This window comes from Planomonospora sp. ID67723, assembly GCF_015711605.1.
Lineage (GTDB): Bacteria > Actinomycetota > Actinomycetes > Streptosporangiales > Streptosporangiaceae > Planomonospora_A.
Genome location: NZ_JABTEZ010000002.1, coordinates 1 through 57,671, shown reverse-complemented (window position 1 = coordinate 57,671; position 57,671 = coordinate 1). Strand labels below are relative to the sequence as shown.

45 protein-coding genes and 2 pseudogenes (1 of these 47 running past the window's edge) are annotated in these 57,671 nt (G+C 71.6%); 21 read left to right on the top strand and 26 right to left on the bottom strand.

Annotated features, from left to right (window positions below; all coding sequences use genetic code 11):
- On the top strand, positions 1 to 230 hold the 3' end of the coding sequence (locus HS041_RS13010) for a glucose 1-dehydrogenase (RefSeq protein WP_196440950.1). Its footprint begins 520 nt before the window's first position; only the last 230 of its 750 coding nucleotides appear in the window; its start codon lies off the left edge, out of view; the stop codon is at positions 228 to 230.
- 207 nt (positions 231 to 437) lie between these two features.
- Positions 438 to 2,027, top strand: coding sequence for an alpha/beta fold hydrolase (locus HS041_RS13005; protein ID WP_196440949.1), 1,590 nt, complete (start codon positions 438 to 440; stop codon positions 2,025 to 2,027).
- A 104-nt stretch (positions 2,028 to 2,131) separates the two neighbouring features.
- On the opposite strand, the gene HS041_RS13000 is transcribed toward HS041_RS13005, so the two are convergent.
- Entirely contained in the window at positions 2,132 to 2,767 is a 636-nt protein-coding gene (locus HS041_RS13000; protein WP_196440948.1) for a PaaI family thioesterase, read from the bottom strand.
- A 367-nt stretch (positions 2,768 to 3,134) separates the two neighbouring features.
- Here HS041_RS13000 and HS041_RS12995 point away from each other — a divergent pair, with 367 nt between their 5' ends.
- Positions 3,135 to 4,781 (top strand): CHAP domain-containing protein, encoded by a 1,647-nt coding sequence (locus HS041_RS12995; RefSeq protein WP_196440947.1) that lies wholly within the window; start codon positions 3,135 to 3,137, stop codon positions 4,779 to 4,781.
- 75 nt (positions 4,782 to 4,856) lie between these two features.
- On the opposite strand, the gene HS041_RS12990 is transcribed toward HS041_RS12995, so the two are convergent.
- Positions 4,857 to 5,693, bottom strand: a complete 837-nt coding sequence (locus HS041_RS12990) for a TIGR03619 family F420-dependent LLM class oxidoreductase (RefSeq protein WP_196440946.1) — start codon at positions 5,691 to 5,693, stop codon at positions 4,857 to 4,859.
- Positions 5,694 to 5,821: 128 nt separating this feature from the next.
- Here HS041_RS12990 and HS041_RS12985 point away from each other — a divergent pair, with 128 nt between their 5' ends.
- Positions 5,822 to 6,637 carry an SDR family oxidoreductase gene (locus tag HS041_RS12985; RefSeq protein WP_196440945.1) on the top strand — a complete coding sequence of 272 codons (816 nt, stop codon included), beginning with the start codon at positions 5,822 to 5,824 and terminating at the stop codon, positions 6,635 to 6,637.
- 606 nt (positions 6,638 to 7,243) lie between these two features.
- Here HS041_RS12985 and HS041_RS40420 read toward each other — a convergent pair.
- The 5 genes and pseudogenes from HS041_RS40420 to HS041_RS12965 form a co-directional block, all read right to left on the bottom strand.
- Positions 7,244 to 7,519 (bottom strand): annotated as a pseudogene (locus tag HS041_RS40420) (helix-turn-helix domain-containing protein); the annotation flags it as partial.
- Positions 7,520 to 7,900: 381 nt separating this feature from the next.
- Positions 7,901 to 8,011, bottom strand: a complete 111-nt coding sequence (locus tag HS041_RS40590) for an ABC transporter ATP-binding protein C-terminal domain-containing protein (RefSeq protein WP_501224834.1) — start codon at positions 8,009 to 8,011, stop codon at positions 7,901 to 7,903.
- 105 nt (positions 8,012 to 8,116) lie between these two features.
- A pseudogene (locus HS041_RS12975) lies at positions 8,117 to 8,716 on the bottom strand (ABC transporter ATP-binding protein); the annotation flags it as partial.
- A gap of 13 nt (positions 8,717 to 8,729) precedes the next feature.
- Complete coding sequence (locus tag HS041_RS12970; RefSeq protein ID WP_196440944.1) at positions 8,730 to 11,531, bottom strand: ABC transporter permease subunit; 2,802 nt, start codon at positions 11,529 to 11,531, stop codon at positions 8,730 to 8,732.
- Between the two features lie 150 nt (positions 11,532 to 11,681).
- Positions 11,682 to 12,953, bottom strand: a complete 1,272-nt coding sequence (locus HS041_RS12965; protein WP_196440943.1) for an ABC transporter substrate-binding protein — start codon at positions 12,951 to 12,953, stop codon at positions 11,682 to 11,684.
- 270 nt (positions 12,954 to 13,223) lie between these two features.
- Between HS041_RS12965 and HS041_RS12960 the strand changes: the two genes are divergently transcribed.
- Positions 13,224 to 14,327, top strand: a complete 1,104-nt coding sequence (locus HS041_RS12960; RefSeq protein ID WP_196440942.1) for an alcohol dehydrogenase catalytic domain-containing protein — start codon at positions 13,224 to 13,226, stop codon at positions 14,325 to 14,327.
- A 73-nt stretch (positions 14,328 to 14,400) separates the two neighbouring features.
- Here HS041_RS12960 and HS041_RS12955 read toward each other — a convergent pair whose 3' ends face one another.
- Positions 14,401 to 16,584: an MMPL family transporter gene (locus tag HS041_RS12955; RefSeq protein ID WP_307845269.1), complete on the bottom strand. Its 2,184-nt coding sequence runs from the start codon at positions 16,582 to 16,584 to the stop codon at positions 14,401 to 14,403.
- Positions 16,585 to 16,763: 179 nt separating this feature from the next.
- On the opposite strand from HS041_RS12955, the gene HS041_RS12950 reads away from it, so the two are divergent.
- Positions 16,764 to 17,309, top strand: coding sequence for a TetR/AcrR family transcriptional regulator (locus tag HS041_RS12950; protein WP_196440940.1), 546 nt, complete (start codon positions 16,764 to 16,766; stop codon positions 17,307 to 17,309).
- A gap of 29 nt (positions 17,310 to 17,338) precedes the next feature.
- Here the strand turns inward: HS041_RS12950 and HS041_RS12945 are convergent, their stop codons facing one another.
- The gene (locus tag HS041_RS12945; protein WP_196440939.1) at positions 17,339 to 19,312 is read right to left on the bottom strand and encodes a serine/threonine-protein kinase; all 1,974 of its coding nucleotides are present in this window, start codon (positions 19,310 to 19,312) and stop codon (positions 17,339 to 17,341) included.
- 149 nt (positions 19,313 to 19,461) lie between these two features.
- On the bottom strand, positions 19,462 to 20,295 hold the full coding sequence (locus HS041_RS12940) for a TIGR03619 family F420-dependent LLM class oxidoreductase (protein WP_196440938.1): 834 nt from the start codon (positions 20,293 to 20,295) through the stop codon (positions 19,462 to 19,464).
- 194 nt (positions 20,296 to 20,489) lie between these two features.
- Between HS041_RS12940 and HS041_RS12935 the strand changes: the two genes are divergently transcribed.
- The 3 genes from HS041_RS12935 (at position 20,490) to HS041_RS12925 (ending at position 23,571) form a co-directional block, all read left to right on the top strand.
- Positions 20,490 to 21,281 (top strand): alpha/beta fold hydrolase, encoded by a 792-nt coding sequence (locus HS041_RS12935; RefSeq protein WP_196440937.1) that lies wholly within the window; start codon positions 20,490 to 20,492, stop codon positions 21,279 to 21,281.
- Positions 21,278 to 22,528 carry an LLM class flavin-dependent oxidoreductase gene (locus tag HS041_RS12930; RefSeq protein ID WP_196440936.1) on the top strand — a complete coding sequence of 417 codons (1,251 nt, stop codon included), beginning with the start codon at positions 21,278 to 21,280 and terminating at the stop codon, positions 22,526 to 22,528. Before HS041_RS12935 ends, HS041_RS12930 begins: the two co-directional genes overlap by 4 nt.
- A 161-nt stretch (positions 22,529 to 22,689) precedes the next feature.
- The gene (locus HS041_RS12925) at positions 22,690 to 23,571 is read left to right on the top strand and encodes a TIGR03619 family F420-dependent LLM class oxidoreductase (protein ID WP_196440935.1); all 882 of its coding nucleotides are present in this window, start codon (positions 22,690 to 22,692) and stop codon (positions 23,569 to 23,571) included.
- Here the strand turns inward: HS041_RS12925 and HS041_RS12920 are convergent.
- Entirely contained in the window at positions 23,555 to 24,103 is a 549-nt protein-coding gene (locus HS041_RS12920; protein ID WP_196440934.1) for a TetR/AcrR family transcriptional regulator, read from the bottom strand. The two genes, HS041_RS12925 and HS041_RS12920, sit on opposite strands and share 17 nt — an antisense overlap.
- A 62-nt stretch (positions 24,104 to 24,165) precedes the next feature.
- On the opposite strand from HS041_RS12920, the gene HS041_RS12915 reads away from it, so the two are divergent.
- The 4 genes from HS041_RS12915 (at position 24,166) to HS041_RS12900 (ending at position 26,393) form a co-directional block, all read left to right on the top strand.
- Positions 24,166 to 24,582, top strand: a complete 417-nt coding sequence (locus tag HS041_RS12915) for an SRPBCC family protein (RefSeq protein WP_196440933.1) — start codon at positions 24,166 to 24,168, stop codon at positions 24,580 to 24,582.
- Positions 24,566 to 25,105: a hypothetical protein gene (locus HS041_RS12910; protein WP_196440932.1), complete on the top strand. Its 540-nt coding sequence runs from the start codon at positions 24,566 to 24,568 to the stop codon at positions 25,103 to 25,105. The genes HS041_RS12915 and HS041_RS12910 overlap by 17 nt, the downstream gene beginning before the upstream one ends.
- Positions 25,106 to 25,194: 89 nt before the next feature.
- The gene (locus tag HS041_RS12905; RefSeq protein WP_196440931.1) at positions 25,195 to 26,013 is read left to right on the top strand and encodes a HipA family kinase; all 819 of its coding nucleotides are present in this window, start codon (positions 25,195 to 25,197) and stop codon (positions 26,011 to 26,013) included.
- Positions 26,010 to 26,393 carry a DUF3037 domain-containing protein gene (locus HS041_RS12900; protein ID WP_196440930.1) on the top strand — a complete coding sequence of 128 codons (384 nt, stop codon included), beginning with the start codon at positions 26,010 to 26,012 and terminating at the stop codon, positions 26,391 to 26,393. Before HS041_RS12905 ends, HS041_RS12900 begins: the two co-directional genes overlap by 4 nt.
- Here HS041_RS12900 and HS041_RS12895 read toward each other — a convergent pair.
- From HS041_RS12895 to dxr, 4 genes are all read right to left on the bottom strand, one after another.
- The gene (locus HS041_RS12895) at positions 26,390 to 27,232 is read right to left on the bottom strand and encodes a GNAT family N-acetyltransferase (protein WP_196442459.1); all 843 of its coding nucleotides are present in this window, start codon (positions 27,230 to 27,232) and stop codon (positions 26,390 to 26,392) included. The genes HS041_RS12900 and HS041_RS12895 overlap by 4 nt on opposite strands.
- A 53-nt stretch (positions 27,233 to 27,285) precedes the next feature.
- On the bottom strand, positions 27,286 to 28,923 hold the full coding sequence (locus tag HS041_RS12890; RefSeq protein WP_196440929.1) for an alpha/beta hydrolase: 1,638 nt from the start codon (positions 28,921 to 28,923) through the stop codon (positions 27,286 to 27,288).
- Positions 28,924 to 29,064: 141 nt separating this feature from the next.
- Positions 29,065 to 30,231: a flavodoxin-dependent (E)-4-hydroxy-3-methylbut-2-enyl-diphosphate synthase gene (gene ispG, locus HS041_RS12885; protein ID WP_196440928.1), complete on the bottom strand. Its 1,167-nt coding sequence runs from the start codon at positions 30,229 to 30,231 to the stop codon at positions 29,065 to 29,067.
- Between the two features lie 36 nt (positions 30,232 to 30,267).
- The gene (gene dxr, locus HS041_RS12880; RefSeq protein ID WP_374058843.1) at positions 30,268 to 31,452 is read right to left on the bottom strand and encodes a 1-deoxy-D-xylulose-5-phosphate reductoisomerase; all 1,185 of its coding nucleotides are present in this window, start codon (positions 31,450 to 31,452) and stop codon (positions 30,268 to 30,270) included.
- Between the two features lie 184 nt (positions 31,453 to 31,636).
- On the opposite strand from dxr, the gene HS041_RS12875 reads away from it, so the two are divergent.
- Entirely contained in the window at positions 31,637 to 32,671 is a 1,035-nt protein-coding gene (locus tag HS041_RS12875; protein ID WP_196440926.1) for a trypsin-like serine peptidase, read from the top strand.
- Between the two features lie 52 nt (positions 32,672 to 32,723).
- Positions 32,724 to 33,755 (top strand): trypsin-like serine peptidase, encoded by a 1,032-nt coding sequence (locus tag HS041_RS12870; RefSeq protein WP_196440925.1) that lies wholly within the window; start codon positions 32,724 to 32,726, stop codon positions 33,753 to 33,755.
- A gap of 171 nt (positions 33,756 to 33,926) precedes the next feature.
- On the opposite strand, the gene HS041_RS12865 is transcribed toward HS041_RS12870, so the two are convergent.
- On the bottom strand, positions 33,927 to 35,354 hold the full coding sequence (locus HS041_RS12865; RefSeq protein WP_196440924.1) for an aldehyde dehydrogenase family protein: 1,428 nt from the start codon (positions 35,352 to 35,354) through the stop codon (positions 33,927 to 33,929).
- A 217-nt stretch (positions 35,355 to 35,571) separates the two neighbouring features.
- Between HS041_RS12865 and HS041_RS12860 the strand changes: the two genes are divergently transcribed.
- Positions 35,572 to 36,204 carry a TetR/AcrR family transcriptional regulator gene (locus HS041_RS12860; RefSeq protein WP_196440923.1) on the top strand — a complete coding sequence of 211 codons (633 nt, stop codon included), beginning with the start codon at positions 35,572 to 35,574 and terminating at the stop codon, positions 36,202 to 36,204.
- 12 nt (positions 36,205 to 36,216) lie between these two features.
- On the opposite strand, the gene HS041_RS12855 is transcribed toward HS041_RS12860, so the two are convergent.
- Positions 36,217 to 37,674, bottom strand: coding sequence for a PucR family transcriptional regulator (locus tag HS041_RS12855; RefSeq protein WP_307845268.1), 1,458 nt, complete (start codon positions 37,672 to 37,674; stop codon positions 36,217 to 36,219).
- A gap of 91 nt (positions 37,675 to 37,765) precedes the next feature.
- Here HS041_RS12855 and gabT point away from each other — a divergent pair, with 91 nt between their 5' ends.
- On the top strand, positions 37,766 to 39,118 hold the full coding sequence (gene gabT / locus HS041_RS12850; protein ID WP_196440922.1) for a 4-aminobutyrate--2-oxoglutarate transaminase: 1,353 nt from the start codon (positions 37,766 to 37,768) through the stop codon (positions 39,116 to 39,118).
- A gap of 179 nt (positions 39,119 to 39,297) precedes the next feature.
- Entirely contained in the window at positions 39,298 to 39,543 is a 246-nt protein-coding gene (locus tag HS041_RS12845; RefSeq protein WP_307845267.1) for a hypothetical protein, read from the top strand.
- A gap of 216 nt (positions 39,544 to 39,759) precedes the next feature.
- Here the strand turns inward: HS041_RS12845 and HS041_RS12840 are convergent, their stop codons facing one another.
- From HS041_RS12840 to HS041_RS12800, 9 genes are all read right to left on the bottom strand, one after another.
- Positions 39,760 to 41,463 carry an ABC transporter family substrate-binding protein gene (locus HS041_RS12840; RefSeq protein ID WP_196440921.1) on the bottom strand — a complete coding sequence of 568 codons (1,704 nt, stop codon included), beginning with the start codon at positions 41,461 to 41,463 and terminating at the stop codon, positions 39,760 to 39,762.
- A gap of 22 nt (positions 41,464 to 41,485) precedes the next feature.
- Complete coding sequence (locus HS041_RS12835) at positions 41,486 to 43,582, bottom strand: ABC transporter ATP-binding protein (RefSeq protein WP_307845266.1); 2,097 nt, start codon at positions 43,580 to 43,582, stop codon at positions 41,486 to 41,488.
- The gene (locus tag HS041_RS12830) at positions 43,579 to 44,418 is read right to left on the bottom strand and encodes an ABC transporter permease (RefSeq protein WP_196440919.1); all 840 of its coding nucleotides are present in this window, start codon (positions 44,416 to 44,418) and stop codon (positions 43,579 to 43,581) included. The genes HS041_RS12835 and HS041_RS12830 overlap by 4 nt, the downstream gene beginning before the upstream one ends.
- Positions 44,419 to 45,396, bottom strand: coding sequence for an ABC transporter permease (locus HS041_RS12825; RefSeq protein WP_196442456.1), 978 nt, complete (start codon positions 45,394 to 45,396; stop codon positions 44,419 to 44,421).
- 429 nt (positions 45,397 to 45,825) lie between these two features.
- Positions 45,826 to 47,124, bottom strand: a complete 1,299-nt coding sequence (locus HS041_RS12820) for a saccharopine dehydrogenase family protein (protein ID WP_230879049.1) — start codon at positions 47,122 to 47,124, stop codon at positions 45,826 to 45,828.
- A 329-nt stretch (positions 47,125 to 47,453) separates the two neighbouring features.
- A complete protein-coding gene (locus HS041_RS12815; protein ID WP_196440918.1) occupies positions 47,454 to 48,725 on the bottom strand; it encodes a type 2 periplasmic-binding domain-containing protein in 1,272 nt (423 codons plus the stop codon).
- 112 nt (positions 48,726 to 48,837) lie between these two features.
- Positions 48,838 to 50,346, bottom strand: coding sequence for a CoA-acylating methylmalonate-semialdehyde dehydrogenase (locus tag HS041_RS12810; protein WP_307845400.1), 1,509 nt, complete (start codon positions 50,344 to 50,346; stop codon positions 48,838 to 48,840).
- A gap of 17 nt (positions 50,347 to 50,363) precedes the next feature.
- Positions 50,364 to 51,662 carry an aspartate aminotransferase family protein gene (locus tag HS041_RS12805; RefSeq protein ID WP_196440916.1) on the bottom strand — a complete coding sequence of 433 codons (1,299 nt, stop codon included), beginning with the start codon at positions 51,660 to 51,662 and terminating at the stop codon, positions 50,364 to 50,366.
- A 240-nt stretch (positions 51,663 to 51,902) separates the two neighbouring features.
- Positions 51,903 to 53,417, bottom strand: a complete 1,515-nt coding sequence (locus HS041_RS12800) for an MFS transporter (protein WP_196440915.1) — start codon at positions 53,415 to 53,417, stop codon at positions 51,903 to 51,905.
- A 55-nt stretch (positions 53,418 to 53,472) separates the two neighbouring features.
- Between HS041_RS12800 and HS041_RS12795 the strand changes: the two genes are divergently transcribed.
- The 3 genes from HS041_RS12795 (at position 53,473) to HS041_RS12785 (ending at position 57,567) form a co-directional block, all read left to right on the top strand.
- Positions 53,473 to 54,249: a TetR/AcrR family transcriptional regulator C-terminal domain-containing protein gene (locus tag HS041_RS12795; protein ID WP_307845265.1), complete on the top strand. Its 777-nt coding sequence runs from the start codon at positions 53,473 to 53,475 to the stop codon at positions 54,247 to 54,249.
- Positions 54,250 to 54,295: 46 nt separating this feature from the next.
- A complete protein-coding gene (locus HS041_RS12790) occupies positions 54,296 to 55,915 on the top strand; it encodes a PucR family transcriptional regulator (protein ID WP_196440913.1) in 1,620 nt (539 codons plus the stop codon).
- 188 nt (positions 55,916 to 56,103) lie between these two features.
- Positions 56,104 to 57,567 (top strand): phosphodiester glycosidase family protein, encoded by a 1,464-nt coding sequence (locus tag HS041_RS12785; RefSeq protein ID WP_196440912.1) that lies wholly within the window; start codon positions 56,104 to 56,106, stop codon positions 57,565 to 57,567.
- Positions 57,568 to 57,671: the final 104 nt, after the last annotated feature.

Genomic DNA, 57,671 nt, shown 5'->3' with positions numbered 1-57,671 from the left:
GGGTGAACTCCGTGCATCCCGGAGCCATCGACACCGCCATGGTCGCCGACCCGGAGATCGCGTCCGAGGTGGACGCCGAGGCGTTCTTCAAATCCATGGTCATCAAGCGCTTCGCCAAACCGGTCGAGGTCTCGCACGTGGTGGCCTTCCTCGCGTCCGACCGGTCGAGTTACTGCACCGGCAGCGAGTTCACGGTGGACGGGGGCATGCTGACCGGCGCCGGATACTGACGCGTCCGGCGATCTGGTGGGAAACGAGCGTTTGCTCGTGTGAACTCGGGGAAGGCGCCGCGGATGTTACGGACGACCGTCACGGCCGTAGCTCTGTTGACCGGGCTGCTTGCCGTGCCTCCCTCATCCTCATCTCCGCCCTCTCCGCCGGGTCCTCCCACCCATCCGTGCGCCGCCGCCACGCAACGGTGCGAGGGTCGCATCGAGGTGCCGCTCGACTGGAGCGACCCCGGCTCGGAGCGGATCACCGTCGCGTTCGCCTGGGTTCCCCGGCAGGGCGCGACCACCACCGTCCTCGCCAACCCCGGCGGACCGCTCCCGGCCCTGCCGCAGCTCCCCGTACTGGAGCAGGCGGTCGACCGGCAGAACCTGCTGGTCGTCGAACCCCGCGGGCTGGGCGCGTCCAGCCCGCTCGACTGCCCCGGGCTGGATCTGAACCGGCCGGAGACCATCTCCGCATGCGCCGGACGGCTGGGACCGCGCAGCCGGTTCTTCACCACCGACCAGGCCGTCGCCGACATGGAGGCGGTCAGGAAGGCCCTGGGCCTGGCCGGGGTGACGTTCTACGGCATCTCCTACGGGACCCTGTTCGCCCAGGCCTACGCCGCCCGCTTCCCGGGCAGCACCGCGGGGGTGTTCCTCGACAGCCTCGTCCCGGTCGGAAAGGACGGCTACGCCGTCGAGCCCGTCCGGGCCCGGACCGACCTGCTGAAGCCGACCTGCCGCTCATCCCGCGACTGTGAGAAGACCTGGTCGGCGCTGGTCCGGCGGTTGCGCGACCGCCCCGACGCGGCGATCTCCATGACGACGCTGAACAGCCTGCTCCCCCGCCTCCACGAGGCGGTGTCCGGCCGCGAACTCAACGCGGCGGCCGACGCCTACCTGCGCGGCGACCCGCTGCCGCTGCGCCGTCTGGCCAAGGTGGCCGCGGAGGCCCCGGCCCCGCCGCTGAACGGGCCGGGATTCGCCGGCTTGCTCTCCTACAAGTGCGGCGACGCGAAGTTCCCGTTCGACCGGGACGCCCCGGCCGCCGAGCGCCGGCGCCAGCTGGACCGCTTCTACGCGAAGAGGCGGCCCATGAGGCCCTTCACCGTCGCCGAGCTGGGCGGGGCGACCGGATGGGCCGACTGGTGCGTCCACTGGCCCACCCCCCGCGACAACCCCCCGGTCCCGCCCCGCGCCGGCCATCCCGGGGTACCGACCGCGACCGTCGCCGGCGACTACGACACCCACCGTCCCGACGAGGTCGCCCGGTTCTTCCCCCATGGCGACCTGCTCCGCGTCGTCGGCGGCGGCCACAGCACGACGCTCGGCGTGGACTGCGCCCGCCAGGCGCTGCGGTCGTTCCTCGCCCGGACCGGTGAGCTCCCCCGCTCCTGCGACGTGTCGAGCTACCGCGCGGTCAGGGCCTTCCCCCGGACGGCGGAGGACCTGCCGGACGCCGGGGACCTCGACCGGCGCGTCGTCGCCGCGTTCGCCACGGCCGCCGACGCGGTGGTCCGGCGCGACCCGGGCTCGGGGTCGTACCGGCGGGCGAAGGAGGAGGCCGGCCTGCGCGGCGGGCGGCTGGTCTTCGACGACAAGGCGGCGACCATCCGCCTCGAAGAGGTGCGTTTCGTGAGCGACCTGGCGGTGAGCGGCCAGATCGCCCTGACCCCGGACGGGACCGCGACGGCCAGGCTGACCGTCGGCGGCACCGAGGCCGTGCTGTCCTGGCCCGCGTTCCGCCCGCTGGATCCCGTCCTCGTCTCCGGCCGCTTCGACGGCCGGCCCTTCACCGCGCGCATCCCCGTCTGACCCCGTCGGGACCCGTCGGGGCCCGGCGGAACCACCGAGGGCGCCCGGCGACCTCCGGGCACACCGGGACCGCGCCCGGCGCCCTCATGACAGACGACCTCGCGTCACACCGGGCGCTGCTGTTCGATCCAGGCGGACGGGGTGATGAACAGGCCGGTCGCCTCGACGAGCACGGTCCCGTCGGGCAGGGCGATGCGCCCGTCCACCCAGGTCTTGCGCCCCTCCGACCGGGTGTGCTCCGCGGTTCCCACGAGCGGCTCGCCGTACGGCACCCGCCCGCGGTAGCGGATGGTCAGGGTGCCGGTCATCCCCGGGAAGCCGGCCACCGCGACGGCCTGGCCCAGCAGGTGGTCGAGGATCATCGCGCTGACGCCGCCGTGGACCGAGCCGGGCGGGCCCTCGTGGGTCGGCCGGAAGCTCAGCTCGGCACGGACCGTCCGCTCCGGGGTGGTGTGAATGACCAGCGGGAGCGCGTGCGGGTTGGCCGAGCCGGTCACCGCGTTGCCCGCGTGGCGGGGAACACCGTCGGGACCGAACTCGAACGGCCGCGGCGATGCGCACTGGAGCGCGCGCAGGCGGTCGGTCAGGGCGGCGAGTTCGGCGGTGACGGCGACGAGCTCGCTGTCGGGGACGTCCGTCAGCACGACGGCGTCGACCAGGTCGCGGGTCTGCCGGCTGAGCTCGGACAGCGCGGCGAAGTAGGCCTCCGCGTCCTCGGCGGGGGCGAGTTCCATCGTCATGCCCCCATATTAGAACGATCTTCTACAGAAGAATGTTCCGTTCGATGATACGGTCGCACCGTTTCGTAGATCTTTTGGTCCCGATGGGTTTATGTGCAAAAATCCCCTAAAGGCCGCTGACGTGGGGTTTTATCCGTCTTAGCCGCTTGCCGACTCTCTTGGCTGGGGCTTTGACCCGTCTTGACCTGCTTTTGGGTCCGGGTAGCCTCCCTGCCCACGGAAGACACCTGACCAATGGTGCCGCCACACGCGTCCCGATCGTCCCGGCCCGGCCGCGTGAACGCGCCATCGTTCGACTCGATCTCTGACAGCCCGGTCGCGGGGCGGCGCGACCATGCCTGACGGCTCCCGGAGGTTTCCCACTTCCATGACCCCTGAGATGCAGAAGTTCATCGAGCTGCTGGAGAGCGAGCTCGGATACTCCGAGAAGAGCAGCGGCTACACCAAGTTCGGCGACTGGTACGGCAGCAACGTCGAGTTCGACGCGGACTACTCCGCGGCGCCCTGGTGCGACATGTATCTGTCGTGGGCGGCCAAGAAGCTCGGCTACGAGGACTGGATCGGTCAGTTCGCCTACACCGTGTACCACGCCGAGTGGTTCCGGGAGCAGGACGCCTGGGGCACCACCCCCAAGCCCGGAGCCCTCGTGTTCTTCGACTGGAGCGGCTCGAAGAAGATCGACGGCATCGACCATGTCGGGATCGTCACCAGCGTGGACGGCTCGACCATCCGCACCATCGAGGGCAACATCGACGGCGGCGTCGCCAAGCGCAAGGAGCGCGACACCGGCAAGGTCGTCGGCTACGGCTATCCGGAGAAGATCAAGGCCCGGCTGGACAAGGAGGCCGCCGAGCAACAGGTGATCGGCACCTCCTCCGCCACCTCCGCCACCTCGTCCTCGGACAACTTCGTCTCCCTGTCCCCCCAGCTCGACCTGCTCTCCATGATCCCCGCCCTCATCCCTCCGCAGCAGGAGACCGAGAAGGCGGAGAAGGCCGGGAAGCCCGCCACCGAGGCCGCGACCGAGCCCGCCCGGAAGACCGCGCCCGAGAAGACCACCGCCAAGGCCGCGCCCAAGAAGACCGCCGAGACGTCCGAGACCGCCCCCTCGGCCGCCGGCCCCCAGGTCTCCGCCGGCCGCACCACACCGGGCAAGCACGCCAAGCCCGCGACCGCCGACACCGACTCCTTCGCCGCGGTCCCCGCCGCAGCCGCCCGCGACCTGGCCACGAGCACTCCCGACCTCGGCACCCCCGCCGTACTCGCCCCGATCCTGCTCGCCGCGGTCGCGATCATCGCCCACGCCAAGGTCAAGCAGTCCGGCCTGCGCCTGGCCTTCGCGGGACGCGCGCAGGGCGAGGAGGGCGCGGGGCTCGCCTCCCGCCGTACCGCCGGCTCGCACCGCTCCGCCCCGGGCCGTCGCCGCGCCCCCGGCCGCCGCCGCATCGCCCGTGGCGCCCCCGCCCGCGAGGCGCTGGTCACCCGGAGCACCGTCCTCACCCGGGAGTCCTTCACCGCTCAGGACTTCTCCCTCCCCGGGGAGGGATCCGCCGTCCGCGAGGCTCTCCCCGCGCAGGCAGGCCCCTCCGTCCGGGAGCTCCCCGCCGAGCAGCCCCAGCTCCCCTACCAGGGCAGGCGCCGCCTCCGGGAGCGTCCGGTCGTGGAATCCTCGACCTTCGTGCAGGACGCGCCGCTGCGGGGCCGCCGCCACCGCCGTGCCGAGTCCTCGACCTTCGTGCAGGACGCGCCGCTGCGGGGCCGCCGCCACCGCCGCCCCGAGCCCGCCGTCAGCACGACCGTCCCGGCCGCGCCTCTTCCCGCCGTGTCTTCTCCCGCCGTGTCTTCTCCCCCCGTGACTCCTCCCGCCGTGTCTTCTCCCCCCGGGTCTCCTCTCCCCGGGTCTCCTCTCCCCGGATCCCTTCCCACCGCGCCCGGCGACGTCCTGGCCCCGGACGACGCCCTCGCCCCCGGGGAGTACCGAGGCCGCCGCCACAAGGAGGCGGTTCCCGCCTGAGCCGGACGACCGGTCCTCCCGCCGGGGACCACGCGGCCGGCGCGGCGCACGAGGGTGACGACCCCGCCGGCCCGCTCACGGGAAGTACTCGGAGGCGAAGGCCGCCAGGGCGGTGACGGCGTCGCGCCTGCGGCGCCAAGGGCGGACGATCATCCGGTCGACGCCGAGCCGCTCCCACTCCGGGACCTCGGCGGGACCGCTCAGCTCGTAGGCGTGGACGGTCACCGAGAACGGGCGGTCGCCCGGCGCCCCGGCGCGGAGCGCCGCGAGCCTGTCGAGCCGGGGGCGGAGCGAGCCGAGGGAGTGCGGCATGCTGATCCAGCCGTCGCAGAGGCGTACGGCGCGGCGCAGCGCGGCGTCCGACTCGCCCCCGGCGAGGATCGGCAGCCGTTCCTGGACCGGTTTGGGCTCGAAGGCCACCTCGGGGAAGCTGTAGAAGCGTCCCGTGTGCGCGACGACCGGCTCCGACCAGAGCCGCCGGGTCACCTCGATCGCCTCGTCCAGCCGGGGCCCGCGGGTGGCGAAGTCCACCCCGGCCGCCCGCCACTCCCCCTCGTACCACCCCGCGCCGACCCCGCAGACCGCCCGGCCGCCGGAGACCCGGTCGAGGGTCGCGAAGGCCCGCGCCGAGACGAACGGATGCCTGAGGGCGTAGAGGTGGACGGCGGTGCCGAGCCGTACGCGCGAGGTCAGCCCGGCGAGCCAGCACAGGTAGGCGGGGGCGTCGAACAGCGGAGTGCCCGGCGAGATGCCGGGTTTGTCGGTTCCCGGATAGACGGCCAGCGAGAGGTCGGTGGCGAAGACCAGGTGCTCGGGAAGCCAGACCGACTCGAATCCCAGCTCGTCCGCCGCGACCGCGACGTCCTTCCACGCGTCGGGGTGCAGCAGGCCGAGCGGCACTCCGAATCTCACGGCCGCCTCCACCCGGGGGAGATTCCTCTCACCCCAGTAACCTAGCAAACGCTTGGTAGACACGCCTAGTCCCGAAAGGACACCCGCACACCCTTCATGCCTAACAAGCGCTTGGTACAATCGATCGCATGCCGTACGAGACAGACCCGGTGCCGGAAGGGACCGGCGGCGCGCTCCGCGGGAAGGTCGCCGTCGTCACCGGCGCGGGCCCCGGCCTCGGCCGGACGCTGGCCCGGCTGATGTCGGCCGAGGGCGCCTCCGTCGTGGTCGCCGCCCGGACCGCCGCCACCGTCGAGAAGATCGCCGCCGAGTTTCCCGGCACGCTCGCCTTCCCCGCCGACGTCACCAGCCCGGCGGATGTCGAGTCCCTCGCCGCCGCCGTCACCGAGCGCTTCGGCCGCCTGGACGTCCTGGTCAACGCGGCATTCCCGGGCACCCACCGCAGGAAGGTGCTGGACATGTCTCCCGCCGACCTGGCCTCCTGGCGCACGGCGGTCGACATCGGTGCGTACGGCACGCTGCTCGCCTGCCGTTTCCTCGCACCCCTGATGGTCGAGCGGGGTTCCGGCTCGATCGTGAACGTGACCTCCATGTCCTCCCGCAAGGGCTACGCGGGCCGCAGCGACTTCGCAGCAGGCAAGGCCGCCGCCCACCTGCTCTCCCACTGCCTGGCCGACGAGCTCGGCCCGTACGGCGTTCGGGTCAACTGCGTGGCCCCCGGCTGGATCGCCAGCGAGGTCCTCGACGACTGGATGCGCACCCGCGCCACCGCCGAGGGCGTCTCCTACGAGGACGTCCTGGCCCGCGACCTGAGCGCGATGGCCCTGCGCCGGATCGCCACCGAGGAGGACGTCGCCCGGGCGATCGTCTTCCTCGCCTCGGACCAGGCCGGGGCCATCACCGGTGCCACCCTCGACGTCAACGCCGGCCAGCTGTTCACCTGAACACCCGACGCCGGCCATGCGGACCACCGAGCGACCCGGATTCCCCGTCCCTCCGGCCTTCCCGCTCTCGACCTCGCCTTCCCGCTCCCCCGCGAGTTCGCGGAGCCTCATCCGGACGCGCTCCAGAATCCGGCGTGCACGGAGGTCGCCCGCTTCCACCTCGTACACCGGCATGACCGCGACCTGCCGGTCCTCGACCTGAACCCAGACCGAGCGCTGAAGCCCGCTCACCAGTCGCACGCGGAAACGTCCCGAGATTCCCCTCCACTCCATCTCCCCTTCGACCCGAGGATCCGGGTCCACGAATCCGTAGTAGCCATAGGCCGAACTCCATCGCTGCCCGTAGAGCCCGGCGATCGCGTCCGCGAGGAGGGCAAGGTTGGCCGGGTCGTCCAGAACACCCAGATCTACGGCCGTGACCGGAACCGGGGCGCCCTGGAGCGAAGCGGCAGCGAGGCCTTCCACCCGATAGCGGACGTCGCGCAGACCAGAGAAGAGCCCGTATGCATCGATCCTCTCCCATTTGCGGATCCGTTCGGCGATGTCGAGCTCCCGCATCCGCTCGATCTCAGTGTCGACGTCGCTCCAGAGGGCCTGGAACTCCACTCGCGGCTGGGCTCCCGCCGCCGCGGCGATACGCCGGAACATCCTCCACGACGGCTCCCGCAGCCCTCGTTCGTACGCCGACAGGGTGCCCTGGGCGATCCGCGCCTTCCCCGCCAGTTCTCGTTGGGAGAGCCCTGCCGACTCGCGAAGCGTTCGCAGCAGGTCACCGAGGATCTCACCGTCTCCGGGGTCCGGCACGCCGATGTTCTCCGGGTCGAAGCCGCCCTTGAAGCCGCCCTTGAAGCCGCCGTCGAGATCGCTGAACACTCCACCCATGGTGAGTCGGCGCCTTCCTCTCCGCGCCGATGAACCATGTTCTGGGGATAACCTGCGCCGCTCTCCGTACCCCGGCCCGCCGGGGAAAGACGTTTCGCTTCCCGGGTATTGCTGAGAGCAATATGTATTGCTCTCAGCAATACCCGGGAAAGGCATTCCGTCCCCTGCCCCTCTGCAGTCACGGCGGCGTCACCACACCGGCCCCCGCGTCCCTGTGTTCGGCGATGCCGCTACCGGTCAGTGACGGTTCCGACCTCGCCGTGCCGCCGAGGTCCCGGGCCGTGACACGACGAACGGCCCGTCGGCATGGCCGGGCCGTTCCGCCCTCCTTCCCGCCCTCCCGGAGGGGCGGTGACGAGGCGGAGGCCGCCGGGCACGGCACTAGCCGAGGTAGGCGGCACGGACGGCGGGATCGCCGCGGATCTCGGCCGGGACGCCGGTGGCGATGACCTTGCCGAGATCGAGGACGACGAGGCGGTCGCAGACGTCCATGACGAAGCCCATGTCATGCTCGACCAGCAGCGTCGTGGTGTCCAGGGATCGGACGACCTCCCCCAGACGGGCGGTCTGGTCGGCGTCGAGACCGGAGGTCGGCTCGTCGAGCAGGAGCAGCGAGGGGTCGTCGGCGAGGGCCCGGGCCAGCTCGACCAGGCGGCGCTGGCCGACGGGCAGTGAGGCGGCGTAGGCGTCGCGCAGCTCGGTCAGCCCGCACAGGGAGAGCACCTCCTCCACCCGCCGCCTGCGATCCCGTTCCCGCCCCCGCCGGGAGGGCCAGCCGGTCAGGTCGGCCAGGAGGCCGCCGCCGCCCCCGCGCCACTCCATCGCGGCCAGCACGTTGTCGGCCACGGTCAGGCGGCCGAACACCTGGGTCCGCTGGAAGGTACGGCGCAGCCCGGCGCGGGCCCGCCGTACCGCCGGAACGGCCGTGACGTCGCGACCCGCCACCCGGACAGAGCCGGAGGTCGGTCGGCGCAGCCCGGAGACGACGTCGAACAACGTGGTCTTGCCCGCCCCGTTGGGCCCGATCACCCCGCAGACCTGCCCCCGCGGCACCTCGAAGGAGACGTCGCTGAGCGCGTGGATCCCGCCGAAGGACACCGAGACCGCCTCGACCGCCAGCGCCGCGCCCGCCCCGCCGTCCGCCTTCACGCCCGCCCCGCCGCGCCCGTCCGTCCCGCCGTCCACGTCCGCGCCCATCCCACTGCTCATCTCATGCCACCCCCAGGTAGGCGGCGGTGAGCCGGGTGTCGTCCACCTCGGCGCGCGGGCCGGTCCAGGTGACCCGGCCCAGGCGCATGAAGGCGACCCGGTCCGCCAGTTCCAGCGCGGCGGTGGCCTTCTCCTCCACCAGCAGCAGCGCGACGCCGCGCTCCCGCAGTTCGGCGAAGACCTCGAAGATCTGCGCCACGACGAGGGGGGCCAGGCCCAGGGACGGCTCGTCGGCGATCAGCACCCGGGGCGGCCTGATCAGAGCCGGGGCGAGGGTGAGCAGTTGCTGCTCCCCTCCGGACAGGGCGCCCGCGGCGATCCCTCGGCGCCGGGCGAGCTGGGGCATGCGCTCGTAGACGGGATCGGGGTCCGGCAGCCAGGTCCGCAGGTTCTCCTCGACGGTCAGCCCGGGGAACACCCCTCGGCCTTCGGGGGCGAGCAGCACGCCCTCCCGCGCGCGGCGGTGCGCGGGCCAGGCGGTGACGTCCACCCCGTCCAGGAGCACCCGCCCTGCCGCCACCGGAAGGTCCCCGGCCGCCACCGCGCAGGTCGTGGACTTGCCCGCGCCGTTGGCCCCGAGCAGCGCCACCGCTTCGCCGGGCCGTACCGACAGGTCCACCCCGCGCAGCACCGTCACATCGCCGTATCCCGCGACCACGTTCTCCAGCCGGAACAGCGCCTCCCGCGAAGGTTCGGCGGGCCCCTCGCCCCGTCCGGCCGCGCCCCGGAGGCCCCGGGGAGGCCCGCTCCCGTTCTCCGCCGCGACGATCCCGTCCGCCGCCGGCCCGCTCCCGTTCGCCACCGCACCGGCCTCGCTCGCCGCCGCCGGCTCGTTCCCCGCCTCCGGTACGGCCGCCGCCTCGGCCTGGACGGCGGCGGCCCTGGCGCGTTCGACCCTGCGCCGCCGGCGGCGATGGCGACCCTCGGCCATCTGGGCGAGCACGCCGTCGGGGTGCCGGGCCAGGATCATGCCGCCGGTGCCGAACAGGATCGCGCCGACGTGCGCCGAGACGTGCCACCCGGCCAGCAGCTCCGGGAAGATCGCGGCGATCAGGCCGCCGAGCACGGCCCCGCCGATCCGCCGGACGCCCTGCAGGACCACCACCGCCAGCCAGACGAATCCCGCGAAGGCGGGCAGGTCGGTGGCCGTCACCGAGCCCTTGGAGATCGCGAACAGCACGCCGCCCAGGCCCGCGATCCCCGACGCCAGGGCGAACAGAAGGATCTTGGTGCGGGCTGCGGAGATGCCCGAGGTCGTCGCGGCGGCCGGGGCCGAGCGCACGGCCAGGATGGCCCGGCCCGAGGCCGAGCGTTCCAGGTTCCGCACCAGCAGGCCGACGAGCCCGATCAGGGCGAGCAGCAGCACGACCCGGACGCGCGGGTCGGTGGTGTCGGCGAACCCGAGGCCGAGCGCGGGCAGTGGCCAGCCGATGGTGCCGTTGCTGAACGCGTCGATCTGGAAGAGCACCTGGTCGGCGAGGAGGGCCAGGGCGAGTGTGGCCAGGGTCAGGATCCGCCCGCCCAGCCGGAGCGCGGGCAGCGCGACGAGCACGCCCACCGCCGTGGCGCCCAGCACGCCCAGGCCGATCGCCACCGGGAAGGGCAATCCGGAGGAGAACGCCCATCCGCAGGTCAGCGCGGCCATCGAGGCGAAGGAGGCCTGCGCGAGGTTGACCATGCCGCCGATGCCGGTGACCACGACGAACGAGCAGAAGATCAGCGCGAGGACCAGCCCTTGCGCCACCACGCCCACATAGAAGTCGTCCGCGGGACGGGTGAGCGTCCAGCCGAGCAGGGCGGCCAGGGCCACGATCCAGGGCAGCCGCCGCCGCCATGCCGGCAGGTCGGCCAGGTAGTCGGGGGGCGGCGCGTCCTCGGCGGCGGAGCCGGCCACCCGGTCCCTGGACCGGTTGAGCACGATCAGCCCGGCGAACAGCAGGATCACCGGGACCGCCGTGCGCAGGCCGGTGACGTCCTCGGCGAAGTCGGCGTACCCGGCGACCAGGTTCTGCACCACGCCGAGGCCGAGCCCGGCGGCGAAGGTCACCGGAATCGAGCGGAGCCGCCCGAACACCGCGGCGGTCGCCGAGACGAACAGCATCACGGTGAACGCGGTGGAGTCCAGTCCCAGGGTCGACACGGCCAGCACCCCTGCCAGCCCGGCGAGGGTGGAGCCGAGCATCCAGGCCAGCGCCGAGGAGGCGTCGGCGTCGATCCCCCGCAGGGTCGCCAGCCGGCGGCGGTCGACCGAGGCCCGCATCCGCAGGCCGTACGGCGTGTGCCGCATGAAGGCCCAGAGCCCTGCGGCGGCCAGGATCGCGAAGACGAACGTGATGATCTGGTCGGAGTCGAGGCGGACGCCGCCGACGTCGACGTTGACCGGCGGGTACGGCCCCAGCCCGTGCGGGAGCGCCGTGGCGTCGGCGCGCGGCAGGCCGAACGGCTCGGCGACCAGGTCGACGATCCAGAGTCCGAGGGCGGGCAGCGCGATCGTCAGGCCGATGGTCCCGACGATCTGCGCGGTCTCCCCCGCCTGCGCCAGGCCCGCGAACATGGCCCGGTGCAGCACATATCCGAGCAGCGGCGAGAACACCGCCACCGCGACCAGGCCCGCCGGCCAGGCGGGCCACCCGAGTCCGACGTTGAGCTCGAAGAACAGCAGCGCGGCCAGGAAGCCGATGGCGCCGTGGGCGAAGTTGAACACGCCCGTCGCCGCGTACGAGAGGGTCAGGCCCGAGGCCATGACGGCGAAGACGGCACCGGTGACGAGGCCGCTGACGATGTACCCGAAAAACTCCGGCAAGGGTCTTCACCCCGAGATCTCGCGCCTGGGATCCACCTGGTACGGCGGGCCTGCACGGCGAGGGCCGGGGCCGTCGTGAAACGGCCCCGGCCGCCCGCGTCATGCCGCTCACGCGGCCCGCCAGCTCGTGAGCGGCACGTCTTCGGGCCGCTACTTGAGCGGCACGTTGTCGAAGCACTTCATGTTCTTGGCGACCTTGAAGGTGCCGCCCTCCAGCGTGACCAGGGCCCCGCAGCCGTTGGGCTCGTTGTGGTCCTTGGGGTACCGGATCCTGCCGAACCCGGCGTTCTCGTAGGAGAACGAGCCGTTGGCGGTGGCCAGGAACCTCTCCCGGGTCAGGTCCTTGCCGGTCTGTTCCAAGACCTTCAGGAAGATGTCCGCCGACCAGTAGCCGATGGCCAGGTGCTGGGTCAGCACGGTGCCCGGCGCGGCCTTCTCCACGTCGGCCCTGAGCTGGGCGATCTCCGGCGCGCCGGACTCGAACGGCTCGAACATCGGGGCCGCGATCACGCCCTCCAGCGCCTGGGCGGTGGCCGGGTCCTTCAGGATGGCCGCGTCGTAGCTGGTGGCGTCGGTGAGCAGGCCCTTGTAGCCGGCCTTCTTCAGCGCCGAGTAGAGGCCGACGTTGAACTTGGTCCCGGCGATGATCGAGACCACCACGTCCGGAGCCTTCCCGCCGTCCGAGGTCATGATCTTGTTGACGTAGGGCAGCCAGTCGGGCGGCGGGGCGGCGGCGGGCAGGCCGGAGTTGATGCCGACGATCGTGAAGCCCGCGGCCTCGAAGGACTGCGAGATGGTCTTGCCGCCGTACTTGCTGCCGCTGGAGTCGGTGGTCTGGACGTAGACCGTCTTGCCCCCGGAGCCGCCGACCAGCTCGGCCATCTGGTTACCCCACCAGGTCTGCGAGCCCGCGCCCGGCTTGGGGGCCAGGCAGCCGTTGTAGCCGAATCCGGTCGTGGTCCCGCACCACTGCGGGCCGGTCGCCCAGCCGAACCACGGCACGCCCTGCTGCTCCAGGAAGACCGCCCCGCCGAAGTTGGGGCCGTGCACCGGGACCAGCGCGAAGACCTTGTCCTTCTGGACCAGCTTCTTGGCCGCCGCGTCGCCCTTGGCCGCGTCCTGGTTGTCGTCCTCCGCCCCGATGAACTCGATCTTCCGGCCGTGCACCCCGCCGGCGTCGTTGGCCCGCTGGAAGCGGGCCCTGGCGCCGATCTCGGCGTCCTTGGTGGAGTACCCGCTGGCACTGGTCTTCGTGAGCACCCCGCCCACTCTGATCGTGGTGTCGGTCACCCCGGCCGTCCCGCCGGCGTCGCCCCCGCCCGCGGCCTTCTGCTCGGCCGCACAGCCCGCGGCGAGCGCCGCCGCGGCCACCAGGCCGACGAGCCGCACCGCCTGCCGTCTCAGCACTGCCTGCCGTCCCATAGGTCACTCCCTGCCGTGCCGCACGGCCACGCCCCACCCGGGTATTTGGCCTAGCGCTCGCTTGGTTTGGTCAGCGTAGGTTTGGCCGATCCAGAGTGTCAATGGAGCGTTATAGGAGCGTTGCGCCCTGTCCGCATACCAAGCAACTGCTTGCTTTAATCAACGAGCGGGGCTAGCGTGCGGAACGGGCCGGGCCCGCGGGCCGGCTCCCCGGATCGGGCCTGCGGAACGGGACCGCGGACGGGCCTTCTGCGCGACGGGAGCGGATTGATGTTGATGCGTGCGGCCGTACTCACCGGGTTCGACAGGCCGCTTCAGGTCCGCGAGGTCGAGATCGCCGATCCCGGGCCCGGCGAGGTCCGCGTGCGGATCAAGGCCTCCGGGGTGTGCGGATCCGACATCAAGGCACTCGACGGCTTCAGCCCGGTCGTGCGGGAGCTCCCCTTCGTTCTCGGCCACGAGAGCGCGGGGATCGTGGAGAGCGTCGGCGCCGGCGTGACGAGCGTTCGCCCGGGCGACCACGTCATCATCGCGATGAACGGGCCCTGCGGCCGGTGCCGCGCCTGCGGGGCCGGCCGCTTCCACCTGTGCTCGGGCCGGGCGAGGACGGCCGCCATCATGGGCACCATGCGCGACGGCGGCACCCGGATCACGGTGGACGGCGCCCCCGCCCGGACGATGATCGGCATCGGCTCCTTCGCCGAGTACGCCGTCGTCAACGAGCCCATGTGCGTGAAGATCGCCAAGGATGCGCCGTTCGACACCATGTGCCTGCTGGCCTGCGGCGTGGTCACCGGGGTCGGGGCGGTGCTGAACGTCGCGAAGGTGACGCCGGGCGCCAGCGTCCTGGTGGCCGGCTGCGGCGGCGTCGGGCTGAACGTCGTCCAGGGCGCCGTGCTGGCCGGAGCCACCACGATCATCGCCGCCGACGTGGCCGAGCCCAAGCTCAAGCTGGCCAGGGAGTTCGGCGCCACCCACACGATCCTCTCCGCCGACCTGCCGCAGCAGGTCGGCGGGATCGTCCGGGGCGGCGTGGACTACGCCTTCGACGTCACCGGCGTGCCCGGCGTGCTGGCCGCCGCCTTCGCCTCGACCCAGCCCGGCGGCACGACCGTGATGGTCGGCAGCCCGCCCAAGGGGCAGCCGATCTCCGTCGACCCCGGCCTGCTGTTCGCCTCGCGCCGCCTGGTGGGCACCCAGGGCGGCGACGCCGCCCCGGTCCGGGACCTGCCCATGCTCGCCGAGCAGTACCTGCACGGCCGCCTCGACCTCGACCGCCTGGTCAGCGAGCGCGTCCCGCTGGAGGAGATCAACGAGGCCGTCCGCCATGTGCGCGAGGGCGCGGTGGCCCGCAGCGTCATCGTCTTCGACTGAGGACCGGCGACGTCCAGGACAGCGGCTGACGGCGATCGAGACCCGGCCGATGCGGTCCCACGGCTCCCCCCGCTCAGGTGCGGCCGGCGCCGACCAGCTCCTTGCGGGGCTCCTCGACCATGGACTCCTCGTCGTGGCCCTCGATGGAGAGGTTGGGCAGGATCCGGTCCAGCCACCGGGGGCACCACCAGTTGTAGCGGCCGAGCAGGACCATGGTGGCCGGGACCAGGAAGCCTCGGATGATCGTGGCGTCCACCGCGATGGCCACGGCCAGGCCGACACCGAAAATCTTGACCATGGGGTCCGGGTAGGCGATGAAGGCGACGAAGACGGCGACCATGATCAGAGCCGCCGAGGTGATGACCCGCCCGGTCGTGCCCAGGCCCTCGGCCACCGCCCTGCTGTTGTCGCCGTGCTTCAGGTACGCCTGCCGTACGGCGGTGAGCAGGAACACCTCGTAGTCCATCGAGAGCCCGAACAGCACCGCGAACAGCATCAGCGGGATGTAGCTGTCGATCGGCACCGAGAAGAACAGCGTGGTCAGGTAGGAGTCGTCCGTCCCGACCGGCGGGTCCATGCCGACCAGGCCGCTGCCCAGGCCGAGGGAGAAGACCAGCGACAGCGCGCCGAAGGCGGCGCCGAGCGAGACCAGGTTCATCAGCGCTGCCTTGATCGCCACCACCGGGGAACGGAATGCCAGGAGCAGCAGCAGCGCGCTGAGCAGGACCACGACGCCGACGACCACAGGAGTGCGCTCGGCGATCCTGGCGTTGGCGTCGGCCATGCCCGCCACCTCGCCGCCCACGTGCACGCTCGCGCCCTCCACCTCGATCGCGCGCACGCCCTTGACCACGTCGAGGGCCCGAGAGTCGCTGGGCGCGTAGTCGGGCACGGCGCTGACCAGCGCGGCGGTCCCGGCGGAGTTGAGCACCGGCTCGGCGACGTGGGTCACGCCCGGGACGGCCTCGACCCGCTCCCGGAGCGTCTGGAGCACGGCGGGCGCGGGCTCGCGGTCGACGGCCTTCTCCGCCAGCTCTGCGACCACGATGAGCGGGCCGTTCATGCCGGGGCCGAACCCCGCCTGGAGGAGCTCGTAGGAGCGGCGGGCGTCGGTGCCCCGGTCGCCGTAGCCGTCGTCGAGCGGACCGAACGTGAGCGCGAGGGCGGGCGCGGCCAGAGCGGCGAGGACCGCGACGCTGAGCGCGAGGACGCCCCAGGGCCGCCGGGCGACCCAGACGCCCAGACCGGCCCAGCCGGAGGAGCCGTCCGCGGCCTTCCTGCGGCCCACGAGCGGCAGGCGCAGCGCGTTGACCCGATGCCCGAGCAGGCCGAGCAGGGCCGGGACCAGGGTGACCGAGGTGAGCACCGCGCAGATGACCGAGATGCCGGTGATCCAGCCGAGCGTCTGCAGCAGCGGGAAGCCGCCGAGCATCAGCGCGCTGAGTGCGATGATCACCGTGCCGCCGGCGAACACCACGGCCCCGCCCGAGCTCGCCGCCACCCGGCGGACCGCCTCACGCACGGCCAGGCCGTCGGCCAGCAGCTTGCGGTGCCTGCTGAGCAGGAAGAGCGCGTAGTCGATGCCGACGCCGAGACCGATCATCGTCGCCATGATCGAGGCCTGCTTGGGCACGTCCACGACGTGGCCGAGCAGGCTGATCACGCCCAACCCGGTCGCGATGCTCACCAGCGCGGTGAAGATCGGGATCATCGCCGCGACCAGCGTGCCAAAGGCGAACAGCAGCACCAGCAGGGCGCAGACGACGCCGATGACCTCGCTGGCGCCGGTCTTGATCTCCTTGTCGGCCGGGGTCCCGGAGTCGGCGGGCACCGCCTCCAGGCCCAGTGCGCGGATGGGCTCGGCGGCCGCGGAGAGCTTCCCGGTGGTCTCGGCCAGCTTGGCGTTGTCGTGGCCCTTGAGCTTGACGGTGATGATGCCGATCTGCCGGCTCGGGGCCATGCCGCCCAGCCGGTACGGCGTCAGCACCTCCACCACGTGGGGAACCCGGCGGATCTCGTCCATCGCCCGGTGCACCGCGCGCACCCGGCGCTGGGAGGTGAGCGGGCCGTCAGCGGAGTGCACGACGATCTGGACGGTGCCGCCCGGGTCGTAGCCGGGCCCGAACCCGTCGCGCATCAGGTCGTGTGCGCGCTGCGCGTCCGTGCCGGGAATGGCGACGTTGTTGCTGACGGGTCCGGGGAACAGCACCGAGCCCGCGGTCAGTCCCACCGCCAGGAGAACCCAGATCGCCAGCACGGCCACACCGTGCCGTGCGCACCAACCGCCCAACCGCCCAAGCAGACCAGACATCGGGACCGCCCTATTAAAATCGGTGACATACCCCTGTAACACCGTCCTGTACGTCCGTACAGTAACGACGTTAAAAGCCTAGCCCTGATATTCCGGAATAATCCCTCGGCCGGAGAAATGAGACGATGACCACACTCGACCCCGGCTACGACACCCGCGGGCGCATCCTCGAGGCCGCCCGCCAGTTGTTCGCCGAACGCGGTTACGCCGCGACCTCCCTGGCCGACATCGCCTCCGCGGTTGGTGTGACCAAGACGGCCGTGGCCTACCACTTCCACCCGAAGGACCGGCTCGCCGCCGAGTTGCTCGCCCCGGCGGCCTCGGACATCGTCACCCTGATCGAGTCCGGTTTCGATGACGAGCGCTCGTTCCTCGAGGTGCTGGTCACCTTCGCGGTCCGGCACCGCACCGTCATCCGCCTGATCATGGAGGACATCGGCGGCGCCGACGACGCCCCGCCCGGCTCCCCCGGCGAGGCCCTGCGGGCCTTCCGCGACTGCATCTACGCCCGTCTCGCCGGCCCCGACCCCGATCCGGCCGGCCGGGTGCGCGCCTGGGCGGTGCTGGGCTCGCTGCAGTACGCCGTGGTCAAGACGATCGACCTGCCCGAGGAGACCGTCCGGGAGACCCTGCTGGCCGCCGCCCTGGCCGCGGCCGGTTTCACGTCCTGACCCGCCCGCCTCCTACCGGCCCGGAGCGGTCACGGGCCCGCGCCGGGTTCCGGCGCCTGCGGATCCGCCGAGGCGGCCGGAGGGGGGGACTCCTCGCCGGGGCCGGGACCGGTCTGGGCCTCGACACCGACCGTGATCGTGACCCTGCCGCCCGGGCGGGCGCACGAGCCGGGCGCCGGATTCTGCGCCAGCACCACCCCGGCCTGCGCCGAGTCGGTGACCAGCCGCGGGCGCGCCCGCGCGGAGAGGCCCGCGGCGGTCAGCGCACGGCGCGCCTCCGCCTCGCCCAGACCGGTGACCGCGGGAGTCTCCGCACCCCTCCTGGCCACGGTCAGCGCGACCGAGGCGCCCGCGGAGACGCGCTCGCCCGCACCGGGGGTGCTGGAGAGCACCTGGCCTCCGGGACTGTCCGAGCAGCGCGGGGTCGCCCCGCCGGGGACCAGCCCCGCCTGGACGAGCAGCGCCTCGGCGGCCTTCCTGCGGAGGCCGGCCAGCTCGGGCACCGGGACCCCCGCCGAGACCTCCAGATCGACCTTGCTCCCCTTCGCCACCGTGCTCCCGGCCGCCGGCCAGGTTCGCAGCACCCGGCCGATCGGCTCCCGGGAGTCGGCCGGGGCGACCGTCCCGGCGGCCAGCCCGGCTCGCTTGATCGCGCGCAGCGCCTCGGAACGATCCATCCCCGCCAGCGCCGGCACCGCGATCCCGGCGGCGGGCGGCGGAGCGGTGGTCTCCGGGTCCCCCGTGCTCCCGGCGGGCCCTCCCCGCCGGGGACCCTGGTCCGCGCGGGGCACGGCCGGCGTGCCGCGGTCCGGCTGCTCGCCGGGGTCCGCCTGCAGCGACGATCCCACCGGGGGCCTGACCTGCGGCCCGCCTCCGGCGGGGACGCCGTTCCCGCTCAGCGCCGGAACCAGCACCGCCACCAGCACCGCCGCGCTGATCAGCAGCGACCCGGACATCGCGACCGACGCCCTGGTGGCCGCCCGGCCCGGGTGGGTCCGGATCCCGGCCGGCTCCCCGGAGAGGTCCGGCACGGAGCCCGCCGCGGGCGCTCCCCCCGTCACGGAGCCGGGCGGGCCGGACGCCGAGCGGATGGAGCCCCCGGCGACCGCCGCCCCGGCGGCCATCGGGAGCACGGCCGCCGAGATCTGGGACGCGCCCCCGGCGGCCGCGCCGCGCGCCGCCCGCCGCACGTCGCCGTCGCCGTCGCCGAGCAGCGCGAGCAGCAGCTCCCGGCTCGTGGGCCGGTCGGCGGGGCTCTTGCTCAGGCACTCGGCGACCAGCGCGCCGAGCCATCCGTCGAGACGGCCCAGCTCGGGAGGGGCGGTGAGGATGCGGCGCAGCACGGCCGCGATCGAGTCCTGTCCGAACGGGGCCTGGCCGTTCGCCGCGAAGCACATGGTCGCGCCCCAGGAGAAGACGTCGGCGGCCGGGTCGATCGCGGCCCCCTCCACCTGTTCGGGCGCCATGTAGGCGGGGGTGCCCGCGCCCCGCCCGGTCTGGGTGGCCGCCGCGTCCAGCGCCCTGGCCAGCCCGAAGTCGATGACCCGGGGGCCGTCGGGGCCCAGCAGGACGTTCTGCGGCTTGAGGTCGCGGTGGACGATCCCGGCCCGGTGGATCGCGGCGAGCGCGGTGGCCGTGCCGATGGCCAGCCGCTCCAGCCCGCCGCCCGCCCTGGGCCCGCCGACGGCGACCTCCCGGTGGAGCGAGGGCCCGTCGACGTATTCGCTGACGATGTAGGGACGGTCGTCGGCCAGCCCCGCGCCGACCACCTGGGCGGTGCAGAACCTGGCGACCTGCTTGGCCAGCTCCACCTCGCGCAGGAACGCCTCCCGCTCCTGCCCGACCGAGCCGTGCAGCAGCTTGACCGCGTACGGCTCGGGGCCCGTGGCGGGATGCATCCCGAGGTACACCACGCCCTGGCCGCCCTCGCCCAGCCGGCCGACCAGCTCGTAGTCGCCGAGCATGTCGGGATCCCCCGCTTTGAGCGGCTGCGCATACGGCACGCGGGCCTCCCCTCGCCCCCATCCCCCCTACTCAAGAAGAGGCGACCCCGCCCGTCAACAAGAGTGAGGCGCTTGTATCCCGCACGACTGTATCCGTCCAGCCGTCCCCGCACAGCCGTATCCGTCCCGATGTTCGGGGCGGGACCGGTTCATGCTGTGACAAACCGGGCGTAGTCGTCGAGCACGGGGAGCACCTGTCCGGCGGGGGCGCTGGGCAGGCTCAGCACGACCTCCTCGATGCCCAGCTCCGCGTAGTAGCCGAGCTTCTCCACGCTCGGCAGCGTGCCGAACGGGATCACTTTCGCCATCGGGCGCCCGGCCTTCTCGCATGCCTCGCGCAGCGCAGGGAGCGCGGCCCTCACCCCCCGGCCGCCGATCGGCATCCAGCCGTCGGCGTACTCGGCGACGTGGGCGAAGAGCTTCGGGCCCGCCGCGCCGCCGACGTAGACGGGTGGCCCGGAGAGCGGCTTGGGCCAGGACCAGGAGGGCTCGAACCGCACGTGCAGCCCGTCGAACCCCGCCTCCTCCCGGCTCCACAGCGCCTTCATCGCGAGCACGTGCTCGCGGGCGACCTCCCGGCGGGAGCTGAAACTGCGCGGTCCGCGGTGATTTTCGACCTCCTCCACGTTCCAGCCGAACCCGATCCCGAGCACCACCCGGCCGCCGGAGAGGTGGTCGAGGGTGGCGACGGCCTTGGCGGTCACGATGGGCTCGCGCTGGGCGGCGAGCAGGATGCCGGTGCCCAGGGTGATCCGCCCGGTCACGGCGGCGGCGTGGGAGAGGGCGACGAGCGGGTCGAGCGTGCGCCGGTACTCCTCGGGGAGCGTGTCCTGCCCGGCGGCGGGGGGCGTACGGCGCGAGACGGGGATGTGGGTGTGCTCGGGGAGGTAGAGGGAGGCGAAACCGCGTTCCTCGGCGGCCCGGGCCAGCGCGGCGACGGGCATCGCCGTGTCGGTGGCGAACATCGTGACACCCAGCCGCATGAGGCCTCCGGTTCTCGTCCCGGTCCGCTCCGACCAAGCGGATCCGTTTGGTAAACCAAGCGATTGCTCGGTTATCATTCCTAGGGTAGCTTGCTCACGTCGCGGATGGCGAGGACACCGGACCGGGCGGTCCGCGGCGCGCGCCGGGAGCGGAGCCACCCGACGGGCACGGCACTCCTCACGGAAGGACGCTCATGCCGTTCACGGACCTAGGCGACGTTCGACTGTTCCACACCGACGACGGCTCGGGGGACACCACACTGCTGCTCGTCCACGGTCTGGGATCGGACTCACACGAGTGGGTCCACCACATCCCCGCCCTGGCCGGGCACCACCGCGTGATCGCCGCCGACATGCGCGGGCACGGCTACTCCTCCGCGCCCGCGACCGGCAACACCCCCCGCGCGATGGCCGAGGACCTCGCCCGTCTCTGCGAACGGCTGGAGATCACCTCCTGCGTGGCGGTCGGCCACTCGATGGGCGGGCAGGTCGTCTCCCACCTGGCGGTGGAGCATCCCTCGCTGGTCAGGGCGCTCGTCGCCGTCGACCCCGGCTACGGCTTCACCGGCGCCGTGGCCGAGGCGTTCCCCGGGATGATCGAGCGCATGCGCGAGGATCCCGTCGCCGCCTCCCTGGTGAACGAGTTGTGGACCTCCACCCGGGCGACCCCCGAGTGGCTGCGCGAGTGGCACCGGCGACGGGTGCTCGGCACACCCCCGCACGTGCTGCTACAGGCGTTCGAGGCGATGTTCGGCGGCCCGGACGCCGTCGGGATCCGCCCCAACTCCGACGCCTACCTGTCGCGCCGGGAGTGCCCGGTGCTGACCTTCTGGTTCGACCCGGCCCAGGCGGCATGGGAGGCGGGCCTGCTCAAGGACCCGCGGTCCAAGGCCGTCGTCTGGGAGGGCAGCGGCCACCGGCTGCACGAGGAACGCCCAGGGGAGTTCCTCCTCGTCGTCACCAACTGGCTAAGGAGCCTGTCGTGAAGTTCTCGATATTCCTCAACCCGCAGATTCCCGGCTCCGGATACTCCAGCGAGGAGAACGCCGTCGCCAAGCGGCCGATCGGGCGCGATGTCGAGTCCTACCAGGCGCTGCTCCACGAGGTCCGCGAGATCGCGATCCACGCCGACCAGATCGGCTTCGACGCGCTGATGATGACCGAGCACCACTTCCACTCCGAGGGCTTCGAGTTCTCGGTCAACCCGCTGATGTTCCTCACCGACCTGGCCGCCCGCACCGAGCGCATCCTGCTGGCCCCGCTGGGCATCGTGCTCCCGGCGTGGGACCCGATCCGCGCGGCCGAGGACGTGGCGCTGCTCGACCACTTCAGCAGGGGGCGGCTGCGCCTGGGCGTGGCCCGCGGCTACCAGAACCGGTGGATGAACGTGCTGGGTCAGCGCTGGCACGCCGCCGCGGCCCGCTCCGACGGCTCGGCCTCCGACACCCGCAACTTCGACGTCTTCGGCGAGGTGCTGAAGATCATGAAGATGGCGTGGACCCAGGACACGCTGCGCTACAAGTCGGACGTGCTGGACTACGAGGTGCCCTCGCCGTACGACGGGATCGAGGGCTGGCCGGCCCTGGAGTGGACCCGCACCTTCGGCGCCCCCGGCGAGGTGGACGACCAGGGACGCATCCATGCGATCTCGGTCGGGCCCAAGCCGTACCAGAACCCCTACCCGGAGCTGTGGCAGCCGTTCACCATCTCCGACCGCTCGGTGATCCGCGCCGCCCAGGAGGACATCCTTCCGTGGATGTTCACCCCCAACCCCGACGACCACGCGGCCAAGGCCAAGCTCTACCAGGAGGAGTCGGCCAAGTGCGGCCGGGACTACAAGCTGGGCGAGCACACCGGCATCCTCAAGATCGTCGGTATGGCCGACACCCGCGAGGAGGCCATCGCCACCTACGGCCACGGCATGCAGAAGGACTTCGCCGCCTTCTTCGGCCCGTTCGGCTATTTGGAGGTCCTGCGCAAGCAGGAGGACGACAAGCACAAGCCGATCAGCCCGGAGAAGGGCGACTTCAAGCGCATGAACGAGGTCGAGATGGCCCTGCTGGGCGGCCCCGACGACGTCAAGCGCGGCATCCAGCGCATGCTCGACCGCATGCCCGACCTGGAGTGGTTCGGCCTGTTCATGCAGGGCCAGCAGGGCGTGCTCCCGCTCGACACGGTCAAGCGCAACCTGGAGCTGTTCGCCACCAAGGTCATCCCCGAGTTCGCCGACTGACGTCCGCCGAGGTCGCCCGGGTTCACCGGCAGGCGTCCGCAGGGGACGCCCCGCCTTCCGGGCCGGGTCCGCCGCCGGCGTTCGCTCCTGGGATGTGTCCCCCGGCCCCGCCGAGGGACACATCCCGAAATTTCACCGTCCAACATGAGGCAGGGGTACCTGTGCAGTTCTGGCTGGGTGCGTCATTCGTCCCGACCGACCAGTTCCTGGAGCTGGCGAAGGCGTCCGAGCGGTGCGGCATCCACACCCTCACGCTCTCGGACCACATCTTCTATGCCGACTTCGACTCCCCCTACCCGTACTCGAAGACCGGCGCCCCCCGCTGGACCGCGGAGACCCACTGGCCGGACGTGTGGGTGACGATCGGTGCGATGGCGGCGGTCACCTCGACGCTGCGTTTCGCGCCCAACGTCTACATCGCCCCGGCCCGGGACCTGTTCACCGTCGCCAAGCAGGTCTCCACGGCCGCGGTGCTGTCGGGCGGCCGGGTCACCTTCGGCGTCGGGGTCGGCTGGTGCAAGGAGGAGTTCGTCCAGACCGGTCAGGACTTCCACACCCGGGGCCGCAGGCTGGACGAGATGATCCCGGCGCTGCGCGCCCTCTGGGCGGGCGGGACCGTCGAGCACCACGGCACCCACTTCGACCACGGCCCGCTCTCGATCTCCCCCGTCCCCGCCGAGCCCGTGCCCTTCTTCGTCGGCGGCGACAGCGAGGCGGCGCTGCGCCGCGCGGCCCGGCTGGGCGACGGCTGGATCGGCAACCGCATCTATTCCGAGGAGCGGCTCGACGCGGTCCTCGCCGACCTGTGGCGCTATCTGGAGGAGTACGGCAGGCCACGGGACGCCCTGCAGATCGTCGCACCGCTCGCCGTCGTGCCCGACGCGGAGACCTACCGCCGCTACGCCGACAAGGGCGTCACCGGGACCATGGCCGCGCCCTGGTGGCTGGCCACCCCCGAGGAGAAGGCGAAGTACGGCGACAGCCTCGAACTCAAGATCGCCACCATCGAGCGTTTCGCCGACGAGGTCATCTCGAAGATGTGAGGCCCATCTCGGACAGGGCCAGGTCCATGAAGCTGCCGATCGGCTCGTCGACGGCGCCGACCCGGTGCAGGGCCGCCATCCCGAGATAGACGCTGTAGCCGGCGACGGCCCGCCCGCGGGCGAGGTCCGGCGGCTGCCCCGCCTCCTCCAGCGCCGCCTGCATGAACTCCAGGCGCCGCACGCTCACCCGCCGGGCCGTCTCCGCGGCGAGCGGATCGTCGGCCGCGCTGATCAGCCGGAAGGCGATGCCCGCGTCCACCGGATCACCGAAGGCGAACTCCAGCAGCGTGCGCATGCGCAGCACCGGGTCGGAGATCTCCAGCAGTCCGGCGATGATCTCCTCCGTCCCCGCCTCCCAGAGCGCGAGCGCGGCCTCCACCAGCGCACGGCGGTTGGCGAAGTGCCAGTAGAAGCTCCCCTTCGTGGTGCCGAGCCGCACCGCCACCGGTTCCACCGCCACAGCCGCCAGACCGCCCTCGGCCAGCGCCTCCAGCGCCGCCCTCGCCCAGTCCTCCGCGTTCAACCGACCCACCCGACCAGTCTTCCATACGCAGGCGTATAGTCGGACCGTACGCAACCGTATGGAGGTGGCTCGTGGTCTACAACATGCACGAACGCGTCGTCCCGGCATCCCCCGAGCGGGTCTGGGAGCTGCTCATGGGCCTCGGCGGCGAGGGGGACCGGCTCTGGCCGCAGGAGAAGGGCCGGTTCCGCCTCCCCGAGGGGGTCAGCCCCGGCGCCCCCGTCGAGCACGACCCGATGCGCTACCGCGTCGGCGCCGTCGAACCCTGCCGCCGGCTCTGGTTCGACACCAAGGAGATGACCGGCGGGCACGGCTTCACCCTCCACCCCGCCGCGGGCGGCACCCTGGTCCGGCACGAGATCAAGGGCCGGACCACCGGCCTGTTCCGGCTGCTGTGGCCGGTGCTGATCCGCCGGCAGCACGACGCGGTGCTGGAGCGCCTCCTGGACAACCTGGAGCGGGAGGCCAGCCGTGCCGACGTTGATTGACCGGATCGTGGCGGAGGCCGAGTTCTCGGAACGGCACGAGCTCGCCATCGCCGCACCGCGGGAGCGGGTCTGGGAGGCGGTCACCACGCTGGACCTGTCCGATCTCAAGGCCGCCCGTCCGCTGTTCGCCGCGCGTGACCTGGCCTCGCGGCTGCGCAACGGCCGCGAGCAGCGGGACATGCCCGCTGCCTCCTTCCTCCCCCTGGCCGCCGACCCCGGCCACGAGCTGGTCCAGGGGCTGCTCGGCCAGTGGTGGCGGCTGGGCGCCTCCCGCAACCCGACGGTGGCCGGCCTGGAGGAGTTCCAGGCGTTCGCCGAACCCGGTTACGCCAAGGCGGCGTTCAACTTCCTCCTGCTCGACGGCCCGGCGGGCCGGATCCGGCTGGTGACCGAGACGAGGGTCGTCACCACCAGCCCGGACGCCCGCCGCGCCATGGGCCGCTACTGGCGCGTCATCCGGCCCGGCAGCGGCCTCATCCGGCTGATCATGCTGCGCGCCGTCCGGGCGCGGGCGACCCGGTGAACCGCGGTCGTCCCGGTTCTCCGGTTCGCCGTCACGCCACGGCGCCGTGGTGAACCGGACGGATACGGGCGACCCGATAACCTGGCCGGGTGCTGGATGAGATCACGGCGACCCGCTACGTCACGCCGCTGCGCGAGGGCGGGTCGCTGCCGGGGGTGATGGAGGCCGACGACCTCGGCACCTACGTCGTGAAGTTCCGGGGGGCCGGGCAGGGCCGCCGGGTGCTCGTCGCCGAGATCGTCTGCGCCGAGCTGGCCAGGCGGCTCGGCTTCCGCACCCCGGAGCTGAAGGTGATCGAGGTCGATCCGCAGCTCGGCGCCCGCGAGCCCGACGAGGAGATCCAGGACCTGCTCAAGGCCAGCGCGGGCCGGAACCTCGCCGTCGACTTCCTGCCCGGCGCACTCGGCTTCGAGCCCCTCACCTGGCCGCCGGACCCCGCCCTGGCCTCGCGGCTGCTCTGGTTCGACGCGCTGATCCACAACGTCGACCGGAGCTGGCGCAACCCCAACGTGCTGCTCTGGCACGGCGACGTCTGGCTGATCGACCACGGCGCCGCCCTCTGGTTCCACCACAACTGGCGCACCGCCGACCCGCAGCGCGGCTACGACTCCGGCGACCACGTCCTGGCGCCCTTCGCCACCGCGATGGCCGAGGCCGACGCCGAGCTGAGCGAGCGGATCACCCCCGGGCTCCTCGACGCGGTGCTGGCCGAGGTGCCGGACGAGTGGTTGACGGACGAGCCGGGGTTCGACGACGCGGCGGCCGTACGGCGGGCGTACGCCGAACACCTGCTCGCCCGGGCCCGGGGACCCCGCGCGTGGCTGCCGGAGCCCGCCACCGGCGCGCCCACCCCGAGACAAGAGAAGAAATCCGGCTCGGTCGGCGCGTTCTGGAAGGGCTCCCGATGAGAGACGTCTACGAGTACGCCGTCCTCCGGGTCGTCCCGCGCGTCGAGCGCGGCGAGCTGATCAACGCGGGCATCCTGCTCTACTGCCAGCCGCGCGACTACCTGTGCGCCCGGGTGGAGCTGGACGAGGCGCGGCTGCGCGCCCTGGACGCCCATGCCGACGTCGACGGGGTACGGCACGCGCTCGGCGCCTACCGGCTCTCCTGCACCGAGGAGGCGGGCCCGCTGGCGAAGGAGCCGCTCGGCAGCCGGTTCCGCTGGCTGACCGCGCCGCGTAGCACGATCGTGCAGGCCGGCCCGGTCCACGCGGGCCTCACCGACTCCCCCGAGGACGAGCTGGAGCACCTGATGGCCCGGCTCGTCCGGGCCGCCCAGGACTAGAAGAGCACCGACATGAAGGTGCCGACCTCCTTGAAGCCCGCCTTGCGGTAGGCGGCCCTGGCCGGGGCGTTGTAATCGTTGACGTACAGCGAGACCACCGGGGCGAAGCAGTCGAGCGCGTATTTGACCACCGCGGCCATCCCCGCCGCCGCGTGGCCCCGGCCGCGTAGGTCGGGGTGGACCCAGACGCCCTGGATCTGGCAGGCCTGCGGGGTGACCGCACCGATCTCGGCCTTGAAGACGACCTTGCCGTCGTCGATCCTGGCGTACGAGCGGCCGATCCGGATCAGCTCGGCGACCCGTGACCGGTAGAGCGCACCACCGTCTCCGGCCTCCGGGGAGATGCCCACCTCCTCGGTGAACATCGCCACGCAGGCCGGGAGCATCGTCTCGAACTCCTCCGGCCGCACCCGCCGGACCAGCGGGTCGGCGGGGATCGGCGAGGGCCTGGTGATGGCCATCACCGGCTGTGCCCAGCGGATGGCGCGGGCCGGACCCCAGGAGGGCTCGATCCGCTCCCAGAACAGCTCGACCGCCTCGGCCGGGCCGACGATCGAGGAGCAGCGGCGGCCCTGCCGGCGGGCACGGTCGGCGAAAGCGTGCACGGCTTCGGGACCCGCACCCACCGGGACCAGATTGGCCCCGGCGTAGCAGAGAGAGATCAGGCCGCCTCGCGGGCCGAACCCCCACATCTGACCGCCGAGCCGGGCCGGATTGAGCCCGACGGAGCGGACTCTGGAGGCGACGAAGACATTGGTGACGGGGTCGGCGTCGAGGATCGCCATGACCTCGTCACGGTCACTGTCGTCGAGCACGCGCGACGCCGTTGTGCGCAGCATCACCCGCCCAGCCTACGCGACCTCCTCGATTTTGGCAGGAACCAACACAAGCCCTACCTGCTCCACCCTGCCATCAGCGGCATGCGCACGGCCTGCCGGGACGGTTGCTGCGACGGTTCGGCCGGCTTGGGCTTCGGGGTCGCCGCGCAGCGCGCGTCCGGTGCGACCGGGCCGGAGGCGGATCGGCCCGCGGCGCCGGGCAGGGTGCCGTCCTTGAGGTAGGCGGCCAGGTGCCGGTCGGCGCAGGTGTTCCCGCCGAGCGCGACGCCGTGGTTGCCGCCCGGCTCGACCACCAGCCGGGAGCGGGAGAAGATCCTGCGCAGCGTCAGCGCCCCCGAGTAGGGGGTGGCGGCATCGTGCCGGGACTGCAGGAGCAGGATGGGCGGGAGCCTCCTGTCGTCCCGGACCCGCACCGGCTTGGCGCCCGGCTCCGGCCAGAACGCGCACGGTGCGTTGAACCAGGCGTTCGACCAGGCCATGAAGGGCCTGCGCGCGTGGATCGCCGATGTGTCGGCCCGCCACCTGGCCCAGTTGCGCGGCCAGGCCGCGTCGCGGCACTGGATCCCGAGGTAGACGGCGTAGCCGTTCTCGTCCTCGGCGTCACCGGCCGCGTACCGGCGGTAGGCGGTCAGCAGGGGCTCGGTGTCGCCGCGCTTCACGTAGGCGGAGAGCGCCTGGGCGAGCTGCGGCCAGACGATGTCGGAGTAGCCGCCGAGGGTGTAGACGTCGTCGAACTCGCTCGGGCCGACCACCCCGCCCGCCGGGCGGGTGCGCAGCCGCTCGCGCGTGGAGTACCAGGCGAAGGAGACGGCCTTGCCGGTCGCGCCCAGCTTGTAGACGTTGTTGTGGCGTGCCGTCCACTTCAGGAAGTCGCGGTGCCGCCGGTCGAAGGCGACGTTCTGGTTGAGGTTGGAGTCGTACCAGACGTGCCGGGGGTCGACCACGCTGTCCAGCACGAACCTCTTGACCCGGCCGGGGAAGAGCGTCGCGTAGACCGCTCCGAGGTAGGTCCCGTAGGAGTAGCCCAGGTAGCTGATCCGCTCCTCGCCCAGCGCCTGCCGGATCGCGTCCATGTCCCGGACGGAGTTCTCGGTGGTCATGTGGGGCAGCAGCCAGCTCCAGCGTGTCGCGCACGCCTCGGCGTACTGGCGCGCCCGGCCGAGCAGCACCGACTCGTCCGCGGCGTTCCTCGGCACGGCGTCCGGGCGGGGCGCCGCGTAGTGCTTGACCGGGTCCATGCAGCGCAGCGCGGGCTCGCTGCGGCCCACCCCGCGCGGGTCGAATCCGATCACGTCGAACCGGCGGGCCAGGTCCGCGGGGAGCGACGTCGCGACGTACGTGGCCATGCTCTGGCCGGACGCCCCCGGACCGCCGGGGTTGACCAGCAGGACGCCCAGGTGGTTGTGGTCCCGGGAGGCCTGCCCCTTGATCCGGTTGAGGGCGATGGAGATGGTCTGGTACGGCTCGCGGTAGTCGAGCGGCACCCTCAGCGTGGCGCACTCCACGCCGGAGTCCTGAGGGGCGGGCTCCCGGGGAAGAACCGTGGTGTCACCGGCCGTGCCCCCCGCGGCCTTCTCCTCGCAGGGGCCCCACTCCAGGCCCCGCTGGACCTGCGCCGCCGCCTCAGGCGGCGCTGCGGCGGTGACGGCGAGCATCACCGCGCCCATGACAACCCCGACGACCCTCTTCACTGGGACTTCCTCTCCTCATACGGCAGAGGAGATGGTCTCCCGGACGGCCCTCCGGCCACCGGCCACCCGGCCAGACACTTACCAATGTGTAGCCAAGTGATTGCTAGCTGTAATCATCCGGCCGGACCTCGCACGCCGGGGTCAGCCCACGACGACCTCCGGGCCGGGGGCGTCGTCGTCGAGGTCGATCTCGACGCCCATCTCCTCGGCCAGCCGGAGGGCCTCCTCGATCAGGGTCTCCACGATCTGCGACTCGGGGACGGTCTTGATGACCTCGCCCTTGACGAAGATCTGGCCCTTGCCGTTGCCGGAGGCGACGCCGAGGTCGGCCTCGCGGGCCTCACCGGGGCCGTTGACGACGCAGCCCATGACCGCGACCCGGAGCGGGACCTTCAGCCCCTCCAGGCCGGCCTGGACCTGCTCGGCCAGGGTGTAGACGTCGACCTGGGCCCGGCCGCACGAGGGGCAGGAGACGATCTCCAGGCCGCGCTCGCGCAGGCCCAGCGACTCCAGGATGCCGATGCCGACCTTGATCTCCTCCACCGGCGGGGCCGACAGCGAGACCCGGATGGTGTCTCCGATGCCCTCGGCCAGCAGCGCGCCGAAGGCCACGGCGGACTTGATGGTGCCCTGGAAGGCCGGTCCCGCCTCGGTGACGCCGAGGTGGAGCGGGTAGTCGCACTGCTGCGCGAGCAGCCGGTAGGCCTGGATCATCACGACCGGGTCGTTGTGCTTGACCGAGATCTTGATGTCCCGGAAGCCGTGCTCCTCGAACAGCGAGCACTCCCACAGCGCGGACTCCACCAGCGCCTCGGGGGTCGCCTTGCCGTACTTCTGCAGCAGGCGCGGGTCGAGCGAGCCGGCGTTGACGCCGATGCGGATCGGCACGCCGTGGTCGGCGGCGGCACGCGCGATCTCACCGACCTTGTCGTCGAACTTCTTGATGTTGCCCGGGTTGACCCGGACCGCCGCGCAGCCCGCCTCGATCGCGGCGAAGACGTACTTCGGCTGGAAGTGGATGTCCGCGATCACCGGGATCTGCGACTTCTTCGCGATGATCGGCAGCGCTTCGGCGTCGTCCTGGGACGGCACCGCCACCCGGACGATCTGGCAGCCGGACGCGGTCAGCGCGGCGATCTGCTGGAGGGTGGCGTTGATGTCGGCGGTGACCGTGGTGGTCATGGACTGCACCGAGACCGGCGCGTCACCGCCCACCGGGACGGAGCCGACCATGATCTGGCGGGAACGGCGTCGCTCGGCGATCGGCTTGGTCCTGACCGAAGGGATCCCGAGAGCAACAGAAGTCATTTTTCAGCCTTTGAAGAGTCGACGACGCGTTCCAGTCTAGGTAGTGGCGGTGAGCTCGCGTGCCCGTACGCGCGCCCACGCGTCGGCGGCGAGCACTTCCTCGACCGATCCCGCCGCGGTGACCTGGTGCTCGCCCACGACGGCGGCCACGGTGTCCACGATGGCGAGGAACGGCAGCCGCCCGGCCAGGAACGCGTCCACGCACACCTCGTTGGCGGCGTTGTAGACGGCCGGGGCCGTGCCGCCCGCGGAGCCGACGTGGCGGGCGAGGGCGACGGACGGGAACGCCTCGTCGTCGAGCGGCTCGAACGTCCAGGTGTGGGCCCTGGTCCAGTCGACAGCGGGGACGGCGCCGGGGACCCTGCCGGGCCAGCCGAGGGCGAGCGCGATCGGCAGCCGCATGTCGGGCGGGCTGGCCTGGGCGATGACCGAGCCGTCGGCGAACTCCACCATCGAGTGGACGATCGACTGAGGGTGGACCACGACGTCGATCCGGTCGAAGCCGATGTCGAAGAGGAGGTGGGCCTCGATGACCTCCAGGCCCTTGTTGACGAGTGTGGCGGAATTCACCGTGATGACCGGGCCCATCGCCCACGTCGGGTGGGCCAGGGCCTGCTCGGGCGTCACGTCCTCCAGCTCCGCGCGGGACCGTCCCCGGAACGGTCCGCCGCTCGCCGTGACGACCAGTTTGCGTACGGCCCGCGCGTCCGGGCCGGTCGGCCCGGCCGCCCACAGGCACTGGGCCAGCGCGGAGTGCTCGGAGTCCACCGGGAGCAGTTGCCCGGGCCTGGCCAGGCGCTTGACCAGCGGCCCGCCGACGATCAGGGACTCCTTGTTGGCCAGGGCGAGCGTGCGGCCCGCCTCCAGCGCCGCCAGCGTCGAGGTCAGCCCGAGGGCGCCGGTGACGCCGTTGAGCACGGTGTCGCACGGCCAGGCCGCCGCCTCGGCGACTCCCTCGGGACCCGCGAGGACCTTGGCGTTCACGCCGAGGGCGGCCAGCGCCTCCCTGAGCTCCGGCACGGCCGCCGGGTCGGCCACGGCCACGGCCTCGGGCCGGAACTCGGCCGCCTGACGGGCCAGCAGGTCGATCCGGCCGCCCCCGGCGGCGAGGGCCGCGACCCGGAAGCTCCCGGGGTTGCGGGCGATGACGTCGAGGGACTGGGTCCCGACGGAGCCGGTCGAGCCGAGCAGGACGACGGAGCGCGTGGTGTCTGGCTGCACCGTCTCATTCTCCCGGTCCGCGTCGGCATGTCGAATCGGCATCGAACGCCGTGACCCAGGGAACACGCGATAAAAGAGGTTATTTAAGTCCGAATATTGCTATATCAATTGTCGCAAATATTGAGAAATGTGGATATGAGGCGCACTAGCTTCCCGAGTCAGCATCAGGTCTCGGGAGGTACACATGCGCCGCACGGCACGCCTGGTCCCCATCCTCACTCTCGCCGCGGGAAGCGCCCTGCTGCCCGCGGCGGTCGCCCACAGCGCCGCCGCCGCGGCCCCCGCCACCCCGCCCCCCGTCGAGGAGGAGGCCGCCGACACCACGAGCGAACAGCGCGTCGTCCAGCGCTACTGGACCGAGGCGAAGATGGAGGCGGCCCAGCCTCTCACCGCCCTCGCCCCCAGGAAGAACGGCATGCGCCTGACCGCGGAGGCGTCCGCCTCGCAGGCCGAGGCCGCCCCCGTCTCGATCCCCCCGACCACCGCGGACGGCGACGCCGTGGCGCCCCTGCGCGCCGGCACGGCGGCCCACACCTCCAACGGCTCCCCCTGGACCCGCGGCGGAGCGGTCACCAAGACCGCCGGACGGGTGTTCTTCACCTACCAGGGTCGCAACGCGTCCTGCTCCGGAAACGCGGTGACCAGCGAGAACAAGAGCACCGTGATCACCGCCGGGCACTGCGTGAAGATGGGCGGCGCCTTCCACAGCAACTGGGTCTTCGTCCCCGGCTACGACGGCGGCAACCGGCCGCACGGCACCTGGGTGGCGACCACGCTCTACACCACCCCTCAGTGGAACAACTCCGAGGACATCAACCACGACATGGCCGCCGCCGTGGTGGCCCCCCTGAACGGGCAGCGCCTGACCGACGTCGTCGGCGGCCAGGGCGTCGCCTTCAACCAGCCCCGGCGCCAGCAGATGCACTCCTTCGGCTATCCGGCGGCCAGCCCGTACGACGGCTCCAAGCTGATCTACTGCAGCGGCCGGGCCTTCGACGACTTCCTGATGAGCCGCGATCTCGGACTGAACTGCACCATGACCGGCGGGTCCAGCGGCGGGCCGTGGTTCCTGTCCTTCAACGAGAGCACCGGGCTGGGCACGCAGAACTCGGTCAACAGCTTCAAGTACAACTTCGCCAGCGGCTGGATGTTCGGCCCCTACTTCGGAACCGACGCCCGGGCCGTCTACGAGGCCGCCCAGGGCACCGGCACCCCCTGAGATTGCCGAAAGTAGCCGCAGCGACACATCGGGTAGTGCAAACTCGGCTCCTATGACCTCGAGCCTCGCCCTGCTTGCGGCAGCCTCGCTCGTCACCTGGCTGACGGGCGCCTTCCCGACCGGCGCGACGACCACCGAGCACCCGGCGTGGGTCGTCGCGGCCGTCCGGGCCATCCGGCCGGTCGAACCCGCCGTCCGGAAGGCGGACAGGCCCCCCGGCGGAACCGACGTCGTCGAGCACACGGCCGCCGAGACCACGGCCGAGCAGCGCCACGTGCTCGGCTACTGGACTCCGCAGCGGATGGCGGCGGCCGTGCCGATCGACCTGCTCGACACGTTGAGCGGGGTGCTGACGGAGACGAACGCCCCGGCACACCGCCAGGCCGCCCTGCCGGGAGCCCCCACCAACGGGTCCCGCTGGACCGCCGGCGGGCTGGTGAGCAGGACCACCGGACGCGTCTTCCTCACCCTGGGCGGAGTCGACTTCGTCTGCTCGGCGAGCGCCGTGCGCAGCGCCAACCGCGATCTCGTGGCCACCGCGGGCCACTGCGTCAAGGACGGCGCCGGCGCGTGGGCCGACAACTGGACCTTCGTCCCCGGCTACGACCAGGGCCGCCAGCCGTACGGTCAGTTCACCGCCCGCCGCATGTTCGTCGCCGGCCCGTGGTCGCGCAGCGCGGACGACAACCACGACATCGGCATGGTCGCGCTCAACATGCGGGGCGGCAAGCACCTCGCGGACGTCGTCGGTTTCCAGGAGATCGCCTTCGGCACGCCCCGCGGCCGCCAGACGTACGGCTTCGGTTTCCCGGTCGATCCCCCCTACAACGGCGAGCACCTGATCTACTGCTCCGGGCCGGTCCGCGCCGACCCCCACGACCAGACCCGCAACCAGGGCCTGGGCTGCACCATGACCGCCGGATCCAGCGGCGGCCCCTGGTTCACCGCCTTCGACCCCGGCACCGGCCGCGGCACGATCACCTCGGTGAACAGCTTCAAGTACAGCGACGACCGCAACACGATGTACGGCCCCTACTTCGGCGACACCGCCAAGGACGTCTACACCACCGCCGAACGGTCGTGAGCGCCCGGCGAGCACGCCGTCCGGGGTCCCGAGCGCGGGCGTTCGGCAACCACCGCACCCACGTCGCCGGCGGAAGCCAGGGCTCAGCCCGTGACGGCCGTCCCCTGCCTTGGTAGGCGTCGCGTCCCCGGTGCGCCTCCCCGGAGCCGTTCCGGGGAGGCGCACGCCGCACTACAGCGTCAGCCCGGTCAGGACCATGACCTTCTCGTAGGTGTAGTCGGCGATGGCCGAGCGGATGCCCTCACGGCCGACTCCGGAGTCCTTGACGCCGCCGTAGGGCATCTGGTCGGCGCGGTAGGAGGGGACGTCACCGATGATCACGCCGCCGACCTCCAGCTCGCGGTTGGCGCGGAAGGCGAGGTCGAGGTTGCGGGTGAACACCCCGGCCTGCAGGCCGTACTTGGAGGCGTTGACCGCGGCGAAGGCCTCGTCGGGGCCGGAGACCGTCTGGATGATCATCACCGGGCCGAAGACCTCCTCGCAGGAGACCTTGGTGTCGGCGGGCACGTCGGCCAGGACGGTCGGGGCGATGCTCGCGCCGTCACGGGTGCCGCCGGCCAGGACACGGGCGCCGGCCGCGACGGCCTCGGCGATCCACTGCTCGACGCGCTCGGCGGCCTCGACCGAGACCAGGGGGCCGACCTGGGTCTTCTCGTCCTCGGGGTCGCCGGTCACCAGGGCCTCGACCGCCGGGAGGAGCCTGGCCACGAACGCGTCGTGCACGGCCTCCTCGACGATGACCCGCTGGACCGCGATGCAGCTCTGGCCCGCCTGGTAGTTGGAGAACAGCGCCACCCGGGAGGCGGCCCAGTCGAGGTCGGCGTCGGCGAGGACGACCGCGGCGGCGTTGCCGCCGAGTTCCAGGGTGACGTGCTTGCGCGGCACCTGGTCCATGATGGCGTAGCCGACCGGGCCGGAGCCGGTGAAGGAGACGACCGGCAGGCGGGGGTCGGCGACCAGCGTGGCGGCGCGGTCGTTGGGCACCGGGAGCACGGAGAACATGCCGTCGGGCAGGTCGGTCTCGGCGAGGATCTCGCCGAGCACCAGCGCGGAGAGCGGAGTCGCCGGGGCGGGCTTGACGATGACCGGCGCGCCGACGGCGATGGCGGGGGCGACCTTGTGGGCGACCAGGTTGAGCGGGAAGTTGAACGGCGTGATCGCGAGGATCGGGCCGTGCGGGACCCGGGAGACGTAGGCGAGACGGCCGGCCGCGGCGGGCTCGGTGTCCAGGCGCAGCGCCTCGCCGCTGAGGCGGCGGGTCTCCTCGGCGGCGAACCGGAAGGTGGAGATCGCGCGGTTGACCTCGCCGCGGGCCCAGAAGAGGGGCTTGCCGTTCTCCTGCGTGATCAGGTGGGCGAGCTCGTCGGCGCGCTCGGCCAGGCGGCGCGAGACGTGGGCGAGGGCCTCGGCCCGCACGTGGATCGGGAGCGCGGCGGCCTCCTTGCGCACGGCGTCCGCCGCGGCGACGGCCTCCTCGACCTGGGCGGCGGTCGGCACGGAGCAGACGCCGACGACCCGGCCGTCATGCGAGTTGGTCACGGTGAGCTCGGCGTCCCCGGTCACGGGGCGGCCGGCGAGCCAGAAGGGGCGCACGTCCATGTCTCCGACGGTATGCCACCCGCCGGAGCCCGGCCTTACTCCACTCCGCACAAGACCCGTGCCGCACCTCACCGTTCCGCATAAACACCCATATGACCTGGGCTTGTAACGAAAGCAGGATGTTTTAAGGATATTTCTACGTACAGCGGTTTGGATGATCTTCACCCTGGCTAAGTCTCGGATGCGAGTCCCCCGGAGCGGAAAGGCGTGCTTCCCCATGACCTCCTCGGCGCCGCTCGGGCTGCAGGGTGCCTACCTGCTCGGGGAGCGCGCCGGCCAGGACGAGCTCCGCGGCAAGCTGCTCGACGTGGCCAGCCAGCTCCTGGTCACCGTCGGCCCGGAGAGCCTGTCGATGCGGCGCATCGCGAGCGAGGCGGGATGCTCGACGACCGTCATCTACACCATGTTCGGCAACAAGGAGGGCCTGGCCGAGGCGCTCTACCTGGAAGGCTTCGAGCGGTTCCGGCGGCGGTTGGACGCCGTCCCCCCGCGCAGGAACGCCCTCGAGCACCTCACCGCGCTCGGTCCCGCCTACCGGGAGGCCGCGCTGGCCGAGCCGGGCTACTACGGCCTGATGTTCGAGAAGGCGATTCCCGGGTTCATGCCCAGCGAGCGTGCCAGGACCCTGGCCAGGGCGGCGCTCAACATCTTCGACCGGGTCATCTCCGACTGCATCTCGGCGGGGTACCTCATCCCGACCCAGCCCAGGAAGATCGCCGACGCGCTCTGGGCCGCCGCCCAGGGCGCCATCAGTCTGGAACGTGCCGGGCACCTGCGCGACGGCCGCACCTACGAGAGCGTCACCCGCGCCATCATCTACCGCTACCTGACCGACCAGTCGCAGGCCTGACGGCCCGCCGGTCTAGACGTTCAGCGCCACCCAGAGCTCGGCGCGGGCCGCCGGGTCGTCGAGGTCGCGGCCGAGCAACTCGGCGACGCGGCGCATGCGGTACCGCAAGGTGTGGCGGTGCACGCCGAGCCGCTGGGCCGCCGCGTCCCAGTGGCCGTTGCAGGCCAGGTAGGCATGCAGCGACTCCAGCAGGTCCGCGCGGGAGCCGTACTCCCGCAGGGGTGCGAGCAGCGCCGCGGAGAACGCCGCCGCCGCGCCGGCGTCCAGCAGCGAGAGCAGGCCCTGGCCGGCGAGGTCGGCGAAGCGCATGACCGGCCCGGCCCCGCGGCGGGCCGCGGCGAGCGCCCGGTCGGCCTGATCCAGGCCCGCGCGCAGCTCCTCCGGGCCCACCGGGGCTCCGACGCCGACCGGGCCGTGCTCCTGCAGCGCTCCGGCCGTCTCCTCGGCGCGGCCGGCCGGCACGACGACGACCACCCGGTCGTCGTCGGCCACCGCGAACTCCTCGCCCGCGGCCTCCAGCACCGCCTCTCGGCCGCCCCCGGCGGCCAGCACCACCAGCGGCCCGTCCCCGAGCCGGTCCCCCAGCCGCTCCAGCGCCTCCCGCCCCGCCTCGACCTCACCCGCCAGCAGCAGCCGGAGCACCGCGGAGCGGACCCTGCGCTCGGCGGCCAGGTGCTCGCGGCCGTGCTCCATGGCCAGGGTGAGCAGGGACCCGGCGGCGTTGACCACGGTGTGCTCGACCGGCGTGAACGGCCTGCCGAGCCCGACCGCGAAGAACCCCCTGATCCGGCGGGCGCCGAGCGGCTGGACGACGACGTGCTCGCCGGGGGTGGAGAAGGCGAGGCTGGCCGGGGTGCCCTCCCGCGTGCGTCCGCGCAGCCGGCCGATCTCGGGGGCGACCGCCTCGGCGCCCGCCGCCCCCCTCCCCGCCGCATGCCGTACGGCCCCCGCCTCGTCGAGCAGGGCCGCCCAGCCGCCGAGCTCCCCGGCCAGCCGGTCGATCACCGCCCGCGGGCCCTCCGGGCGGAGGGCCGCGCGGGTGAGCCGGCCCTGGGTGGCGAAGGCCCGGGAGATCTCCTCGTACTGCTCCGCGGCGAGCAGGTCGCTGACCGCCTTGCCGACCGCGACGAACGGCGTCTCGCGGGGCACCTCGACCAGCGGCAACCCCGCGCCGGCCGCGGCCTCCAGCAGCTCGGCGGGGATCGTCTCGTGCCCCAGCCCGACGCCGAACCCGAGGCCGGTGACCCCGCGGGCGACCAGGCGCCGGATGTACGGCTGCGCCCTCGCGGCGTCCAGGCGCATGCCCGTGGTGAGGACGAGTTCGCCGCCCTCCAGGAACGGCGTGGGGTCCTCCAGCTCGCTGACCGCCACCCAGCGCACCGGCCGGTCGAGCGCGTCTTCTCCGGCGAGCACGGTGAGCCCGAGCGGCAACCGCCGCACGATGGTGCGGAGCGTCGGCGCCACCACCACCCCCGGTTTGTACGTTACGGCAAGAGCGCTTCCGGCAATTTTGCCATAGTGCATCATCGGAATACCGGTGCGGCCGACATACCTTCACAGCATGAGCACCGTCCCCCAGGGCGGCCCGTCGCTCCCGCAGGAGCGCCGCGTCGTCACCGAGATCCCCGGCCCCAAGTCCCGCGAGATGTTCGCCCGCAAGCAGGCCGCCGTCCCGCCGGGCATCGGCACCACGCTGCCGGTCTTCGTGACGCACGCCGGCGGCGGTGTCGTCGTCGACGCCGACGGCAACTCCCTGATCGACTTCGGCTCCGGCATCGCGGTGACCAGTGTCGGCAACGCGGCCCCGCGCGTGGTCGAGCGGGTTCGCAAGCAGGTCGCGGACTTCACCCACACCTGCTTCATGGTCACGCCGTACGAGTCGTACGTGCAGGTCGCCGAGAAGCTCAACGAGATCACCCCCGGTGACCACGCCAAGCGCACCTTCCTGCTCAACAGCGGCGCCGAGGCCGTGGAGAACGCGGTCAAGGTCGCCCGGCACGCCACCGGCCGCCAGGCCGTCGTCGTGTTCGATCACGGCTACCACGGCCGGACCCTGCTGACGATGTCGCTGACGGCCAAGAACATGCCGTACAAGCACCGCTTCGGCCCGTTCGCCCCCGAGGTCTACCGGGTGCCGCTGGCCTACCCGTTCCGCTGGCCGACCGGTCCGGAGAACTGCGCCGAGGAGGCCGCGGCCCAGGCGATCGACCAGATCAACAAGCAGGTCGGCGCCGAGAACGTGGCGGCGGTCGTGATCGAGCCGATCGCGGGCGAGGGCGGCTTCATCGAGCCCGCCAAGGGCTTCCTGCCGAGGATCGCCGAGTTCTGCAAGGCCAACGGCATCGTCTTCATCGCCGACGAGGTGCAGACCGGCTTCTCCCGAACCGGCCACCTGTTCGCCTGCGAGGAGGAGGGGATCGTCCCCGACATCATCGTCACCGCCAAGGGCATCGCGGGCGGTCTGCCGCTGGCGGCCGTCACCGGCCGCGCCGAGATCCTCGACAAGGTTCACGTCGGCGGGCTGGGCGGCACCTACGGCGGCAACCCGCTGGCCTGCGAGGCGGCACTCGGCGTGCTGGAGACCATCGAGGCCGAGGACCTGACCGGCAGGGCCCGCCGCATCGGCGAGGTCATGCTCCCCCGGCTGCGCGCCATCGCCGAGAAGGCCCCGGTCATCGGGGACGTGCGGGGCCGCGGCGCGATGATCGCCATCGAGCTGGTCGTCCCCGGCACCAAGGAGCCGCACCCGACGGCCGCGGGCGAGATCGCCAGGAGGTGCCACGCGGAGGGCCTGCTGGTGCTGACCGCCGGCACCTACGGCAACGTCCTGCGCTTCCTGCCGCCGCTGGTCATGCCCGACCACCTGCTGGAAGAGGGCCTGACGATCCTCGAGAAGATCATCGCTGAGATCTGACAGTTTCAAACCCACGACAAGGGGCACCCGGCTTGATGCCTGGTGCCCCTTTTGTCGTTAAGCGAATCACGCCCTGGAGGCGATTTAACCCTCGCTTGGCCCCCAGCAAAGCGATCACCGGGGGTAGCGGCGTTATAACGGTTCCGACAGGTGTCCAAGTGATCAGGACAGGAGGCGTGGTGAACTGGAGGCCGACCAGAACGGTACGGACCATGATGATGTTCGACCCTGAAGGCCTGACCCGCGCCCAATGCGACGGCGACGCCTGCGTGGCCTGCCACAAGAAGTGGCCTCGGCCGAAGGTCAGGATCGGCCGCCTGCCCAACCAGGCCACCCTGTTCGCCTGCCACGAGTGCGCGGACGCGCTGGCCCCCGAGCCGGTGGAGAACGTCTATCCCTTCCCCCGCCGGGTGGCCTTCTCCTGAAGGGGTCCGCGGGCGGTTCCCGGAGGATTCCCCCCGAAGAAGGCCCGCACCGGGGCTCCGGGGCCGAACCGCACGGCCCCGCCGGACGAGGCCGGGCAGGCGAGGCAGCCCCGACGAGCGAGAAAGGTCAGGAAAGGGACGTGCCCTCCCCCGCCGGATCGAGGAGGGCACGCGGGACGGCCGGGCTCGCCGGGCGAGGCCGACGGACGCCGGGACTTACTTGGTGAAGCCGACGGCGGTCCAGTCCTTCGGGTCGGCGAAGCCGAAGGCGCCGTAGTTGGCCAGGTTCTTCTTGACCGCGTAGATGCTCGGACGCTGGTACATCGGGATGGTGTGGACCAGGTCCCAGATCAGCTTGTCAGCCTGGTTGCCCAGGTCGATGGCCTTCTGCGAGTCCATCTCGCCGGCCGCCTGCTCGATCAGGGCGTCCAACTCGGGGGTGCCGACGCGCGGGAAGTTGCTGCCGTAGTTCTCGGCGCTCTCCGGCGTCTTGTAGATCTGCGGCAGGGAACCGTTCGGGAACGGCGTGCCCAGCCAGGAGAACGGCGCGATGTCGAAGTTGCCGGGGATGACGTAGTCGTCGAAGAACTTGTCGTCCGGGACCGGCTCGACGTTGACCTTGACGCCGATCTCCTTCAGCATCGCCTGGGTAAGCTCGCCCTCCTGCTTGGCGACCGCCACCGAGGCCGGGTAGGTGAAGCGGATGGCGAACTCCTTGCCGTCCTTCTTGCGGTACTCGCCCTCCTGCTTCCAGCCCGCGGCGTCCAGGAGCTGCTTGGCCATCGTAGGGTTGTACTTGCCGACCTCGCCGGAGTTGTCCACATAACCCTTGTGGGTGTTCATGTACAGGTGGTTGCCGAGGGTCTGGATCGGCCAGTCCATGTCCTTGAGGTCGGACGCGGCGATCGTCTCGCGGTTGATGCCCATGGAGACGGCCTGGCGGACCGACTTGTCCTTCAGCAGCTCGGCCGAGCCGTTGACGGTGAAATGACGCCAGTTCGGGGCCGCCGCCTTGCGGATGTCGACGTTCGGCACCTCCTTGGCCCGCTTGAGGTCGGAGGCGTTGGCCGGGATCTCGAAGGCGTCGATCTCGCCGTTGGCGAAGGCGTTCATCGTCGCGCCGTCCTCGATGGCGCGGAAGAGCACCTTGTCGAGCTTGGCCTTGCGGCCCCACCACTTCTCGTCACGGACCAGGGTGACGGTCTTGGTGGTCTCCTCGACCTTCTCGACCTTGAACGGGCCCGCGGTGACCGGGAGCTTGCCGATCCAGCCCTTGTTGAACGCCTCGGGGTCGGCGTTGGTGGAGGCCGGGTAGAGGGGCGAGAACATGCCCTTCCAGTCCGGGTAGTTCTTCTCGAAGGTCACCACGACGTCCTTGTCGGTGGCGCCCTTCTCCACCGACTTGACGCGGTCGTAGCCGTCGGTCGAGGTGACCTGGTACTTCTTGTCGGAGCCGTTGAGGGCCTTCCACTGCGCCTGGAAGTCCTTGTAGGTGATCGGGGTGCCGTCCGACCAGGCGGCCTTCTCGTGGAGCTTGTAGGCGACGGTCTGGACGCCGTCCTTGATCTCCATCTTCCACTCGGTCACGTAGTCCGGGAGGTTGGTGACGTCGGCCTTGTCGTCGGCGCGGCCCGTGCTCGGCATGAGCAGCTCGATGACGTCATCGGTGTTGGCGTGGGTGCCGTTGACCTGGTTGTAGTTCCAGTTGGCCTGCCACGAGCTGAGCGCCAGCGTCAGGGTGCCGCCGTCGGCGACCTGCTCGTAGGGGACGGGGTTGATGGTGCTGCTCGGGAGCTGCGCCGCGGCCTCCTTGGCGGCCTCGCTCGAGGCGGCCTTGGGCTTGTCGGCGGCGCCGCCGCAGGCGGTGAGGGCCAGGGCCAGGAGCGCGGCTCCGGCGGCGGCCTTGTAGCCAACCTTCACGTGTTCCTCCAACACAGGGATTTCACACACCCGGGGCCGCGACGGCCTCGGTGTTCTCGGGATAGTGGCAGGCGACGCCGTGGTCTCCGGCGGGCGCGAGCCGTACGACGGCGGGCTCCGCCTCCGCGCACTTGCGCGCCTCGGCCTCGCCCAGCAGGGCGCGCTTGGGGCAGCGGGTGCGGAAGCGGCAGCCCGACGGGGGGTCTGCGGGGCTGGGCAGGTCGCCCTCCAGCAGGATGCGCGTGCGGGTGCGCTCCAGCTCGGGGTCGGGCAGCGGGATCGCCGACAGCAGCGCCCGCGTGTAGGGGTGGGCGGGGTTGCCGTACACCCCGTCCACCGTGCCGATCTCGGCGATCTTGCCGAGGTACATGACGGCGACCCGGTCGGCGAGGTGCCGGACCACCGACAGGTCGTGCGCGACGAACAGGTAGGACAGGCCCAGCCTGACCTTCAGATCCTCCAGAAGGTTGATCACGCCCGCCTGGATGGACACGTCCAGCGCCGAGACCGGCTCGTCCAGCACGATCAGCTTCGGCTCCAGCGCCAGGGCGCGGGCGATGCCGATGCGCTGGCGCTGGCCTCCGGAGAAGTGCTGCGGGTAGCGCTCGGCGTGCTCGGGCGCCAGGCCGACCAGCGTGAGCAACTCGGCGACCCTGGCCCGGACGGCCTTGCCGTCCCCGTAGCCGTGCGCGCGCAGCGGCTCGGCAAGGATGTCGCCGACCGGCATGCGCGGGTCGAGCGCGGCCATCGGGTCCTGGAAGACGATCTGCAGGTCCTTGCGGAGCCCCTTGCGCCCGGCCCTGTCGAGCTTCGCGCTGTCCTCGCCGAGCACCACGACCGTACCGCCCTGCGGGGGCTGCAACTGCATGATCTGCTGGAGTGTGGTGGTCTTGCCGCAGCCCGACTCACCGACCAGGGCCAGCGTCTCGCCCTCGGCGATGTCGAAGCTGATGCCGTCCACCGCGTAGACGGTGCCGACCCGGCGCTTGAAGACTGCGCCCTTCATCAGCGGGTAGTGCCGGATCAGGCCGTCCACCTTCAGCACGGTCTCCCGCTCGGCGCGCGGCCTGTTCTCCTCCTGCCGAACGACGGCCTCCGGGACCGGGTAGACGGTCGCGCCGTCCAGGCCCTTGAGGTCGATCTCGTGCGAGCGGATGCAGGCCGACATGCGGCCGCCGGTGCCGATCCGCTCCAGTCCGGGCTCGGCGTCCTCGCACGCCTCGACCCGGAGCGGGCAGCGCGGCGCGAACGGGCAGCCCGGCGGGAGCGCCGCGGGCGAGGGCGGATTGCCCTCGATCGGGATCAGCCGCTCGGTCGGCCGGTCCATGCGCGGGATCGAGGCGAGCAGACCCATCGTGTACGGCTGCCGCGGGCGGTAGTAGATCTCGTCCACGGTGCCCGTCTCGACGGGCTTGCCGGCGTACATCACCAGCACCCGGTCGGCCAGGCCCGCGACGACGCCCAGATCGTGGGTGATCATCACGATTCCGGCGCCGGTCTCGCGCTGCGCGGTCTTGAGCACCTCCAGCACCTGTGCCTGGATGGTGACGTCGAGTGCGGTGGTCGGCTCGTCGCAGATCAGCACGTCGGGGTCGTTGGCGATGGCCATGGCGATCATCGCGCGCTGGCGCATGCCGCCGGAGAACTCGTGCGGGAACGCCTTGGCCCGGACGTCCGGATGCGGGATGCCGACGAGGTCCAGCAGCTCGACGGCGCGCCTGGCGGCCTTGTCCCGGCCGACCTTCTGGTGGATCCGTACGGCCTCGGCGATCTGGTCGCCGATGGTGTAGACGGGGGTGAAGGCGGACAGCGGGTCCTGGAAGATCATGCCGATGCTCTTGCCGCGGAGCCGCGTGAGGTCCTCCTCCCGCGCGCCGATCAGCTCCTTGCCGTGCAGCTTGACCGAGCCGCTGACCTCGGCGCCCTCGGGGAGCAGGCCCATGACCGCCAGCGAGGTCACCGACTTTCCGGACCCGGACTCGCCGACGATGCCGAGGACCTCACCCCGGTCGAGCCGGTAGCTCACGCCGCGCACGGCCTTGATACCGCCGCGGAAGGTGACGTTGAGGTCGTTCACCTCGAGGATGGGCGCGTCGCGCCCGGTGGTCGGCTCGTTCACTTGTTGCTCCCCGGGTCGAGCGCGTCGCGCAGACCGTCGCCGATGAGGTTGATGCTGAGCACGAGGAGCACGAGGAGTCCGGCCGGGAAGAGGAACAGCCATGGATAACCGGTGACCTGATTGCTTCCGGCGGCGATCAGCGTGCCCAGTGAGACGTCGGGTGGCTGGACGCCGAACCCGAAGAACGAGAGCGCGGCCTCACCGATGATCGCGCCGCTGACGTTGATGGTGGCGTCGATGATCAGCAGGGAGGACAGGTTCGGCACGATGTGCCGCACGATGATCTTCCAGCCGGGGATGCCCATGTACTGGGCAGCCAGCACGAACTCACGTTCCCGCAGCGAGAGCGTCATGCTCCGGACCACCCGGGATGTGATCATCCAGGAGAAGACTGCGAGCAGGACCACGAACCACAGCCAGGAGCCGCCCTTGAGCCTCGGCGAGATGATCGCGATGATCAGGAAGCTGGGCAGCACGAGCAGCAGGTCGGCGCCCCACATCAGGGCCTTGTCCACCCAGCCGCCGAAGTAACCGGCGGCGGCGCCGACCAGGGCGGCCAGGCCGGTGGAGACCAGGGCGACGAGGAAACCGATGATGATCGACTTCTGCATGCCGCGCAGCGTGACCGCGTAGACGTCCTGGCCGATCTGGGTGGTGCCCCACCAGTGGTCGGCCGAGGGCGGCGAGAGGAAGGCCAGGAAGTCCTTGTCGGTCCAGTCGTGGGGACCGAGGAAGGGGCCGATGTAGGCCAGCGCCAGCAGCAGGACCAGCGCGAGCGTGCCGTACCGCGCCTGGGAGTTCCGCGCCAGGCGGGTGAGAGTGACCTTGGAACGCATCTAGCTCACCCGCACCCGGGGGTCGAGGGCCGCCACGATCAGGTCCGAGAGGAATCCGGCGACCAGGACGCAGACGGCAGCGAACAGACTCACCGCGGCGACCGCGTTGACGTCGTGGGAGTGGATCGAGTCGACCAGCCAGGCACCCATGCCGTGCCAGCCGAAGATCTTCTCGGTGAAGGTCGCGCCGGTCAGCAGCGTGCCGAACGCGAAGGCGAAGTAGGTCGCGGCCGGGACCAGCGAGGTCCGCAGTGCGTGCTTGAACAGCGCGGTCCTGCGACTGAGGCCCTTGGCCCGGGCGGTGCGGACGAAGTCCTGGCCCAGCACGTCGAGCATCATGTTCCGCTGGATCCGGCTGTAGAAGGCGATCTGCCCGAGACTGAGGGAGATCGTCGGCAGGATCAGGTGGTTGAGCCGGTTGGTGAACTGGTCCCAGCCGCTCAGCGCCGGGTTGTACTCACCGGTGTACTCCAGGAGTGTGAAGCCCAGCGTGTCGTTGATCCCCACCGCGACGAGAGTGAGCATCGTCGCGAGCACGAAGACCGGAACCGCCATGACGACGAAGGCGCTCACCCCGATGACCCGGTCGCTGAGCCGATACTGCTTGACCGCGGCGTAGGCGCCGACGGTGACGCCGATGACAGAACCGACGATCGTGCCGACGAACAGCAGCCGCAGGCTGACGCCGACGCGGCGGCTCATCTCGGCGTTGATGGACTTGCCGTCCCAGGTCTTGCCCAGGTCGCCTGTGGCGACCCCGGAGACCCAGGTGACATACCTCTCGAAGACCGGTGTCTTGTCGTTGAGGTTGTACTGTTCCAGCGTCGCGTCGACGACCGACTCCGCCACCGGCGGCTGCCGGCCTTCATACTTGGCGCGCGGGTTGAGGCTGGTCGCGGCGAGGAAGTAGGCCATGCTCGCGGCGATCGCCACCAGCAGGACATTGCTGACCAGCCGCTTCAGCAGGTAGACGCCCATCGTCCTCCCCTCGTGTGTCGCCGAGAGCGTGAGGGGCACCATGGCCGACCCGATATGCAGGCATGCCAAAACCCCTACGAATGCACGATTAATCCCGTTTTTCATGATTTATACGGGATGATGGAAACGATACCTGCGGCAACGGCAGAGATCGGATGTTCCGTGTAACGATCAGGCGTAACAATGTCCGGATTCTGTAACACAGCGGGGCTTCCGAACGATGTAGCGTCCGTCGCCGGCCGACAGCACCGCATCCGTCGGCTACACCCCTGTACGGCTGAGGGCGGTGACCAGGAACGACCTGGTCACCGCCCTCACATGTCAACGCGGAGATCGGCCCGGAGACAGACACGGGGCCTGCCGCCGCGGACTCGCAGAGCCCACCGCCACCACGGGCCGGCATCGGGCCCGCCGGACCGTCCTGCGAGATCAGGCCGAGAGAAGCACCTCGCCCGGCTGCGCCGTCTCGTGGATCCGCCCGGCCGGGAGCATCCGCTCCTCCTGCCGGGCCTTCCCGACTCCGGCAATCTCCTCCCGCATCCCCCACGGCGAGCCGTAGGCGTTCAGCAGGTTCAGGAACGGCACCGCGTCGAACGCCTCCGGCCCGAGCACACCCGCGCCCGACCAGACCCCGGTGGCCAGCAGCTCCAGGGCGACCACCGGGTGCACCGCGGTCTGCCAGACCACGGCCTGGCTGCCGTACTCGCGCATGGACCACTCGTTGTCCACCACGTGATACAGGTAGACCTCGCGTGGCTCGCCGTCCGTGCCGGTGCCCTTCACCCATGTTCCGGCGCAGGTCTTGCCGCGCATCCGGTCGCCGAGCGTGGCCGGGTCGGGCAGCCGGGCCGCGACCACGTCGCGCGGCGAGGCCTCGACGCCGCCGACCCGGATCTTGTCCGCGCTGTCCAGCCCGAGCTTGCGCAGGGTCTTCAGGACGCCGATGAACTCCTCACCGAGGCCGTACTTGAACGTCACCCGCTTGGCGTCGATCCAGCGCGGGACGAGCAGGACCTCCTCGTGCTCGACGTTGACGCACTCGACCGGGCCGATGCCCTCGGGGAAGTCGAACACCTCCGGCTCACTGAACGGCTCGGTGGTGTGCCAGGTCCCGTCCTCCCAGACCACCGGGGGGTTGAGGCACTCCTCGATGGTCGTCCAGATGGAGAAGGTCGGCGCGAAGTCGTGCCCCTCCACCACGAGGTTCGACCCGTCGCGGATGCCGATCTCCTCGATCTCGGAGAAGAGATGGTCGGCGGCGTAGCGGGCGAACACGTCGGCCAGGCCCGGCTCGACGCCCATGCCCACCAGCGCCAGCCTGCCCGAGTCGCGCCAGGCCGCGTCCATGGCGAACTGCTCGTCGCCCAGTTTGACCCCGGTCAGCTCGTACGGCCTGCGGGGGTGGGGCCGTGACAGGGACATCGCCATGTCCAGGTAGTGCGCGCCGGTATTCAGGGCGGCCCGGAACAGCGGCATGGTGAAACGCGGATCGACCGCGTTGAAGAGGACGTCACAGCGGTGCTCGGCGAGAGCGGCCTCGACCGCCTCCTGGTCCGAGGCGTCCAGCGCGATGGCGCTGAAACGCGGGTCCCCGATCGTGGCCACCACCTCGGCGGCGCGGCTCTGTCTAGAGTCCGCCACCACGATGTGTTCGAAGAAATCTCGGCGGGCGGCGATCGGAACGACGGCGGAGCCGACGCCGCCGGCTCCCACAAGAAGGATTCTCATGGCGGGACTCTATCCACTGACTGACTGACCAGCCAATAGCACGAACATGATTTTCTACGGAATCCATCGCGATCGAGGGAGTACGCCTCGGAAACCATCGCGATCCGGGCATGACGGGAGAGATCTGCGGTGCACTGCAGGAGACAGCGTCCGGCGGCGGGCGCGCAGGGGAGAGCGGTGGGATGTCGAGGCAGGCGCGCAGGGCGCCGGGGAAGACCAGGCGGGGCGCCCGGGGTCGGGGGAGCCCCGGAACGCCCCTGGCAGGCCGCGTCCAGCGGGGGGATGGACGCGCCTGCGGCTCGGTCAGGGTCCGGCCGGGAGAGCTCCGGTCAGTCCACCAGCTTCTTCCAGCGGCTCACCCAGTCGGCGTAGTCAGTGCATTCCCCATTCCCGCCACCGCAATCCCGCGCCGGGCGGACGGCGAAGAAGACCTCCCCCAGCCGCGCGGCGTCCTCCGCGCGGTACAGGTCGCAGACGGAACGCGCCCGTCCGGTGCACGCCTCGGTGTTGGCCGGCGCCAGCCCGGTCCAGGCCGCGGCCGAGCGCTGGGTGTCCGCCGAGGTGACCCAGTTGAGCCACTTGTAGGCGCAGTTCGGGCTGGCCGGCCGGGCCGCGAGCATCCAGGAGTCCATCCACCCGGTCACCGGCGCCTTGTCGAACGTCCGCACCGGCCTGCCCGCGCGCTTGAAGAGGTCGGCGTGGTACGGCCACGCCTGGGCCAGGCGCACCGACCCGCCGGCCATCGCCCGGATCACCTCGATCGAGTCGTCCCAGTAGATCCGGTCGGCTCCGTCCCGTCCGGCGAGCAGCTTCTCCGCGGCGTCGAGCTGGGCCGGGGTGAGCTGGAACGGGTCCTCGATGCCCAGACCGGGCTCGGTCTCCCTGAGCACGAGTGCCGCGTCGGCGATGCTCAGCGGGGTGTTCCTGATCGCCACCGGGCCGGTCTCGTAGAGCGCCCCGGGACCGTCGTACCGGCCCTCGCCGTACAGGGTCTGGTTGACCCCCCACAGGTAGGGGACGCCGTAGACGGTCTCCCCCCGGCGCAGGGCGGGCAGTTCCCGGAGCCGCTCGGGGATCTCGTCGTAGGCCTCGACGAGGGAGGTGTCGACCGGAGCCACGGCGCCTTCCGCCGCCAGCAGGCCGGCCAGCTCCGGCGGGGGCGAGACGACGTCGTAGGAGCCGCCGTCGAGCTTGGCCGCCATCTCCTCGGCCGACCGGACCCGGTCGAGCGTCACCACCCGGCAGCCGGTCTTCTCCTCGAACTGCGTGACCCAGTTGACTCCCTGGAGCGTCCCGCCGTACTCGACGTGCCCCTGGAAGGTGAGCACCCGCAGCGTGCCCTCGGACGCGCCGATGGAGGCCGTGGGCGTGGAGCCGGCGGGCGTGGGGCTCGTGCCGGTGCCCGGACTCCTGCCGGAGTCCGGGCCCGTCGCCGGAGAGGCGGTCGCCGGTGCGCCGGACGGGCGCGCGGCCACGACCGGGACGCCCCCCGGCTCCGGCCGGGCGTCCGCGACTCCCGCCGTGGTGCAGACCGCGAGCGTCAGGAGGCCCGCTCCCGCCACCGCCCCCAGCCGCACGCGGCGGAGCCTGTCCCTGCCCACGAAGTCCCTCCCGACGCCGCTGCCGATTCCGCTCCCCGGAGCCTACCGGCCCGCACGGTGCGCGGATGGCCGCCCGATGACCGTCGCGTTACCCGGCGGCGGGACGCGAGGGTCACTTGTTCGTCGGGAACCCGAGGTTGACCCCGCCGTGGCTGGGGTCGAGCCAGCGGGAGGTGACGACCTTGCCCCGGGTGTAGAAGTGCACGCCCTCGGTGCCATGGACATGGGTGTCCCCGAAGAGGGAGGCCTTCCAGCCGCCGAAGCTGTAGAACGCCATCGGAACCGGGATCGGCACGTTGATGCCGACCATGCCGACCTCCACCTCGTTCTGGAAGCGCCGGGCGGCGCCGCCGTCGTTGGTGAAGATCGCGGTGCCGTTGCCGAACTCGCCGCCGTTGATCAGCTCCAGGCCCTCCTCGTAGGAGGAGACCCGCACGATCGACAGGACCGGGCCGAAGATCTCCTCGGTGTGCACCCGGGAGCCCGGCCGGACGTGGTCCAGCACGGTGGGGCCGAGCCAGAAGCCGGGGGTCTCGGCCGCGGCGCCGCCGCCGAGGACCTGCGTCCGGCGGCCGTCCACCACGAGCTTCGCCCCCTCGGCGACGCCCAGGTCGAGGTAGGAGGCGACCTTGTCGCGATGAACCTCGGTGACCAGCGGCCCCATCTCGGCCTTCGGATCGTCGCCGGGGCCGATGACCAGGTTCTCCACCCGAGAGACGATCTTCTCGACGAGCTCGTCGCCGACCGGGTCCACCGCCAGCACCACGGAGATCGCCATGCAGCGCTCCCCCGCCGAGCCGAAGCCCGCCGAGACGGCGGAGTCGGCGACCAGGTCGAGGTCGGCGTCGGGCAGCACCAGCATGTGGTTCTTGGCCCCGCCGAGCGCCTGGACCCGCTTGCCGTGGGAGGTCCCGGTCTCGTAGACGTATCTGGCGATCGGGGTGGAGCCCACGAACGAGACCGCCTTGACGTCGGGGTGCTCCAGCAGCCGGTCCACGGCCTCCTTGTCCCCCTGGACGACGCTGAAGATCCCGTCGGGCAGCCCCGCCTCCTTCCACAGGCGGGCCATCAGCAGCGAGGCCGACGGGTCCTTCTCCGACGGCTTGAGGATGAACGCGTTGCCGCAGGCGATCGCGACCGGGTACATCCACATCGGCACCATGGCCGGGAAGTTGAACGGCGTGATCCCGGCGACCACGCCCAGCGGCTGGCGGATCGAGTAGGAGTCCACCCGGGTGGAGACGCCCTCGGAGAAACCGCCCTTGAGCAGGTGCGGGATGCCGCAGGCGAACTCCACGACCTCCAGGCCTCGGGCGACCTCACCGAGCGCGTCGGAGTGGACCTTGCCGTGCTCGGAGCTGATCAGCGCGGCGAGCTCGTCGCGGTGGGCGTACATCAGCTCGCGGAAGCGGAACAGCACCTGAGCCCGCTTGATCAGGGAGGAGTCCCGCCAGGCGGGGTAGGCGGCCGCGGCCGAGGCCACGGCCGCGTCCACCTCGGCGGCCGAGGCGAGGTGGACCTTCCCGCTGATCTCGCCCGTCGCCGGGTTGAAGATCTCGCAGGTGCGGCCGGCGCCCTCGACGGCGGCCCCGTCGATCCAGTGGGTGACGTTCTTCACGATCCTGTGCTCCCTGCGCGCTACGGCGCGACTTCGGCGTTGATGACTTCGAGCGCGTTGACGATGATCCCGAGGCCCTCCGCGGCCTCCTCCGTCGTCAGCGTGAGCGGCGGGGCCATGCGCAGCACGTTGCCGTGCAGGCCGCCCTTGCCGGCGAGCAGGCCGGCCTTCTTCGTCTCCTCCATGAACCGGGCCGCGAGCGCCGGCGACGGCTCACCGGTCGCCGGGTCGACCAGCTCAACGGCGAACATCAGGCCCTTGCCGCGCACGTCGCCGACGATCGGCAGGCGCGCTGCGGCCTCGCGGAGCCCATCGATGATCAGCGCGCCGGTGCGGGCCGCGTTGGCCTGCAGGTCGTGGTCGAGGACGTAGTCGAGGGTGGCGTTGGCGGCGGCCATGGAGATCGGGTTGCCGCCGAAGGTCGCCAGGCCGGTGGCGTGCAGGCCGTCCATCAGGTCACCGCGGGCCACGACGCCGCCGACCGCGAAGCCGTTGCCGAGCCCCTTGGCGAAGGTCATCATGTCCGGCGTGACGCCGTGGTTCTGGATGCCGAAGAAGGCCGAGCCGGTACGGCCCCAGCCGGTCTGCACCTCGTCCGAGATGAGCAGGATGCCCTGCTCGTCGAGGACCTCCTTGTAGGCGGCGAACAGGCCGTCGGGAGCCATGGTGAACCCGCCCACGCCCTGGATCGGCTCGGCGATCAGCGCGGCCACGTCACCGCCGACGGAGGTGGCCAGCACGTGGCGCAGGTCGTCGACGCAGGCCTTGATGTAGTCGGCGTCCGACAGGCCCCTGAACTGGGTGAGGTGCCGGTCGGCGCCGTGCAGGAAGTGGACGTTCAGCGGCGAGAGCGAGTTGTTCTTCCACGCGCGGTTGCTGGTCACGCTGATCGCGCCGAAGCTGCGGCCGTGGTAGCTCTGCCGCATGGCCAGGACCTGGTCGGACTTGCGCGCGTAGGTCGCCAGCAGCAGGGCCGTCTCGTTGGCCTCGGTGCCGGAGTTGGTGAAGAAGACCTTGGCGTCCTTGATCCCGGACAGTTTGGCAATCTTCTCGGCCAGCTCGATCTGGCCGCGCAGGAGGTAGACCGTGGAGGTGTGCACGACCCCGGTGGCGAGCTGGCGCTCGACGGCCTCGCGGACCTCGGGCACGTCGTACCCGATCATGTTGGTCAGGATGCCCGCGAAGAAGTCGAGGTAGCTCTTGCCCGAGGCGTCGACGACCCGGTTGCCCTTGCCGCTGACGATCTCGATGGGCTCGTTGTAGTACAGGGCCACCCAGTTGGGCATGACCGCCCGGTGGCGCGCAAGAAGGTCCGACATGCATTGAGTATCCCGGCTCGGAGCCACTGCTCCTACCGCCAACCTGTCGGGAGATTGCCTCCGAAGCCGTCACAGTGTCAAGGCGGCGCCGACCGGCTCCCGACACGGAGGACCGTACGGCCCGCCCCCCGCAGCGGCCGTACGGGGACCTCCCGGCCCTTCGCATCGAGCCTTCGCATCGGTCCGCCGGTTCAGGTCACCGCCTCAGCCCTCCGCCCGCACTCAGTCCTCCGCCCCTACTCAGCCCTCCGCCCGTACCAGGCCGGCGTCCGGGGAGCCCGCGGGAGCCTGCGGCGCGGGGCGGATCACCGCCAGCGCCAGGGCGACGGCGGCCAGGCAGAAGACGACGCCCACCCAGGAGCCGAACGACATCGCCCCGACGAACGACTCCACCGCCGTATCCATCAGGGCCGGGTCCCCGAGCAGCCTCGCTCCGGCGATGGAGTCGCGGGCGACGGCGGGCGCGTCCTGCGGCATCGAGGAGGTGTAGACCCCGGCGAGCACGCTGCCCAGCACGGCCACGCTCAGCGCCATGCCGACCTGCTGGACGGTGTCGTTCAGCGCCGATCCGACTCCCGCGTGCGCGGGCGGGACCGCGCCCATCAGCGTCGCGTACGCCGCCGGTCCCGCGAGTCCACCGCCGATCCCCATGACCATGAGCCCGGTGATCAGCATGCCGTACCCGCTCTCGGCGGTGATGAAGGCGAGGACGCCGAAGCCGAGTCCCATGACGCCCAGCCCGGCGGCCATGAGCGTGCGGTTGCGGACCTTCTGTCCCAGCCCGGCGCCGACCGCGTTGAACAGCGCGGCGGCCACCGCGTACGGCAACAGCGCCAGCCCCGCCTTCATGGGGTCGTACCCCAGCACGAACTGCAGGTACTGGGTGAGCATCAGCAGCAGGGCGCCGGTGCCGAACGAGAGCAGCACGATGGAGAACGAGGCGCCGCTGAAGTTGCGGTCGCGGAAGAGCTCCAGCGGCAGCATCGGGTGGTCGGAGCGACGCTCCCAGAGCACGAAGGCGCCCAGTCCCACGACGGCCAGCGCCGTGGCGGCCAGCACCGGGGTCGAGATCACGCCCTCGGAGGGCACGGAGACGACCGCGAAGACCAGCGCGCTCATGCCCGTGGTGGACAGGACCACGCCGAACGGGTCGAGCCGCCGGGCCGGGCCACGCGACTCGGGCATCAGGATGACCGCCGCCGCGACGGCCACGATCGCGATGGGCACGTTGAGCAGGAAGATCGAGCCCCACCAGTAGCGCTCCAGGAGGAAGCCGCCCAGGGTGGGGCCGGCGATCACGCCGACCATGGCCACGGCGCTCCATGCCGCGATGGCCTTGCGACGCTCACCCTCGTCGAAGACGGTGATCAGGATGGACAGGGTGCTCGGCATGAGGATGGAGCCGCCGACGCCCATCAGCGCGCGCACCGCGATCAGCTGCCAGGGCTCGGTGACCACCAGGGCCAGCGTGGAGGCGCCGCCGAACAGCACCAGGCCGATGATCAGGAAGCGGCGGCGGCCGTACCGGTCGGAGAGGCTGCCCGCGGTGAGCAGCAGGCCCGCGAAGACCAGGATGTAGGCGTCCAGGATCCATTGGATGTCCGCCGGGCTGGCGCCGAGGTCGGTCATCAGGGACGGGATGGCCAGGTTCAGGATCGTGTTGTCCACGACCAGGACGAGGAGGCTCAGGCAGAGCACGCCGAGAATCCACCAGCGCCGGGGGTTCGGTTCTGCTCGTACAGTGTTCGATTCCACTCGCACACTGTACGACAAACATCGAACAGTGTGCGAGAGGATTTATGCTGGAACCGTGGAACAACCCTTCACCTCGGTGTGGACGCGCGAGCCCCGCCCTGCCAAGAGCCCGGGACTCGGCCGCGACCAGATCGTGCGCACGGCGATGGCACTGCTCGACGCCGAGGGGGTGGACGCGCTGAGCATGCGCCGTCTGGGCGCGCGGCTCGGCTCCGGGGCCACCAGCATCTACTGGCACGTGGCCAGCAAGGACGAGTTGCTCGAACTCGTCATGGACGAGGTCTTCGGCGAGGTCTCGCTGCCCGATCCCGGCGCCGCCGGCTGGCGGGGCACCGCCCTGGCCGTCGCCTACGGCCTGCGCAACGCCCTGTTCGCACACCCGTGGGCGGCCTCCCTCATCGGGACGAGGCCGGCGATCGGCCCGAACGCGGTACGGCTCGCCGCCCGCATGCTGGACGCCTTCGAACGGGCGGGCTTCCGGGAAGCGCAACTGGACTACGCCTCGGCCGCCCTGCTCTCCTTCGTCCTCGGTGCGACCGCCCCGGAGGTGGCCTGGCAGACCGCTCTGCGCCGATCGGAGGCGACCGAGGAAGAGGTGCTGAGGGCCACGAGGGAGATGGTGGCGCAGGTCGCCCGCGACCACCCCGGCCTGGTCGCGCGCCACAAGGCGTATGACGCGAAGGACATCGGCGCCGAGCGCGCCCTCAGCTTCGACTTCGGCCTGTCCTGCCTCCTGGACGGCCTGGAGGCACGCCTGGCCGCGCCGGACGGCGCTCCGCGGCAGACGGGGACCTCCTCGCCGGCCGGACAGGCCCGCTCGGACATGATGTAAGCGATTAGCCGACCATTCATACAATATGATCGGCTATTCTCGGTGAGTGCTGCCCACCATCGCCGACGTTCTCGCCCTGGACACCGTCCGCCGGGGAAACCCCCGCGTCGTCGCGGGATCCGACCGGCTGGACAGCAGGGTGCGCTGGGTCCACGTCGGCGAGGTGACCGACATCGCCCACCTGCTCCGCGGCGGTGAGCTGGTGCTGACCACCGGGATCGCCCTCCCCGACGACCCGGACAAGCTCGCGAGCTACATCGCCGAGCTGGCCTCCGTCGGCGCGTCCGGGCTCATCGTGGAGCTGGGCCGCAAGTTCGTCAGGGAGCTCCCCCGGTGTGTGGTCAACGCCGCGGAGGAGCACGGCCTGCCGCTGATCACGCTGGCCCGCGAGACGCCGTTCGTGCAGATCACCGAGTCGGTGCATGCCCGGATCATCGACCGCCAGCTGGAGGAGCTGCGGGCCTCGGAGCAGCTCCACGAGGTCTTCACCGAGCTGTCGGTCGAGGGCGCCTCCCCGGCCGAGGTGCTCAGCCAGGTCGCGCGCCTGTCCGGCCGCCCCGTGCTGCTGGAGAACCTCGCCCACCAGGTGCTCGCCTGCGAGACGGCCGGGCGGGACACCGGCACGCTGCTCGCCAGCTGGGAGACCCGATCCCGCGCCGTGGCCCCCCAGCAGCGCACCGCCTACGACGCCTCCGCCGGCTGGCTGGTCACCATGGTCGGCGCCCGCGGCCAGGACTGGGGCCGGTTGATCCTGCTGTGCAACGGCGAGCCGGGACCGCGCGACATCGTGCTCGCCGAGCGCGCCGCGACCACGCTGGCCCTGGGCCGCCTGCTGGAGCGCCACCAGGAGTCGCTGGAGCGCCAGGCGCACGGCACGATCATCACCGGCATCCTCACGCACGCCTACGCCGACCCCGACGAGGCCGCCGCCCGCGCCCGCGCGGTCGGCGTGCCGCTCACCGGCCGCAAGCTGATCAGCGCGGTGCTGCGCCTGGCGGAGCCGGCCGCCCCCGACGGTCAGGAGCAACTCGCCAGGCTCGGCGAGCTGGCCGACGCCACCGCCGCCACCTGCCGCGACGCCCGCCTGCCCGCCCTGGTGGGCGCGCTGGACCAGAACCGCGTCGGCGTCCTGCTCCCGCTGCCCCCGCGCGTCTCCGCCGAGACCGCGCTCTCCACGCTCTCCGAGCGCCTGCGCGCTCTGTTCGCCATCCCGTTCGTGCTCGCCGCCGGTTCCGTGGTCGAGTCGCTCCGCGACGTACGGCGCAGCTTCCTCGAGGCCGAGCAAGTGGCCGACGTCGCCGTCCGGCAGCCCGACGGCCGAGCCTTCTACCGCCTGCCCGACCTGCGCCTGCGCGGCCTGCTCCACCTGCTGCGCGACGACGCCCGGCTGCAGACCTTCGCCGAGCGCGAGCTCGGCCCGCTGCTGGCACACGACGCCCAGCGCGGCGGCGACCTGGCCCGGATCCTCCGCATCTACCTGGACGCCGGACGGAACAAGGCCGTGGCCGCCCAGAAGGCGCACCTGTCCCGGCCCGCCTTCTACGACCGGCTCCGCAGACTGGAGCGCATCCTCGACACCGACCTCGATGACGTCGAGTCCTGTCTCTCCCTGCACGTGGCCCTGCTGGCGCTGGAGTCCTTCCGGCGGGACGTCCCCCGGGGCTGAGGAGCCGCTCCATCCGCCGGGCCGCTGCCCCCGGGTCTCCGTGACATGCCGATGAGCGGGTCTTCCGCGCCCTCACGACTATGGGAAATACCACTTTCATCAGCATTTCGTTTATTTCGCCACATCCACGCGTGAATCCCGGAACGATGGTGCACCGAAAGTTTGGCCATCAACGGGGAGAGATACATATGTCACGACGTCTCATCGTCGGGCTTTCGGCCGTGGCGCTCACGGTCACGGCGATTCCAGCGGAGGCCCAGCGGGTGAGCCTGCCCTTCCCCGGCTCGGCGTTCCCGCTCGGCGAGCGTGTGGCTCCGACCAAGAACCAGCGGACGGTCACCCCGGGAGTCGACCTTTTCAGCGTGCTGCACGGCAAGTCGACGCAGGGCTGGACCGTGTCGGTGCTGATGCCCAACGGGCACGACAACGGACCTCTGGCCACCGCGCAGGCGAAGGCCGAGGAAGTCGAGGCGGCGGGATTCACCCCCAGCGTGTTGAAGATCGTGCAGCCTGCCGCCTCGGACGCCCCGGCCGTCGAGCGGTACATGGTGCGGGTGGGATTGTGGACGTTCAAGCAGCGCGCCAAGGCCGACAAGGTCGTCAAGGAGCTCAAGGAGTTCGACATCCGGGCCAAGGCCGACTACCTCGGTGACGACGGCGACCAGACCACCGGTCCCTGGGACATGCGCGTGGTGATGGTGGACCCGAGAGTCTTCCGCGGCTCCTACAAGACCAGCATCGGGTCCAGCGTGGCCAAGCGGGAGACCACCGGCTCCATGTCCAAGCAGGTCAACGCCATCGCCGGTGTCAACGGCGGGTTCTTCAACATCCACACCGCCAGGGCCCTGCAGGGCGATCCGGTGGGCGTCTCCGTCGTGGGTGGCAAGCTGCTCAGCGAGGCGGTCCCCGGCCGGAGCGGGCTCGTCATCACCGGCAAAAAGGCCCGGATCACCGAACTGAAGACCACGGTCACCGCCGTCTCCTCCGACGGGGCGAAGACCGAGGTGAAGGGTGTCAACCGGGCGGCCGGAGCCGACGAGATCGTGCTCTACACCGAGGAGTTCGGCGCCAAGACCGCCGCGGACGGCGGGGCCGAGGTCGTGGTCGACGCCCAGGGGAAGATCGTCAAAGCCCGTGCCGCCGGCGGTGCCGTCCCGCGCGGCCACTACGTGCTCCACGCCACCGGCACCATGGCCGACTGGCTGTACGAGCACGCCTGGCAGACCTGGACGATGAAGATCGACACCAGGGTCGTCGACCTCCGGACCCGCAAAGCCGTCCCGTTGACCCCGGACACCTACGTGATGGGCGGAGGCGTCGGGCTGGTCAGGAACGGCCGGGTACGGATCACCGCCGCCGCCGACGGGCACGCCTCCGTCAACATGATGCTCCGCCGCCATCCGCGCACGATGGTCGGCGTCAGCAAGACCGGCGGGCTGATCCTGGTGACGGTCGACGGCCGTAATCCCGGGGTCAGCGTCGGCGCGTCGATGGTGGAGGCGGCGCAGATCATGCGCTGGCTCGGTGCGAAGCAGGCCATCAACTTCGACGGCGGCGGCTCGACCGCGATGGTCGTCGGCCACAAGGTCATCAACCGTCCCTCCGACGGAGCGGAGCGGGCCGTCGGCGACGCCCTGTTCATCACCCCCTGACCGGTCGCCTCGGCGTCCGATCGACGACACCGGCCCCGTTCCCTGAGCGACGACAGGGAACGGGGCCGTTCGTCATCAAAGGACCGCTGCCGGGAAATCCGAGG

Excerpts from the sequence above, each read along its gene's own strand:
- ispG (WP_196440928.1), bottom strand. The coding sequence starts at position 30,231 with ATGACTTCTGTTGCTCTCGGGATCCCTTCGGTCAGGACCAAGCCGATC.
- HS041_RS12870 (WP_196440925.1), top strand. The coding sequence starts at position 32,724 with ATGACCTCGAGCCTCGCCCTGCTTGCGGCAGCCTCGCTCGTCACCTGG.
- HS041_RS12875 (WP_196440926.1), top strand. The coding sequence starts at position 31,637 with ATGCGCCGCACGGCACGCCTGGTCCCCATCCTCACTCTCGCCGCGGGA.
- HS041_RS12805 (WP_196440916.1), bottom strand. The coding sequence starts at position 51,662 with ATGTCGGACCTTCTTGCGCGCCACCGGGCGGTCATGCCCAACTGGGTG.
- HS041_RS40590 (WP_501224834.1), bottom strand. The coding sequence starts at position 8,011 with ATGGACGTCTGCGACCGCCTCGTCGTCCTCGATCTCGGCAAGGTCATC.
- HS041_RS12960 (WP_196440942.1), top strand. The coding sequence starts at position 13,224 with ATGTTGATGCGTGCGGCCGTACTCACCGGGTTCGACAGGCCGCTTCAG.
- HS041_RS12785 (WP_196440912.1), top strand. The coding sequence starts at position 56,104 with ATGTCACGACGTCTCATCGTCGGGCTTTCGGCCGTGGCGCTCACGGTC.
- HS041_RS12965 (WP_196440943.1), bottom strand. The coding sequence starts at position 12,953 with ATGGGACGGCAGGCAGTGCTGAGACGGCAGGCGGTGCGGCTCGTCGGC.
- HS041_RS13000 (WP_196440948.1), bottom strand. The coding sequence starts at position 2,767 with ATGACGATGGAACTCGCCCCCGCCGAGGACGCGGAGGCCTACTTCGCC.
- HS041_RS12940 (WP_196440938.1), bottom strand. The coding sequence starts at position 20,295 with ATGCGGCTGGGTGTCACGATGTTCGCCACCGACACGGCGATGCCCGTC.
- HS041_RS12935 (WP_196440937.1), top strand. The coding sequence starts at position 20,490 with ATGCCGTTCACGGACCTAGGCGACGTTCGACTGTTCCACACCGACGAC.
- HS041_RS12825 (WP_196442456.1), bottom strand. The coding sequence starts at position 45,396 with ATGGGCGTCTACCTGCTGAAGCGGCTGGTCAGCAATGTCCTGCTGGTG.
- HS041_RS12985 (WP_196440945.1), top strand. The coding sequence starts at position 5,822 with ATGCCGTACGAGACAGACCCGGTGCCGGAAGGGACCGGCGGCGCGCTC.
- HS041_RS12895 (WP_196442459.1), bottom strand. The coding sequence starts at position 27,232 with ATGCTGCGCACAACGGCGTCGCGCGTGCTCGACGACAGTGACCGTGAC.
- HS041_RS12820 (WP_230879049.1), bottom strand. The coding sequence starts at position 47,124 with ATGAGAATCCTTCTTGTGGGAGCCGGCGGCGTCGGCTCCGCCGTCGTT.
- HS041_RS12865 (WP_196440924.1), bottom strand. The coding sequence starts at position 35,354 with ATGGACGTGCGCCCCTTCTGGCTCGCCGGCCGCCCCGTGACCGGGGAC.
- HS041_RS12950 (WP_196440940.1), top strand. The coding sequence starts at position 16,764 with ATGACCACACTCGACCCCGGCTACGACACCCGCGGGCGCATCCTCGAG.
- HS041_RS12830 (WP_196440919.1), bottom strand. The coding sequence starts at position 44,418 with ATGCGTTCCAAGGTCACTCTCACCCGCCTGGCGCGGAACTCCCAGGCG.
- HS041_RS12900 (WP_196440930.1), top strand. The coding sequence starts at position 26,010 with ATGAGAGACGTCTACGAGTACGCCGTCCTCCGGGTCGTCCCGCGCGTC.
- HS041_RS12995 (WP_196440947.1), top strand. The coding sequence starts at position 3,135 with ATGACCCCTGAGATGCAGAAGTTCATCGAGCTGCTGGAGAGCGAGCTC.
- HS041_RS12860 (WP_196440923.1), top strand. The coding sequence starts at position 35,572 with ATGACCTCCTCGGCGCCGCTCGGGCTGCAGGGTGCCTACCTGCTCGGG.
- gabT (WP_196440922.1), top strand. The coding sequence starts at position 37,766 with ATGAGCACCGTCCCCCAGGGCGGCCCGTCGCTCCCGCAGGAGCGCCGC.